Annotated in this window: 52 protein-coding genes, 1 other RNA gene and 3 pseudogenes (2 of these 56 running past the window's edge); 25 read left to right on the forward strand and 31 right to left on the reverse strand. The window is 63.8% G+C overall.

Annotation, left to right across the window (positions count from 1 at the left end):
• Positions 1–202: the final stretch of a DMT family transporter gene (locus QYH69_RS19770; RefSeq protein WP_308833503.1), read on the forward strand. 758 nt of this gene lie to the left of the window's left edge; the window shows 202 of its 960 coding nt (coding positions 759–960); its start codon lies off the left edge, out of view; it ends in the stop codon at positions 200–202.
• Here QYH69_RS19770 and QYH69_RS19775 read toward each other — a convergent pair.
• On the reverse strand, positions 169–4,578 hold the full coding sequence (locus QYH69_RS19775; protein ID WP_308833504.1) for a translocation/assembly module TamB domain-containing protein: 4,410 nt from the start codon (positions 4,576–4,578) through the stop codon (positions 169–171). The two genes, QYH69_RS19770 and QYH69_RS19775, sit on opposite strands and share 34 nt — an antisense overlap.
• Before the next feature lie 29 nt (positions 4,579–4,607).
• Positions 4,608–6,323, reverse strand: a complete 1,716-nt coding sequence (locus QYH69_RS19780) for an autotransporter assembly complex family protein (RefSeq protein ID WP_308833595.1) — start codon at positions 6,321–6,323, stop codon at positions 4,608–4,610.
• A gap of 541 nt (positions 6,324–6,864) precedes the next feature.
• Here QYH69_RS19780 and QYH69_RS19785 point away from each other — a divergent pair.
• The 4 genes from QYH69_RS19785 to panD all read left to right on the forward strand — a co-directional run bounded on the left by QYH69_RS19785 (position 6,865) and on the right by panD (position 9,535).
• Positions 6,865–7,050, forward strand: coding sequence for a DUF3460 family protein (locus QYH69_RS19785; protein WP_075156545.1), 186 nt, complete (start codon positions 6,865–6,867; stop codon positions 7,048–7,050).
• Between the two features lie 160 nt (positions 7,051–7,210).
• Entirely contained in the window at positions 7,211–8,065 is an 855-nt protein-coding gene (locus tag QYH69_RS19790; protein ID WP_308833596.1) for a ScpA family protein, read from the forward strand.
• A gap of 203 nt (positions 8,066–8,268) precedes the next feature.
• Positions 8,269–9,102 carry a pantoate--beta-alanine ligase gene (panC, locus tag QYH69_RS19795; RefSeq protein WP_308833505.1) on the forward strand — a complete coding sequence of 278 codons (834 nt, stop codon included), beginning with the start codon at positions 8,269–8,271 and terminating at the stop codon, positions 9,100–9,102.
• Positions 9,103–9,148: 46 nt separating this feature from the next.
• Entirely contained in the window at positions 9,149–9,535 is a 387-nt protein-coding gene (gene panD, locus QYH69_RS19800) for an aspartate 1-decarboxylase (protein WP_308833506.1), read from the forward strand.
• Between the two features lie 42 nt (positions 9,536–9,577).
• On the opposite strand, the gene QYH69_RS19805 is transcribed toward panD, so the two are convergent.
• On the reverse strand, positions 9,578–10,207 hold the full coding sequence (locus QYH69_RS19805; protein ID WP_308833507.1) for a ParA family protein: 630 nt from the start codon (positions 10,205–10,207) through the stop codon (positions 9,578–9,580).
• Positions 10,208–10,395: 188 nt separating this feature from the next.
• On the opposite strand from QYH69_RS19805, the gene QYH69_RS19810 reads away from it, so the two are divergent.
• Positions 10,396–10,812 (forward strand): PaaI family thioesterase, encoded by a 417-nt coding sequence (locus tag QYH69_RS19810; RefSeq protein ID WP_308833508.1) that lies wholly within the window; start codon positions 10,396–10,398, stop codon positions 10,810–10,812.
• 10 nt (positions 10,813–10,822) lie between these two features.
• On the opposite strand, the gene QYH69_RS19815 is transcribed toward QYH69_RS19810, so the two are convergent.
• Both QYH69_RS19815 and QYH69_RS19820 read right to left on the reverse strand, forming a co-directional pair.
• Positions 10,823–11,266 carry a DoxX family protein gene (locus QYH69_RS19815; protein ID WP_308833509.1) on the reverse strand — a complete coding sequence of 148 codons (444 nt, stop codon included), beginning with the start codon at positions 11,264–11,266 and terminating at the stop codon, positions 10,823–10,825.
• Between the two features lie 138 nt (positions 11,267–11,404).
• Complete coding sequence (locus tag QYH69_RS19820; RefSeq protein WP_308833597.1) at positions 11,405–12,916, reverse strand: cobyric acid synthase; 1,512 nt, start codon at positions 12,914–12,916, stop codon at positions 11,405–11,407.
• A 175-nt stretch (positions 12,917–13,091) separates the two neighbouring features.
• Here QYH69_RS19820 and cobU point away from each other — a divergent pair, with 175 nt between their 5' ends.
• Genes cobU through QYH69_RS19840 form a run of 4 tightly spaced genes read left to right on the forward strand, consistent with a single transcriptional unit; the run spans position 13,092 to position 16,668 of the window.
• Complete coding sequence (gene cobU / locus QYH69_RS19825) at positions 13,092–13,667, forward strand: bifunctional adenosylcobinamide kinase/adenosylcobinamide-phosphate guanylyltransferase (protein WP_308833598.1); 576 nt, start codon at positions 13,092–13,094, stop codon at positions 13,665–13,667.
• Between the two features lie 3 nt (positions 13,668–13,670).
• Positions 13,671–14,606: an adenosylcobinamide-phosphate synthase CbiB gene (gene cbiB, locus QYH69_RS19830; protein ID WP_308833510.1), complete on the forward strand. Its 936-nt coding sequence runs from the start codon at positions 13,671–13,673 to the stop codon at positions 14,604–14,606.
• 39 nt (positions 14,607–14,645) lie between these two features.
• Positions 14,646–15,698: a threonine-phosphate decarboxylase CobD gene (cobD, locus tag QYH69_RS19835; protein ID WP_308833511.1), complete on the forward strand. Its 1,053-nt coding sequence runs from the start codon at positions 14,646–14,648 to the stop codon at positions 15,696–15,698.
• A gap of 4 nt (positions 15,699–15,702) precedes the next feature.
• Complete coding sequence (locus QYH69_RS19840; protein WP_374992456.1) at positions 15,703–16,668, forward strand: cobalamin-binding protein; 966 nt, start codon at positions 15,703–15,705, stop codon at positions 16,666–16,668.
• 4 nt (positions 16,669–16,672) lie between these two features.
• On the opposite strand, the gene cobC is transcribed toward QYH69_RS19840, so the two are convergent.
• The 5 genes from cobC to QYH69_RS19865 all read right to left on the reverse strand — a co-directional run bounded on the left by cobC (position 16,673) and on the right by QYH69_RS19865 (position 21,219).
• Positions 16,673–17,263 carry an alpha-ribazole phosphatase gene (cobC, locus tag QYH69_RS19845; protein ID WP_075156536.1) on the reverse strand — a complete coding sequence of 197 codons (591 nt, stop codon included), beginning with the start codon at positions 17,261–17,263 and terminating at the stop codon, positions 16,673–16,675.
• Entirely contained in the window at positions 17,248–18,006 is a 759-nt protein-coding gene (locus QYH69_RS19850; RefSeq protein ID WP_308833513.1) for an adenosylcobinamide-GDP ribazoletransferase, read from the reverse strand. Before QYH69_RS19850 ends, cobC begins: the two co-directional genes overlap by 16 nt.
• A 192-nt stretch (positions 18,007–18,198) precedes the next feature.
• Complete coding sequence (gene cobT, locus QYH69_RS19855) at positions 18,199–19,251, reverse strand: nicotinate-nucleotide--dimethylbenzimidazole phosphoribosyltransferase (RefSeq protein ID WP_308833514.1); 1,053 nt, start codon at positions 19,249–19,251, stop codon at positions 18,199–18,201.
• Positions 19,252–19,273: 22 nt separating this feature from the next.
• The gene (locus QYH69_RS19860) at positions 19,274–20,206 is read right to left on the reverse strand and encodes an ABC transporter ATP-binding protein (RefSeq protein ID WP_374992457.1); all 933 of its coding nucleotides are present in this window, start codon (positions 20,204–20,206) and stop codon (positions 19,274–19,276) included.
• Positions 20,206–21,219, reverse strand: coding sequence for an iron ABC transporter permease (locus tag QYH69_RS19865; RefSeq protein ID WP_308833516.1), 1,014 nt, complete (start codon positions 21,217–21,219; stop codon positions 20,206–20,208). The genes QYH69_RS19860 and QYH69_RS19865 overlap by 1 nt, the downstream gene beginning before the upstream one ends.
• A 696-nt stretch (positions 21,220–21,915) precedes the next feature.
• Between QYH69_RS19865 and QYH69_RS19870 the strand changes: the two genes are divergently transcribed.
• From QYH69_RS19870 to QYH69_RS19890, 5 genes are all read left to right on the forward strand, one after another.
• The gene (locus QYH69_RS19870; RefSeq protein WP_308833599.1) at positions 21,916–22,278 is read left to right on the forward strand and encodes an ATPase; all 363 of its coding nucleotides are present in this window, start codon (positions 21,916–21,918) and stop codon (positions 22,276–22,278) included.
• Positions 22,275–22,589, forward strand: coding sequence for a cell division protein ZapA (locus QYH69_RS19875; RefSeq protein WP_075156532.1), 315 nt, complete (start codon positions 22,275–22,277; stop codon positions 22,587–22,589). The genes QYH69_RS19870 and QYH69_RS19875 overlap by 4 nt, the downstream gene beginning before the upstream one ends.
• An 84-nt stretch (positions 22,590–22,673) precedes the next feature.
• A non-coding RNA gene (gene ssrS / locus QYH69_RS19880) (6S RNA) lies at positions 22,674–22,855 on the forward strand.
• Between the two features lie 109 nt (positions 22,856–22,964).
• The gene (locus QYH69_RS19885) at positions 22,965–23,435 is read left to right on the forward strand and encodes an EVE domain-containing protein (RefSeq protein WP_308833517.1); all 471 of its coding nucleotides are present in this window, start codon (positions 22,965–22,967) and stop codon (positions 23,433–23,435) included.
• Between the two features lie 151 nt (positions 23,436–23,586).
• Complete coding sequence (locus QYH69_RS19890) at positions 23,587–24,321, forward strand: SIMPL domain-containing protein (RefSeq protein WP_308833518.1); 735 nt, start codon at positions 23,587–23,589, stop codon at positions 24,319–24,321.
• A 170-nt stretch (positions 24,322–24,491) separates the two neighbouring features.
• Here QYH69_RS19890 and lgt read toward each other — a convergent pair whose 3' ends face one another.
• Positions 24,492–25,397 (reverse strand): prolipoprotein diacylglyceryl transferase, encoded by a 906-nt coding sequence (lgt, locus tag QYH69_RS19895; protein WP_308833519.1) that lies wholly within the window; start codon positions 25,395–25,397, stop codon positions 24,492–24,494.
• A 7-nt stretch (positions 25,398–25,404) separates the two neighbouring features.
• On the reverse strand, positions 25,405–26,442 hold the full coding sequence (locus QYH69_RS19900) for a LysR family transcriptional regulator (protein WP_308833520.1): 1,038 nt from the start codon (positions 26,440–26,442) through the stop codon (positions 25,405–25,407).
• 178 nt (positions 26,443–26,620) lie between these two features.
• Here QYH69_RS19900 and ilvD point away from each other — a divergent pair, with 178 nt between their 5' ends.
• On the forward strand, positions 26,621–28,294 hold the full coding sequence (ilvD, locus tag QYH69_RS19905) for a dihydroxy-acid dehydratase (protein WP_308833521.1): 1,674 nt from the start codon (positions 26,621–26,623) through the stop codon (positions 28,292–28,294).
• Positions 28,295–28,496: 202 nt separating this feature from the next.
• On the forward strand, positions 28,497–28,835 hold the full coding sequence (locus QYH69_RS19910; RefSeq protein WP_308833522.1) for a c-type cytochrome: 339 nt from the start codon (positions 28,497–28,499) through the stop codon (positions 28,833–28,835).
• Between the two features lie 66 nt (positions 28,836–28,901).
• On the opposite strand, the gene QYH69_RS19915 is transcribed toward QYH69_RS19910, so the two are convergent.
• The 3 genes from QYH69_RS19915 to QYH69_RS19925 all read right to left on the reverse strand — a co-directional run bounded on the left by QYH69_RS19915 (position 28,902) and on the right by QYH69_RS19925 (position 31,511).
• Positions 28,902–29,408: a DUF2486 family protein gene (locus tag QYH69_RS19915; protein ID WP_308833523.1), complete on the reverse strand. Its 507-nt coding sequence runs from the start codon at positions 29,406–29,408 to the stop codon at positions 28,902–28,904.
• Between the two features lie 165 nt (positions 29,409–29,573).
• Positions 29,574–29,990, reverse strand: a complete 417-nt coding sequence (locus QYH69_RS19920; protein ID WP_075156525.1) for a DNA polymerase III subunit chi — start codon at positions 29,988–29,990, stop codon at positions 29,574–29,576.
• A 9-nt stretch (positions 29,991–29,999) separates the two neighbouring features.
• Entirely contained in the window at positions 30,000–31,511 is a 1,512-nt protein-coding gene (locus tag QYH69_RS19925) for a leucyl aminopeptidase (protein ID WP_308833524.1), read from the reverse strand.
• Between the two features lie 134 nt (positions 31,512–31,645).
• On the opposite strand from QYH69_RS19925, the gene lptF reads away from it, so the two are divergent.
• From lptF to QYH69_RS19940, 3 genes are all read left to right on the forward strand, one after another.
• Positions 31,646–32,770 (forward strand): LPS export ABC transporter permease LptF, encoded by a 1,125-nt coding sequence (lptF, locus tag QYH69_RS19930; RefSeq protein ID WP_308833525.1) that lies wholly within the window; start codon positions 31,646–31,648, stop codon positions 32,768–32,770.
• A gap of 3 nt (positions 32,771–32,773) precedes the next feature.
• Positions 32,774–33,922, forward strand: a complete 1,149-nt coding sequence (lptG, locus tag QYH69_RS19935) for an LPS export ABC transporter permease LptG (RefSeq protein ID WP_308833526.1) — start codon at positions 32,774–32,776, stop codon at positions 33,920–33,922.
• A gap of 109 nt (positions 33,923–34,031) precedes the next feature.
• A complete protein-coding gene (locus QYH69_RS19940; protein WP_308833527.1) occupies positions 34,032–34,412 on the forward strand; it encodes a CbiX/SirB N-terminal domain-containing protein in 381 nt (126 codons plus the stop codon).
• Between the two features lie 78 nt (positions 34,413–34,490).
• On the opposite strand, the gene QYH69_RS19945 is transcribed toward QYH69_RS19940, so the two are convergent.
• Entirely contained in the window at positions 34,491–34,841 is a 351-nt protein-coding gene (locus QYH69_RS19945) for a hypothetical protein (protein ID WP_308833528.1), read from the reverse strand.
• 497 nt (positions 34,842–35,338) lie between these two features.
• Here QYH69_RS19945 and QYH69_RS19950 point away from each other — a divergent pair, with 497 nt between their 5' ends.
• Positions 35,339–36,310, forward strand: a complete 972-nt coding sequence (locus QYH69_RS19950; protein ID WP_308833529.1) for an AraC family transcriptional regulator — start codon at positions 35,339–35,341, stop codon at positions 36,308–36,310.
• A gap of 78 nt (positions 36,311–36,388) precedes the next feature.
• Here the strand turns inward: QYH69_RS19950 and QYH69_RS19955 are convergent, their stop codons facing one another.
• The 5 genes from QYH69_RS19955 to QYH69_RS19975 form a co-directional block, all read right to left on the reverse strand.
• Positions 36,389–37,177 carry an alpha/beta fold hydrolase gene (locus tag QYH69_RS19955; RefSeq protein ID WP_308833530.1) on the reverse strand — a complete coding sequence of 263 codons (789 nt, stop codon included), beginning with the start codon at positions 37,175–37,177 and terminating at the stop codon, positions 36,389–36,391.
• Positions 37,178–37,396: 219 nt separating this feature from the next.
• Positions 37,397–38,407 (reverse strand): AraC family transcriptional regulator, encoded by a 1,011-nt coding sequence (locus QYH69_RS19960; protein ID WP_308833531.1) that lies wholly within the window; start codon positions 38,405–38,407, stop codon positions 37,397–37,399.
• Positions 38,408–38,937: 530 nt separating this feature from the next.
• Positions 38,938–39,225, reverse strand: a complete 288-nt coding sequence (locus tag QYH69_RS19965; protein WP_308833532.1) for a hypothetical protein — start codon at positions 39,223–39,225, stop codon at positions 38,938–38,940.
• Positions 39,226–39,383: 158 nt separating this feature from the next.
• Positions 39,384–39,689 (reverse strand): DUF4148 domain-containing protein, encoded by a 306-nt coding sequence (locus tag QYH69_RS19970; protein WP_374992458.1) that lies wholly within the window; start codon positions 39,687–39,689, stop codon positions 39,384–39,386.
• Between the two features lie 657 nt (positions 39,690–40,346).
• Positions 40,347–41,267 carry an alpha/beta hydrolase gene (locus QYH69_RS19975; RefSeq protein ID WP_308833534.1) on the reverse strand — a complete coding sequence of 307 codons (921 nt, stop codon included), beginning with the start codon at positions 41,265–41,267 and terminating at the stop codon, positions 40,347–40,349.
• 477 nt (positions 41,268–41,744) lie between these two features.
• Here QYH69_RS19975 and QYH69_RS19980 point away from each other — a divergent pair, with 477 nt between their 5' ends.
• Positions 41,745–42,644, forward strand: coding sequence for an AraC family transcriptional regulator (locus QYH69_RS19980; protein ID WP_308833535.1), 900 nt, complete (start codon positions 41,745–41,747; stop codon positions 42,642–42,644).
• A gap of 334 nt (positions 42,645–42,978) precedes the next feature.
• Here the strand turns inward: QYH69_RS19980 and QYH69_RS19985 are convergent, their stop codons facing one another.
• The 6 genes and pseudogenes from QYH69_RS19985 to clcA form a co-directional block, all read right to left on the reverse strand.
• Positions 42,979–43,839 (reverse strand): serine hydrolase domain-containing protein, encoded by an 861-nt coding sequence (locus QYH69_RS19985; protein WP_308833536.1) that lies wholly within the window; start codon positions 43,837–43,839, stop codon positions 42,979–42,981.
• A gap of 15 nt (positions 43,840–43,854) precedes the next feature.
• Positions 43,855–44,583, reverse strand: a complete 729-nt coding sequence (locus tag QYH69_RS19990; protein WP_308833537.1) for a hypothetical protein — start codon at positions 44,581–44,583, stop codon at positions 43,855–43,857.
• Positions 44,584–44,765: 182 nt separating this feature from the next.
• Positions 44,766–44,906, reverse strand: a pseudogene (locus tag QYH69_RS19995) (phosphinothricin acetyltransferase); the annotation flags it as partial.
• Positions 44,907–45,118: 212 nt separating this feature from the next.
• Complete coding sequence (locus tag QYH69_RS20000) at positions 45,119–45,820, reverse strand: M15 family metallopeptidase (protein WP_308833538.1); 702 nt, start codon at positions 45,818–45,820, stop codon at positions 45,119–45,121.
• A gap of 222 nt (positions 45,821–46,042) precedes the next feature.
• Positions 46,043–46,216: pseudogene (locus QYH69_RS20005) on the reverse strand (integrase); the annotation flags it as partial.
• Between the two features lie 9 nt (positions 46,217–46,225).
• Positions 46,226–47,539, reverse strand: coding sequence for a H(+)/Cl(-) exchange transporter ClcA (gene clcA / locus QYH69_RS20010; RefSeq protein ID WP_308833539.1), 1,314 nt, complete (start codon positions 47,537–47,539; stop codon positions 46,226–46,228).
• A 1,001-nt stretch (positions 47,540–48,540) separates the two neighbouring features.
• On the opposite strand from clcA, the gene QYH69_RS20015 reads away from it, so the two are divergent.
• The gene (locus QYH69_RS20015) at positions 48,541–49,254 is read left to right on the forward strand and encodes a YSC84-related protein (RefSeq protein WP_308833540.1); all 714 of its coding nucleotides are present in this window, start codon (positions 48,541–48,543) and stop codon (positions 49,252–49,254) included.
• A 454-nt stretch (positions 49,255–49,708) separates the two neighbouring features.
• Here the strand turns inward: QYH69_RS20015 and QYH69_RS20020 are convergent, their stop codons facing one another.
• Positions 49,709–50,677: a LysR family transcriptional regulator gene (locus QYH69_RS20020; RefSeq protein ID WP_308833541.1), complete on the reverse strand. Its 969-nt coding sequence runs from the start codon at positions 50,675–50,677 to the stop codon at positions 49,709–49,711.
• Positions 50,678–50,808: 131 nt separating this feature from the next.
• Between QYH69_RS20020 and QYH69_RS20025 the strand changes: the two genes are divergently transcribed.
• Complete coding sequence (locus QYH69_RS20025) at positions 50,809–51,528, forward strand: SDR family NAD(P)-dependent oxidoreductase (protein ID WP_308833542.1); 720 nt, start codon at positions 50,809–50,811, stop codon at positions 51,526–51,528.
• A 216-nt stretch (positions 51,529–51,744) separates the two neighbouring features.
• Here QYH69_RS20025 and QYH69_RS20030 read toward each other — a convergent pair.
• The 3 genes and pseudogenes from QYH69_RS20030 to QYH69_RS20040 form a co-directional block, all read right to left on the reverse strand.
• Positions 51,745–51,831, reverse strand: a pseudogene (locus tag QYH69_RS20030) (integrase); the annotation flags it as partial.
• A gap of 28 nt (positions 51,832–51,859) precedes the next feature.
• The gene (locus tag QYH69_RS20035) at positions 51,860–53,260 is read right to left on the reverse strand and encodes a GDSL-type esterase/lipase family protein (protein WP_308833543.1); all 1,401 of its coding nucleotides are present in this window, start codon (positions 53,258–53,260) and stop codon (positions 51,860–51,862) included.
• A gap of 727 nt (positions 53,261–53,987) precedes the next feature.
• Positions 53,988–54,998, reverse strand: a complete 1,011-nt coding sequence (locus QYH69_RS20040; protein WP_308833544.1) for an alpha/beta fold hydrolase — start codon at positions 54,996–54,998, stop codon at positions 53,988–53,990.
• Between the two features lie 357 nt (positions 54,999–55,355).
• Between QYH69_RS20040 and oxlT the strand changes: the two genes are divergently transcribed.
• Positions 55,356–56,501: the 5' portion of an oxalate/formate MFS antiporter gene (oxlT, locus tag QYH69_RS20045; RefSeq protein ID WP_308833545.1), read on the forward strand. 138 nt of this gene lie beyond the right edge of the window; 1,146 of the gene's 1,284 nt are visible here — the first part of the coding sequence; its start codon is at positions 55,356–55,358; its stop codon lies off the right edge, out of view.

Here is a 56,501-nt window from a genome sequence, read left to right on the forward strand (position 1 = left end):
GCCTGCGGACGTCGCCGCGACCGGCATGCTGCTCGTGCCGATCATGGGCATCGTCGCAGCCGCTTGCGCACTCGGAGAACCGCTCGGAGCGAGCGAAGCCGTGGCGATGATGCTGACGCTCGGCGGCGTTGCCGTCGCATTGCGATGCGGCACGGCGGCGCGGCATGCTCACCAGGGCCACCGGTCGAACCGGCGCGTATAAAGCAGATCCATGCCCTGGAACGTGCCGCCGTAAGCGGCCACCGACCAGTAGCGCGTGAGGTTCAGCGTCGCCTTGATCGCGTTGCTCGCCGACTGCAGCCCCTGCTCGTAACCGACCACGAAACGCTCGTTGATCGCCTTCGACACCATCACGACCTGCGGATCGGTCAGGCCCACTTCGCTGCGTCCGATCGAAAACTCGTCGAGTCCGAAAGTCTGCGCGATGCGCTTGCCGCTCGCGCTGCCGAGCAGCGCGAGCGCGGTGGTCATCGTGCTCTGCTGACCGAGGTTGTTGCCCTGATCGGTGCCGTGACCGAACAGCAGCCACGAGAGCTTCTCATTGTCGGACACGTTCGGCTCCGAGACGAGCTTCGCGACCGGCGACTGGATCGTGCCCGTCACCTGCACGCCCGCCTCGACCTCCTGATTGCGGCGCATCGCGAGAATATTGATGCCCGGGTTCGCGACCGGTCCGTTGAACGTGAAGAAGCCGTTCTCGATCGTGAGCTTGCGGCCGAACGCGGTATAGCTCGACCCTTCGGTCACGCGGACATTGCCGACCGCGCGTAGCGGCATGTTCGGCGCGGACAGCGCGGTGATCGTGCCGCGCAGCCCGACGTCGGCGCCCTGCCCGCGGAAGCGGAAGTCGTTGCCGAGATCGATGTCGATATTCGCGCGCGGCGCGAACGGGCCGACCGGCCTCGTCGCGGTGCCGACTTCGGGCGGTTTGCCGCCGATCACCGAGCCGTCCGGCCGCACGATCACGACGTCGTCGCCGAGGCTCGGCGCGCCCTGCTCCGGCATGTCGAACAGCGCATGCTCGACGTTGAACTTGCCGTTGATCGCCAGTCCGCCCTGCTGCCCCGCGTTCGCGACGCTCGCGCTGCCGGACAGCACCAGTTGCCGTTCCGGCGACGCGAACAGTTCGAGATGATCGGCGACGATGCTCGCGGTCAGGTCCGGCTCCGCGTTATCGAGCCGTACGCGGCCCGTCGCGCGCAGCGTGCCGTCGCCGCCGTGAAACTCGACCTGCTGGAATTCGACGAGATTCTCCGACAGCGCGATGCGCACGACGCCGTTCTTCAACTGCACGCCGAGATCCACGGCAGTCGCCGACAGGCCGTCGCCGACCAGCGAGCCCGACAGATTCGGCTTCGCCACCGTACCGCCGAGCGCGAGGCGCAACGCAAGATGGCCGTCGAGCAGATAGCTCGGACCGAACAGGCCGCCCGTCGTTTTCAGCGACGGCACGTTCGCGTCGATCTTGCCGGTCAGCGGCGCGTTTTCGTCGAGCGTCAGCACGCCGTCGCGCATCGCAAGCGCCGTGTGCGCCTCGGCGTCGATCACGCCGAGGCGGCTCGCCTGCGCATGCGCGGTCAGGTTCACGCGGTTGCCGGCCGCAAAATCGACGCGCGACGAAATATCGGTGACGCCGAGCGACGCGAGGCCGCGCCCCACTTCGACCGTCACGTCGCCGCTGCGGCGCTTCAGCTGGATATGCCCGCTCGAGGTGTCGCCGAGCGCGAAGTCCCAGTCGCCATCGAAAACGAGGTCGGTTTTCGCGAGCGGCGCCGCGCCCGTGAACTCCTGGCGCAGCTGCTGCAGGCGCGCGACCGAAATGCCGCTCAGCGTGCCGGCCGAGCGTATGCGCCCGTGGTCGTACGACAGCGATTTCAGGTCGAGCAGCGCGCCTTCGAGCGTGAGGCGCGTCGCGCCGAGCGTGAGACGCTGCGGGCCCGTGCTGACCGCGAGCGGCGACTCCATGTTCAGCGCGGGCGTGCCGCGGTTTTGCAGCCGCGTGATCGTGCCGTCCCAGTGCGTGCCGTCGCGCGCGTCGGTCAGATGCCCGTTTGCGGCGAGCGTCAGATCGAGCGGCCGGTCGCGCAACGCGCCGGCAGCCGCGGCCTCGAACGTATGGTTGGCGCGCGTGCCGTTCAGGCGCGCAGTGAGCGTCTTCAGTTCGATACCCGCGGTGCTCAGATTGCGCGCGTCGGTCGTGAACACCATTGCGCCATTTGCGCCGTCGCGCAACTCGGCATGGCCTTCCGCGTGGCCGACGCGGTTCGAGCCGAATACCACGCTGTCGGCCTGGTAAGCGAGCGTCACGTTCGGATGCGCGAAGGTGCCCGTCAGATCGCCGTCGGCATGGACGAGACCCGCGACGCCGAAGCCGAGCCGGTCGAGCTCCGGCGCATCGACGCGAAAGCGCAGCCGGTCGCCGCGGCCGCCGAAACTGCCTTGCAGGTCGACCTGGTTGCCGGCCACCGACAAGCTCGCGTGGCTCGGCAGAATGCGCGAGCCGGCCAGCTGGATCGTGCCGCCGCCCGTCATCGGCAGGTTGTCGTACATGCTGTCGCCGAGCTTGAATTCGGCCCGCGTCGTGAAGGTCGGCGCGAACAGGCCGGTCGCCGCGATCGTGCCGTTGATGCGCGCCTCGATTTTTCGCGCGGACGCGGGTTTGGCCGGCGCGGCGGGTTCGGTTGCCGTAGCGGGTTTGCCGGGCGCGGCGGCGTTAGCGGCGACGGCCGCGCCTTTTCTGCCCGTGGCCGGCGCCCTGGCCGCCGGCTTCGGCGTCATCAGCGACGTCAGCGAAAGCGGATCGAAGTCGGTCAACGCCGCCTTCAGGTTGTATGTCGAACTTGCGTCGTTCTTGATCGCGCCGGACAGGTCGATGCGCCCTTTGCCCGACGTCAGCCGCACGTCGTTGAAGCTCGTGCGCGCGGGGTCGAGCGTGACCTTGCCCTGCACGCGCAGCGCCGCGTGCGGATCGGCGAGATCGAGCGTCACGGTGCGGATATCGTCGTTCAGACGAATCGCGATCGGGCCGGCGAACTGTGTCGGCCGCACGCTCGCAACGAGCGCGTTCAGGTCGAGTTTCGCAACCTTCAGATCGAGGCGGCCGCGCTTGCCGGCGAGCGAGCCGTCGCCCGTTACGGTCGCGTTCCTGACGAGCCGCACGTTCAGATTCGAGATGCGCTGCGCCTGCGCGTCGAGCCGCACGTCGGCGTTTGCGTCGATCAGCGGCAGCAGGTGCGCGTCGATCGAGCCCGGTTTCGCATTGACGATCGACACCGAGCCGGTGACCGCGAAGCCGCGCGGGCGCGTCGCCGTGATGGCGGGCGTCGCGGCGCTTGCGCTGTTTGCGGGGCTTGCCATGTTCGCGGCGCTCGCCGCATGTGCGGAGCTGGCGGGCGCAATCGTGCCGCCGCCAGTTCCGGCCGTTTCGCTGGCCGCCGCTGCGCTCGCGCCGCCCGGCGCTTGCGGCCCGTCGAACCCGGCCGGCGCCTGCTCCCCGGCCGGCCGCAAATCCGCGCGCACGGCGAGATCGGCCGCGGGCGCGCCCGGCGAAAACGCCTGCGGGTTCACATGATCGAAGGTCAGCGTGGCGCGCCGCAGCGGCACGTCGGCGAACGGCGTCGCCTCGACGCGCGCGTGACCGTTGAGCTTCATCCCGCTTGCATCGAGTTCGGCGACGAGCGTCTCGAGCGTGCCCGACACATGTCCCTGCACCTGGACCGCTTCGTCGTTGACCTTGCCCGCATAGCTGGCCTCGCCGGTCAGCGCAAACGGCCGCACGCCATCGAGTTTCGCCCGCGCGGTCACCGCGCCGAACGGCGTATCGAGGCGCTCGACCGCCGCCTCGTGGTGCCGCCCGTCGCTGCGCCCATGGAACAGCAGCCCCGAGTATTCGCTCGTCGACGCGCCGTCGTGCAGCAGCAGCTTGTCGACGCTGAGGTCGCGCACCTCGAGCTGCATCGGCAAGCGCAGGTCTTCGGGCAGCGTCAGCGGCTTCGACGGCTCGGTCGACGGCGCGATGCGCGCGTCGATCGTGCCGACATGCAGATAGTCGACGGCGAACTTCCAGGGCCGGTCCGATAGCGCCCACTTGCCCGATGCGCGGTCGACGCGGATCTCCGTGCCGCTGCCATCGAGACTGCGCCATTGCACATGGGCAAGGCGCACGCCCGTTGCCAGCGTGCCGCCCTCGAGCGTGCCCGCGAGCCGGCCGCCGAGCAGCTTGACCGCCGCCTGCCACGCGTAGGCCGTGCCGCGCTCCGTGACGACGACGCCATACAGCGCACCGGCCAGCAGCGCGATGATCAGCGCCGGTACCAGCGTCGCCCACAGAAGCGCGCGCCACAGGCGCCGGCGGCGCCTCGGCGGCGGCGGCGTGGCGGCGCCGCCCGGACCGCCGCCTGAGCCGCCTGAGCCGCCTGAGCCGTCGGCACCGCCTGCGACGTCACGACCGCGCGCACCGCCTGCCGGCCCATCGCCGAGCCCGCCGGCCCCGCGGTACCCGCCCGTGCCGCCCGCCCCGCCGGGCGGCACGTCGGCCGGGCGATCCGATGACAGGTGAGCGATACGGTCCGTGGTCATGCGTCGGGTGCTGTGGGATTCAAGGTTGATCAGAACGCAATGCCGAGCGTCAGATACGGACGCACGTCGTGATTGCGAATGCCATAGGCGAGGTCGACGTTGACCGGCCCGACCGGGCTGCGCCAGCGCGCGCCGAAGCCGACGCCGGGGAAGAACTCCTTCTCGTGCCAGTTGTCGGTGGCCGTGCCGATGTCGAAGAACACGGCCGCGCCCCAGTCGTGGCTGAACCAGTGCTGGTATTCGGAGCTGGCCGTCATCAGGTATTTGGTCGGCAGCACCGAGCCGCCGACGTTGTTGCCGATGCTCTGAAAGCCATAACCGCGCACCGAGTTCGAGCCGCCCGCGCGAAACAGCAGCGACGCCGGCACGCCGCTCGACGGCCCGCTCGTGAACACGCCGCCGAGTTCCGCGCGAAACAGCACGAGATCGCGCTGACCGACGGGAATGTACTGCTGGCCGCGCGCATAGCCGCGGATAAACGTCTGATCGGTGAGCACGCCTTTCACCGCGAAGCCCGCTTCCGCATGAATCAGATTGCCCGAGCGCGGAAACAGCGGATCGTCCGTATTGCGGCGCGTCCACGACCACGCGGGCACGAGCGCGCGCGCCGTGGTCGGCGCGGCCGCGTTCTGGTCCAGCCGGTCCTGGTAATAGAGGAACGAGTAGTTGTAGTCGATGTACTGCGACGTGCGCGCGCGCTGCACGCCCGCACGCAGGCTGTAGATGCGCGTGTCGGAGACGTCGGTTGTCGTATAGGACGCAAGCGCGCTGTTGGTCCAGCCGCGCTTGCCCGGCTGCATCGACAGCTGGATCTGCCCGTACTGCTGGATCTGGTCGAGCCGGCCCGACACCGTAAACGGCCACGCGGCGCCGAACGTGTCGAGATACGTGTACGAGCCCTGCACGTGCGCGCCCGTGTCCGTCGCATAGCCGACGCCGCCGCGCACGCTGTTGTACGGGTATTCGCTCACTTTCACGTGCATCGGCGTGTCGAGCGGTTTCGCGGGATCGTTGTCGACGTCGATCGCGACGCTCGCGTAGTACGGCGTGTTCTGCAACTGGCGCTGCAGTTCGGTGACGCGCTGCACGTCGTAGATCTCGCCCGGCGAAATCGGATTCACGTTGTCGACGATGCTTTCCGGGTAACGACGTGTGCCCGAGACGTCGAGCTTGCCGAGCGTGAAGGTCGGGCCGCTGTCGAAGGTCACGGACAGTTTCGCGTCGTGGGTCTGCGGATCGATGCGCGCTTCCGACTGGTAGATTTTCGCGCCGAGATAGCGGCGCGCCTGCAGCGCCTTCAACGCCGCGTTCTTCGCGCCGTCCCAGCCCGACTGCGTGAACGGGTCGCCGTCGTGCAGCGAGAATGCAAAACGGGTCGCGTTCTCCTGCGCGGGGTCTTCGGTCTCGACCGGGCCGCGAAACGACAGCGTGATCGACGAGATGGTCGTGAGCGGACCGGCATCGACATGCACGGCGACCTTGCGCCTGCCGTCGACGGTACGCACGTCCGTGCGCACGACCGGCGTGAAGTAGCCTTGCGTTGCCGCGAGATCGCGCACCTGCTGCGGCGCGGCGGTCACGAGAAAATCGAACTGCTCGCTGCTGATGTCGTCGTGCTTTGCAAAGCGCGCCAGATCGAGGTGCTCTTCGAGAAGCTTGCGCAGCGAGCGCGGCGTCGCATCGACGTCGACGTCGTAGGACGCGCGTTTTTTCGCCGCGTGCGCGGCCGGCGCGCCGGCCGCCATCAGAAACAGGACGGCGACGATCGCGACAACGAGCCATGCGCGCGAAGGCCGCGCGGCGGGCGGCGGCCGCGCGGCGCGGCGCCGCGATTGCGACGGTTCGATTGACCACCCCGCCAAACACGACCTCCGGCAATTGTGATTTCGACAGTTTCTGGCTTCGGCCAGTCCGCGGCGGGACTGAAGCTCGTTATTTGACCACATCGGCGCGGCCGCGCATCCCGAATTCAGGGTCGCACGGCAGCGGGCGGGCGGCGCCAGCGAAGCATGCCGGGCGGCAGGTAATGATCCGGCAACGGGCGCCCGCCTTGGACGGCTTGCGCCGGCCGATGTTCCGTTGATGTTTCCGTCGATATTCCCGCCGGCGTATCGCGAATATCGGCGCCAGCGTGTTCCACGAATGCGGCGCCGGCTTCGCCCGAGCGGAACCGGCGCACGCGCCTTTACTGTCGGAATCGCCGACAGCCCGCGCGCATGCGTTAAAATTACGTCCTACCCGAACGGCCGCCCACGCGGCGCCTTTTTCTCCACTGGATTTCGAGCCATGTATCAGTCGGACATCACGCAATTCCTGAATCAGCTGAAAGAGCAGAAGCCGCAACTCGAAGACGAACAGCGCCGCGGCCGCGCGCTGCTGTGGGACAAGCAGCCGATCGACCTCGACGAGCGCTCGGAGCAGCAGGCCGCACGCGTGAAGCAAACGCCGTACGTCTACTACCAGAACTTCTAACGTGTCTTCTGCCGACGAGGCCGGCGGCGCTCAGTTGCCAGAACAGTTGCCCGATCAGCCGTCGGCTCACTTGCCCGCGCCGGTCGCTTTACAGCCCGCTTCACAGCCCGCTGCGCAGCCCTCTGCGCAGCCCGCCGCGGCGCATGCGCATGCCGCTGCCATGCACGGTCCCACTGCGCCGGGCAACGCCGCCCTGACCGCGCCCGCGACCGATTCGACGCCCGACACCGTGGACGGCATCGCATTCGCACGCCTGTACGGCGAACCGCTCTTCAAGCTGCCGCAGGATCTCTACATCCCGCCGGACGCGCTCGAAGTCTTTCTCGAGACTTTCGAAGGCCCGCTCGACCTGCTGCTGTATCTGATCCGCAAGCAGAATTTCAACGTGCTCGACATTCCGATGGCCGACGTGACCGCGCAGTATCTCGGCTACGTCGAACAGTTGCGCAAGTCGAACCTCGAGCTCGCCTCCGAATATCTGCTGATGGCCGCGATGCTGATCGAGATCAAATCGCGGATGCTGCTGCCGGTGAAGAAGGCCGACACCGGCGAAGAAGCGGAAGACCCGCGTGCGGAACTCGTGCGGCGCCTGCTCGAGTACGAGCAGATGAAGCTCGCCGCCCAGCGGCTCGATCATCTGCCGCAACTGGGCCGCGACTTCCTGCGCGCCGAGGTCTACATCGAGCAGAGCATTACGCCGCGCTTTCCGGACGTCAACACGGACGATCTGCGCGCCGCGTGGGCCGACGTGATCAAGCGCGCGAAGCTCGTCCAGCATCACCGGATTTCGCGCGAAGAACTGTCGGTGCGCGAACATATGAGCGTGATCCTGCGCAAGCTGCAGAACGCGCGCTTCATGGAGTTTGCGGAGCTGTTCGACGTGTCGCGCGGCGTGCCGGTCGTCGTCGTGAACTTCATTGCGATGCTCGAGCTGTCGCGCGAGTCGCTGATCGAAATCACGCAGGCCGAACCGTTCGCACCGATTTACGTGCGGCTTGCATACCTGCCCGCCTGATCCTTGTCTTTCGCCGCGCCTCGTTCACTTGCCCGCACGCGCCTCCAGTTGGTGCGCCGCGCCTGCAAATCCTCTACAATCCGGCGCTTCAAGCCCTGCCGCCTCTGCTTCGAAACAGGCGCGGGCACAGCCGATGCGCGATGCGAGACACTGCGGCCAGGCACGGCGCAGCGCGCGCCCCGCGTGAGAACCGCTATCCGACCATGAAAGTCATCAGCTCGATCCAGGAATTGCGCGACCAGTTGCGCGGCCAGAACCGTACCGCGTTCGTGCCGACCATGGGCAATCTGCACGAAGGTCATCTGTCGCTGATGCGGCTCGCGCGCCAGCACGGCGATCCGGTCGTCGCGAGCATCTTCGTGAACCGTCTGCAGTTCGGACCGAATGAAGACTTCGACAAATACCCGCGCACGCTGCAGGACGACATCGAGAAGCTGCAGAAGGAAAACGTCTACGTGCTGTTCGCGCCGACCGAACAGGACATGTACCCGCAGCCGCAGGAATATCGCGTCCACCCGCCGCACGATCTCGGCGACATTCTCGAAGGTGAGTTCCGGCCGGGCTTCTTCACCGGCGTCTGTACGGTCGTGATGAAGCTGATGTCGTGCGTGCAGCCGCGCGTCGCCGTGTTCGGCAAGAAGGACTACCAGCAACTGATGATCGTGCGCGCGATGACCGAGCAATTCGCGCTGCCGACCGATATCGTCGCCGCGGAGACCGTGCGCGACGCTGACGGCCTCGCGCTGAGCTCGCGCAACCGCTATCTGCAACAGGCCGAGCGCGCCGAGGCGCCGCGCCTTGCCGCCACGCTGAACGGGATTCGCGACGCGATCAAGGCGGGCCGGCGCGACTTCGACGCACTCGAGCGCGAAGCGGTGGCCGCGCTTGCCGCGCGCGGCTGGAAGCCCGACTACATCGCCATCCGCAAGCGCGCGAATCTGCTGCCGCCCGCCGCGCACGAAGGCGAAGCGCCGCTCGTCGTGCTCGCGGCCGCGAAGCTCGGCGCGACGCGCCTGATCGATAACCTCGAAATCTGACGCGCGCCGCCGTTTGCGGTCGCGCTCGCGCAACAAGGGAATCGCCATGCAACGCCATATGCTCAAATCGAAGATCCATCGCGCCGCGGTCACGCACTGCGAGCTGCACTACGAAGGTTCGTGCGCGATCGACGAGAACCTGCTCGAAGCCGCGAATATCGTCGAAAACGAGCGGATCGACATCTGGAACATCAACAACGGCGAGCGCTTTTCGACCTATGCGATCAAGGGCGAGCGCGGCAGCGGCATGATTTCGCTGAACGGTTCGGCGGCGCGCCGCGCGCAACTCGGCGACCTCGTCATCATCGCGGCATTCGCGATGATCGACGAGGCGGAGTTGCAGTCGGGGTGGAAACCGAATCTCGTGTTCGTCGACGAGCAGAACCGGATCAAGGGCAACCGCGATCACGTGCCGACGCAAAGCTGGACCTGACGCAGCCGCGCGTCAGATCCACATTCACGTTCAGATTCTGATTCAGGCCTTGCCGTTGGCCCATTCGAGGATCGGCTCCCACTGGTCGAGATCCTTCTCGACGCGGCTCTTCGCGACATCCCACAGCGTGAGCCCGTGTGCCGCAAGCTGCACATAGTTCTGCGTATCGCGCAGATAACCGAGCACCGGCAGATTCAAACCCTCGACGAACCGGTGCAGCTGATCGGCCGATCTGGTCCGCGCGTCGACGCGCATGCCGACCACGCCGATTTCGATCGCCCCTTTGCGCACGGCCTTTTCTTTCGCCAGACGCTCGAGAAATTCCTGCGTTGCGAGAATATCGAAGATCGACGGCTGCAGCGGCACAATGACCTTGTCGGCAAGATTCAGCGCAACGTTGAGCCGGTTGCCGTGCAGGCCGGCCGGCGTATCGATGACGGCGCGCTCGAGTCCCTTCGGCGGCTTCACGGGCGAATCGGGATCGACATGCCATGTCTCGATCGCGGGCAGGCCGCCTGGGCGCAGGTCGAGCCACGCATGTGCGGACTGCTGCCGGTCGAGATCGGCGAGTGCGACCCACTCGCCCTCGGCCGCGAAATAGCCTGCCAGATTGGTGGAGAGCGTGCTTTTGCCGACGCCACCCTTAGGATTCGCCACCACGATTACCGTCATGAATACTCCCGGGAAGAAGGCCCAGTCATTGTCGAATTATCTCAAACGGCCTCGCCGGCGTGGCGCGGCGGCCCAACGGGGCGCCCACCTCGCCGGCACAGGCGTTGATAATATCGGCAAATCCGCCAGGCTCGAAAGCCCCGGGCGGCCGATTTGGACAATCGCCTTCCCTTTTGCGGGAGATCACGATGGCTATCCGATCCGGGCGCGACCTTGAATGGATGCGCGCACTGCAGGCCGGCACGCTGCCGGAGCTGATCGGCTTTCAGGCGACCGCGATCGAAGAAGGCAGGCTCAGCGCGGAATTGACGGTGCGCCCGCAGTTGCTCGCGCCGAACGGCTTTCTGCATGCGGCGACGGTGATCGGTCTCGCCGATACGGCGTGCGGTCTCGCCTGCCTTGCGCATCTGCCGGCCGACGCGCGAAGCTTCACGACGGTCGAACTCAAGAGCAACTTCCTCGGTACCGCGACCGAAGGGACGATCCGTACGGTCGCACAAGCCGTGCATCTGGGCCGCACGACGCAGGTGTGGGACGCGACCGTCGATGGCCCCGACGGCAAGACGATCGCGCTATTCCGGTGTACGCAGATGGTGTTGTACTGACGCAATCGAATCAGGCGCCGGCGCGCCCCGCGAGGTGCGGCGCGCGGGCCTGGCCAAGCGCGAACAGCCCATTGCCGAGCAGCGACTGCACGACGAGCGCCACGGCCCAGAACGCCGGGTATTCCCATCCGCCGTTCGGCGATGCAAAGCCCCAGCCGTTATGGAAGTGCACCGACAGTGCGCCGAGCATGAACGGCAACAGCACGAGCGCGACCCAGCGCACCTGCACGCCGAGCAGCAGCGCGATGCCGCCGAACAGTTCGACGAACGTCGTCACATAGGCGAGCCAGCCCGGAAAGCCGACCGACACGAAAAACTGGGCGGCGCCCGGCAGCGTGAATACGAAAATCTTCTGCAGGCTGTGCGCGAGGTAAAGCACGCCTAGCGCGATGCGCAGCAGCAAGGCGGCGAGTTCGGGATTGGCGGTGCGCGCGGCGACGGCTGGACGGTTCATGACAGTTCCTGTTCCGAAGTGGACGATCGACAACGCAAGCTGCGTCATCGCAAGGAACCGACTGTATTCGAACCAGTAAGCACGAGAAATGGCGATGGACGCTTAGTTTATTTCCTATCAGGAACGAATCGCGCGCCGTCAGCCTATCGCGCCGAACAGCCGCTCCAGATCGAGATGGGCCGCGAGTGTGTCGGCGAGCCGATCGAGCGACGCCTCACGCAGCGCCGGATAGTCGAGCGGCGGCGCATCGGCAAGACCGGCCCAGCCGAGCAGCGCCGCGCACGCCGCCGGCGTGTCGAAAAGCCCATGCACGTACGTCGCGAAAATCTGCCCGTCCGCCGACAACGCGCCATCGGGCCGTTCGCTGCCGCCGCCGTCGACTCCCTCGCCGCCGGACGCTGTCGCGAGCCATACGGCCGGCGACGCCAATGCGGGCCCTTCGGTCTCGCCCATATGGATTTCATAGCCGGCCAGCTCCGGCGCGCCGGGCAGCGCGAGCCGGCCTGTCACGTTCTTCAGCGTCTTCTCTTGCGTGAGCGTCGTCGAGAAGTCGAGCCAGCCGAGGCCCGGCACGCTGCCAGGCGGCCCTTCGACGCCATGCGGGTCCGCGACCTCGCGCCCGAGCATCTGCATGCCGCCGCATACGCCGATCACGCGGCCGCCGTAACGCAGATGCCGCTGCAGCACCGCGTCCCATCCGTGCGCGCGCAGAAACGCGAGATCGCCCTGCACGTTCTTGGAGCCAGGCAGAATGATCAGATCCGCGGCGGGCGGCTGCACGCCCGCTTTGACGTAATGGAAATCGACGCACGGGTGCGCACGCAGCGCGTCGAAATCGGTGTGGTTGCTGATATGCGGCAACGCGGGCACGACGACGCGCAGCACGTCGCCCGAAGCCGCGTCGCCCGCACTGCCGGTGGCCGCGCCGGCTGCGGCGCGCAGCTCGCGCGGCAGCATGTCTTCCGCGTCGAGCGTGAGACCATGCAGATACGGCACGACGCCGAGCACCGGCTTGCCGGTACGCGCCTCGAGCCAGTCGAGCCCCGGCTTCAGCAAGCCCGGATCGCCGCGAAAGCGATTGATGACGAAGCCGCGCACGCGCGCCTGTTCGCTCGCGGACAGGCAGGCGAGCGTGCCGGTCAGATGCGCGAAGACGCCGCCGCGGTCGATATCGGCGACGAGCACGACCGGGCAATCGACCGCTTGCGCAAACCCCATGTTCGCGATATCGCGCTCGCGCAGGTTCACTTCGGCCGGACTGCCCGCGCCTTCGACGAAGATCGTCTCGTACGCGGCCTGCAAGCGCCGGTACGACTCGAGCACCGCTTCGAACGCAACCGGCTTGTAGTCGTGGTACGCCCGCGCATCGAGATTCATGCGCGCCTTGCCGTGAATGATGACCTGCGCGCCGCGATCGCTCGTCGGCTTCAGCAGCACCGGGTTCAGATCCGTATGCGCGTCGATGCCGGCCGCCACCGCCTGCAGCGCCTGGGCGCGGCCGATCTCGCCGCCGTCGACCGTCACCGCGCTATTGAGCGCCATGTTCTGCGGCTTGAACGGCGCGACGCGCGCGCCCGCGCGACGCGCGAGCCGGCACAGGCCCGCGACGAGCGTGCTCTTGCCCGCATCGGACGTGGTGCCCTGGATCATCAGCGTGCCGCGCGGCGGCTTCGTGACAGGCCGCTCGGGCTGACCGGATGAACAGGATGGCGTGGTGGTGGTGGTGGTCGACAAGGTCAAAGGCAGTGCGCGCGACGGCGACGCGTCGCGCACTGAAGACAGGGCGAAAGCCGCATTATTGCATCGCGCCGGTACAATCACGCGCATGATTTCACCGGACGTCACCTTTATCGTCGGCGGCGCGCGCTCGGGCAAGAGCGCGCACGCCGAACGGCTCGCGAGCGACAGCGCGCGGCCCGTCACCTATATCGCCACCGCGCGCGTTGCCGACGCCGAATTCGCAGCGCGCGTCGAACTGCACCGCGCACGGCGGCCCGCGCACTGGCGCATCGTCGAAGCGCCGCTCGATCTCGCGGCCGCGCTCGGCGCCGCCGATGCGCCCGGTCACTGCATCCTTGTCGACTGTCTGACGCTGTGGCTCGCCAATCTTCTGTGCCCCGCCGACGGCGCAGCGCCTGCCGCGGACTATCCGCAGCGCTTTGCTGCACTCGATGCGGCGTTGGCCGCCGCGCAAGCGAAAGTCATCGTCGTCAGCAACGAGATCGGGCTTGGCGTCGTACCGCTCGGCGCGGCGACCCGGCTCTACGTAGACGAACTCGGCCGGCTCAATCAGCGCGTCGCCGCGCGCGCGTCGACAGTCACGCTGATGGTCGCGGGTTTGCCGTTGGCGCTGAAAGGGGCCGCTCCAAACGAAGCGTCGCTGCACGCAAAGGGCCGTTGAACGATGCTGACGATGCCTCTGATCGCCGCGTGCGCGACCGCCGGAATGATCGTCGACCGCTGGTTCGGCGAGCCGCGCCGCCATCACCCGCTCGAAGCATTCGGCCGCCTCGCGATGCGGCTCGAAGCCCACTACAACACAGGCCGCCGCGGCCGCCCCGCGGGGCTCGCCGCCTGGGCGCTGGCCGTGGTGCCGCCCGTCGCGGTCTCGTGGCTGCTCGTCGAGGTTCTGCCGCTGACGCTCGCCTGCGTGCTGCACGTCGCGCTGTTGTGGTTCGCGCTCGGCGCGCGCAGCCTGCGCGAGCATATCGCGCCGATCGCGCTGGCACTCGGGCGGCGCGATCTCGACGAGGCGCGCGAACTGACGTCGCGGATCGTGTCGCGCGAAACCGCGCACGCGGACGAACCGGCGCTGGCGCGCGCCGCCGTCGAATCGGCGCTCGAAAACGGCAACGATGCGGTGTTCGGCGCGCTCTTCTGGTTCGCGCTGTTCGGCGGCCCCGGCGCGCTCGCGTTTCGTCTCGCGAATACGCTCGATGCGATGTGGGGCTACCGCACGCCGCGTTATCTGCGCTTCGGCTGGGCCGCCGCACGCATCGACGATGTGCTGAACTGGGCGCCCGCGCGTCTGACTGCCGCGAGCTACGCGCTGCTCGGCGATACGCGCACCGCCTGGCGCTGCTGGCGCGAGCAGGCGCCGCGCTGGGACAGCCCGAACGCGGGGCCGGTGATGGCCTCCGGCGCGGGCAGCCTCAACGTGCTGATCGGCGGGCCGGCCGTCTACAACGGCGAGCTCGAGCGGCGGCCGACGTTGGGCGCGGGCGAACCGCCGGGCGCCACGCACGTGCATGCCGCGCTTGCGCTTGTCGAGCGCACGGAGATTCTGTGGCTCGCCGTGCTGATCGTGCTCGCGCTGACCAGCGTGCCGTTTCAGGCATAGAGATACGTACATGCCGTACATGCCGCCAGCGCGCCGCACATGATGACCGACTCCATGACCGACACCCCCGCTCCTCCGATCACCCATGGCGGCAACCTGCACGAAGCCGCGCTTCTGTACGGCATTCCGTACGAGGCGTGGCTCGATCTGTCGACGGGCATCAATCCGCACGGCTATCCTGTGCCGCCGGTTCCGGCCGACGCGTGGCGCCGCCTGCCCGACGACGGCGACGGCTTCGCCGCGCTGGCCGCGCGCTACTACGGCGCGCCTGGCGCATCGCATGTACTGCCGGTAGCGGGCAGCCAGGCGGCGATTCGCGCACTGCCCGCGTTGCTGCCGCGCGCGACGGTCGGCATCGCGCCGCTGACCTACAGCGAGTACGCGCCGGCTTTCTCGCGCGCGGGACACGAGATCGTGCCGCTCGATACGACGCGCGCCACGCCGCCCAACGCAATTACGCATGCGGTGATCGTGAACCCGAATAATCCGACCGCCGATTACGCGAGCGCGAACACGCTGCTCGAGTGGCATGCGCAATTGTCGGCGCGCGGCGGCACGTTGCTCGTCGACGAGGCGTTCGCCGATGCGATGCCCGCGCCGTCGGCGTCGCTAGCCTCATTCGCTGCGCGGCCGGGACTCGTCGTGCTGCGCTCGCCGGGCAAGTTCTTCGGGCTCGCCGGTGCGCGCGCGGGTTTCGTGCTCGCGGCGCCCGCGCTGCTCGACGCGCTGCGCGCAACGCTCGGTGCATGGACCGTGAGCGGGCCCGCGCGTCATGCGATAGCGGCTGCGCTAACGGATACCGCGTGGCAACGCGAGATGCGCGCGCGGCTCGCCGAGGAAGGCGCGCGACTCGCCGCGCTGTTGCATGCGCAAGGTCTGAGCGTGCACGCGACGCCGCTCTTCGCCTGGAGCGCCGATACACGCGCGCAAGCGTTGCATCGCGCACTCGCGCAACGCGGCATCTGGACGCGTTACTTCGCGCAGCAGGCGAGCGTACGCGTCGGGCTACCCGCGACGGAGGACGGATGGACGCGGCTCGAACTCGCGCTATCGCAAAGTGTGCGCGAGATCGATACGCATGCGTCGCGATAAAGTCATGCGCGTGCGGCCATCGCGCGGGTTAGCGTTCACGAGCGTTTCCTCTCGCGCCACGCAGGCGGCGCGCGCCGCGCGCATCGCGTGCATCGCGATCACGGTCGCGCACACCGCGATCGCCGCCGCAGCGCCCATCGCCGTTACCGACGACACCGGCGCCACCGTCACGCTGACGACCCCCGCTCGACGCGTCGTCAGCCTCGCCCCGCACACGACCGAACTTCTCTACGCGGCAGGCGGCGCGGCAATGATCGTCGGCGCGGTCAGCTACAGCGATTACCCGCCCGAAGCGAAGCAGTTGCCGCGCGTCGGCGACAACAAGGCGCTCGACCTCGAACGCATCGTCGCGCTGCGGCCCGATCTGATCGTCGTGTGGCGGCACGGCAATGCCCAACGGCAGATCGAACAGTTGCGCGAACTGCATGTGCCGCTCTTTTTCAGCGAGCCGCGCCATCTCGACGATGTCGCAACCACGCTGACGAAGCTCGGCGAGCTGCTGGGCACATCGTCCGCGGCGAACGAGGCCGCAAACGATTACCGGCAGAACATCGCGCGCTTGCGCGCGCGCTACGCGGGCAAGCCGCCGGTCAGCGTGTTCTATGAAGTGTGGGATCGCCCGCTCATGACCTTGAACGGCACGCACCTGCTCAGCGACGTGATCGCGCTATGCGGCGGACGCAATGTGTTCGCGCAACTCGAACCGCTGGTGCCGACCGTATCGACCGAAGCCGTGCTCGCCGCGAATCCCGAAGCGATCGTCACCGCGGCGCCGGGCGCAACCGCATCGAATACGGCCTTGCCGCAACTCGACAGCTGGCGTCAATGGCCCGCGATCACAGCGGTGGCGCGCGACAACCTCTTTGCCATCGACGGCGATCTGATCAACCGCCCCACGCCGCGTCTTGCGCAAGGCGCGACGCAACTGTGCGAAGACCTCGACGTCGCGCGCTCGCGCAGACCTCGATAGTCGATCACGCATTCCAGCGCACGATCGCCCATTTCATCGTCTCATCGTTACGCCTCAACCACACGACGGCGCTCGCGTCGAGCGCCCATTGCAGACACACGTCCACCGTCAGCCTCAGCGTCAGCGCCGCGATCACGCGCATCACGCCCGCATGCGTGACCACATACGCGGGACTCAGCTCGCGCGTCTGCTCGTAGACGTCGAACCAGCTGCGCACGCGCGTGACGAACTGCGCGACGCTCTCGCCGCCATGCACGCGCGCGCCTTCGAAATCGGCAGCCCATGCATCGATCAGCGCGCGATCGATATCGTCCCAACGCTGCAACTCCCACGTGCCGAAGTCCATCTCCTTCAGACTGTCGTCGCTGCTCGCGGTACAGCCGAAGTTGCCCGCCAGCGCCGCGGCAACCGTCGCGCAGCGTGTAAGCGGACTCGTCAGCACGACGCGCGGCGCAGGCACCTGCAAGGTCGCGAGGCGCACCGCGATCGCTTCGGCCGATGTCTCGGGGCCGTCCGCGAGCGGCACGTCGCTGTTACCGTAACAGATACCCGCATCGACATTGACAGCCGGGTGACGAATCAGGACCACATCCATGCGACCCCCGTCAGATAAATAGCCAGTTCGAAGACCTGCTGCGCGAAGCCGAGGCAATCGCCGGTATAACCGCCGATGCGCCGCACGAAATAGCGGCCGAGCGCGATACGCAGCGCGCACAGCACCGCGGCGACCAAGCAACCTTCGCGCCAGTCGGGCCAGAAAATCCATGGCACGCCTGACAACAGCGCACACGCAAACGCGCCATGCGTCATCCGCCGCGCGACAGGTTTTGCCTTGCCTTCGGCGCGCACGTAATCGAGCGTGACGAGGTAGCTGATCGCACACGCGCGACTTGCCGCATGCGCGGCAAGCATCAGCCACGCTGCACGCAACGGCGGCAATACCGCAAGCGTCTGCCATTTCAACGCGAGCGAAACCACCAGTGCGATCGCGCCGAAAGCACCGATGCGCGAGTCTTGCATGATGCGTAATACATCTTCGCGCGAATAGGCACCACCGAACGCATCGATGCAATCCGCAAGGCCATCCTCGTGAAATGCACCGGTCACGAAAAGCGTCGCGGCCATCGACAGCAGCACGGCAATGCCCGGTGGAAAAAAACGCAGCGCCGCGAGATACACGAGCGCGCCGAGCGCACCGACGATGACGCCGACCAGCGGGAAATAACGCGCCGCGCCGTTCAGATAGTGCGGCTCGTAGCCGACCCAGCGCGGCACCGGCACACGCGTGAAGTAGCCGAGCGCGGTAAAAAAGTAACGCAGTTCAGCGAGCGGATTCATCGTCGTGCACTTTCGCCTTCGTACGATTCGGTGCGCGTGCGCATGCTGCGCGAGCATCGACGGGTCCGCTCGCGGGTTCGCTCATGCATGCATTCGTGCGTCCGTTTGTGTGTCCCTTCGTGTGTCCCTTCGTGCGACCGTTCGTGCGGTCGCCCTTGCGATCGTTCTTGCGAGCCGCCGGCGTATGGCTTGTCATGCATCGCGATTCGCCACACCCGCCGATTCGAAACTCGCCATCTCGTTGATGAAGGCGGCGGCCGCGCGCAACAGCGGCACGGCAAGCGCCGCGCCGGTCCCTTCGCCCAAGCGCAGGTCGAGCGCGAGCAACGGCTTCGCGCCCAGGTGTTCGAGCATGCGCCGATGCCCGGTTTCGTTCGACGCGTGCGCGAACACGCAGTAATCGCGCACGGCCGGCGCCAGCGCGAGCGCAACGAGCAATGCCGCGCTAGCGATAAAGCCATCGACGAGAATCGTCATGCGCGCCTGCGCCGCCGCGACGTAAGCGCCCGCCATCATCGCGATCTCGAAGCCGCCGAAGGTCGCGAGCACGTCGAGCGGTTCGCGCGCGTTGGTATGACGTTCGAGCGCGGCGGCGAGCACGTCGCGCTTTTTCGCGAGTCCCGCGTCGTCGAGACCGGTGCCGCGCCCGACGCATGCATCGATCGGCAGCGCACAGAGCCGGCTCATCACGCAAGCAGCCGCCGACGTGTTCGCGATGCCCATTTCGCCGAAGCCGATCACGTTCGTGCCAAGCGCCGCGTGATACCGCACGCGCGCCGCGCCGGCCTGCAGCGCGGTCAGTGCTTCGTCACGCGTCATTGCCGGCTGGTTGGCGAAATTGCGCGTGCCGCGTGCGACCGGAATATCGACGAATTGCGCCGCCGACGGAAGCGGCGTCGCCACGCCCGCGTTGACGACTTCGAGCGTCACGCCCGCGACTGCGGCGAGCGCATTGATCGCCGCGCCGCCCGCGAGGAAATTCAGCACCATCTGCGCGGTGACTTCCTGCGGATATGGGCTCACACCCTCCGCCGCAATACCGTGATCGGCTGCGAACACGATCATCACCGGACGTTCGATGCGCGGACGCGCCGTGCGCTGGATCAGGCCCATTTGCAGCGCGAGCGCTTCGAGCTGGCCGAGGCTGCCGGGCGGCTTCGTCTTCGTATCGATGATGTGCTGCAGTTCGGCACGCATCGTTTGATCGAGCGCTTCGACAGCCGGCGGGAAATACGCGTGTGTCATGGATGGAATCGGGTGAGGATCGTCAATGGGAAGTCCGTGTGTTGTTGCGGGCGCGCGCGAACGGCGGCATCGCGCGGGCTCCAGTGTAGGGCCGCAGCGCGGGAACCAGCGCTTCGTGGTCCCCGTCGCGGATCAGCGCGAGCGGATAGCCGAACGCGCGACTCGCGAGTTCCGGCGTCAGCACGTCGCGCGCGGGGCCGGCATCGATTCTGCCGCGGCCGTCGAGCAGCAGTGCGTGCGTCGCGAAGCGCCGCGCGAGATTGAGGTCATGGCATGAAAAGAGGATTGTGCGCGCCGCGCCGCAGTCGTTGCCGTGGCCGGCGCGCTGCTCTTCGTGCTTCTCCTCACGCTTCACGTCGCCCGTCGCGTGCGTCCATCCGCTGAGCGCTTCGAGGCAGTCGATCTGATGATGCAGATCGAGATGCGCAAGCGGCTCGTCGAGCAACAGCAGCGGCGCATCCTGGCACAGCACGGCCGCCAACGCCACACGCTGGCGCTCGCCGCCCGACAGCGACAGCACGTCGCGCCGCGCGAAGTCCGCGAGGCCCAGCAGCGCGAGCGCGGCCTGGGCGGCCGCGCGATCGTCGGCGCGCTCCCAGCCCCAGCCGGTCAGATGCGGAAAACGGTTCAGCAACACGATGTCGAGCACACTCGCGCTAAACGCGTCGTGCACGCTTTGCGGCATCAACGCGCGACGTTGCGCGAGACGCGCGGATGGCCAGTCGGCCACGCGCGTGCCGTCGATTTCGACATGGCCTGCAGCCGGGCGCACGAGGCCCGCGAGCGTCGCGATCAAGGTCGTCTTGCCCGCGCCGTTCGGCCCGGCAATGCACCAGATCTCGCCCGGATGGAACGCATGCGTGAAGTCATCGACGAGCGTGCGTGTGCCCGCACGCAAGGTCACGTGCTGCGCGCGAAGCGAGGCGGCGAACGCTGCGTTCGAATGGGTCTTCATCATCGCCGCCTGTGCAACAGCATCCACAGGAACACCGGTACGCCCGCGAGCGCGGTGATCACGCCGACCGGCAATTGCGCGGGCGCGATCGCCGTGCGCGCGACGAGGTCCGCGCCCATCACGGCCGCGCCGCCGCCGAGCGCGGCCGCGGGCAGCAGCATGCGCTGGTCGTTGCCGAATGCGAGCCGCAGCATATGCGGCACGACCAGACCGACGAAGCCGATCGTACCGCCGGTCGTCACGGCCGCGGCCGTCGCCAGCGACGCGACGAGATAGACGCGCAGGCGCAAGCGCACGACCGGCACGCCGAGCGCACGCGCGGCAGCATCGCCGCGCAACAGCACGTTCAGCTGCGGCGCGACGGGCACGATCGCGGCCATCGCGAGCACCGCGGCCGCAAGCGCGGCCCACGGCAGCGTGTTGCCGTTCAGATCGCCGGTCAGCCAGAACAGCATGCCGCGCAGGCGGCTTTCGGGCGCGACAGTCAATAGCAGCGTGATGACCGCGCCCCAGCCGGCGGCGATCACGGCACCCGTCAGCAGCAGTCGCGGCGACGTGTCCTGCGGTTCGCCGCGCCACAGTTCGCCGCGCGCGAGCCCGAGCACGAAGAGGATCGACGCGAACGCACCGGCGCATGCGCTGGCATCGACGACCCACCACGCGCAGCCGGCCATCATCGCGAACAGCGCGAAGGTCGCGGCGCCGCCCGAGACGCCGAGCACATAGGGCTCGGCAAGCGGATTGCGCAACAGCACCTGCAGCAGCGCGCCTGCGAGTGCGAGCAGCGCGCCGCATGCAAAGCCGGCCAGCGCGCGCGGCAGCCGCAAGGTGCGGACGATCTCGCCGGCGACATCGGCCGGCGCGCCATGCACGGATGCGGGTGCCGGTACGAGCGCCGCCAGCACGCGCGCGGGCGCGATCGGCACGCTGCCGAGTGCAAGCGAAGCGACGAAAATAATCAGTGCGAGCACGGCGAGCATGGCCCAGATCGCGGCCGCGCGGCGCGAGGTCATTGCGTGCGCAACCGTCTGCGCCGAACGATTCGTTTGCGCGAGATCAGTCACGGTGGGCCGATGCGCTGGCGAGGGGGATACGTGCAGGCGAATTCATCATCGTTGTCGAACGGGTTCAGTTTATTTGCGCTCACGACCAGACCATGCTGCGCGCCGGACTATGCTGCGCGTCGGACCATGCCGCGCGCCACCGTGCCGCGATGCGCCGGAGCGGCTTGCAACAGCCTTCCACCGCTCGCCTCTGGCGCTGCCCGTAGCCGAGATATTAACGGTTTGCGCGGCGCGAACAGGAATATCGCGGCGATGCACGGGCGTACGCGATTGCCACGGATCGGCGATCGCCGGTGACCATCACGGGTTTGCAAAGCGTATGCGATAGGTCGGCAGGACGAAGGGATTGGCGCATCGTTTCGCCGACGGTCGCCCGCTTTGCGTGCGCCGACAGAACGCCGTTCTCCTCGTGGCCCCGCTCGGCCGACGCTGCCGCGACGGCCCATTCCTCAGTCCCATAGAACGTTGCTTCATGCAGAAAACGCGTATACGTTGAGTGTTTTACGCATCGCGCGGTCCGCTTCGACGACACGCAATGCGAGCAAAAACCGCAGAAAGCGCTGCTGTTACGTCTCGAAACGAGACAAATGCCCGATCGTCGTGCATTCCGCGCTAAAATGCGGGGTCTCTAGAGGACGCAGCCCCATGCTCACCGAACTCGAAACCCTGTCAAAGAACATCGGCCGCCTGATCCAGATCAGCCAGCGGCATCAGGAAGCACGCGTCTCACTCGAAGCGCAGCTCGCCAACGCTCGCGCCGAATGCGATGCGACACGCGCCGAACTCGAACAGCTTCGCGAAGAGCGCAATGCGTTGCAAGCCGAACGCGACACGCTGTCTGCCAAGATCGACGACGCGCAGGTGCGCCTTAACGCCATCCTCGAAAAACTGCCGCGTGCGCGTGCACATGCCGAGCCCGATAATCAGCTCGACCTGCTCAACCCCGATCATCACGACGAGCATGAAAGCGCGCATAGCGATGTGACCCGTCACGGAGAAAACGCATGACCACGAAGCAGATCGAAGTGTCGATTCTCGGCCAGGTGTATCGTCTTGCCTGCTCGCCGGAAACCGAGGCCGAACTGCTCGAAGCGGTCGCACGCGTCGACGCCGAAATGTCGAAAATTCGCGCGAGCAGCAATGTGCGCGGCCAGGACCGCATCGCGGTGATGGCGGCGCTTTCGCTGGCATCGGAACTGCTTCAGTTGCAAACGAGTGTTCGTCACGGAGAATCTTTTCCCGCCGAGGAAATCCGGCGTACAATGGCGCAGATGAATGAGCAGCTCGATACAGTGATCGAGCAATACAGCGCTCATTGAGGTTTCACCGCAGTGGTCATCAAGGCGCTTGTTGCAATGGTCATTGCAGTGTTCACCAAGCATCTTTAAGCTTCACCGGTTTAAGCTTCCCTGCCTGGTTCGCCAAGGTCATATATTCCTTGAACCAATGCCATGTGCACGGTTGCGGAAATTTGTAGCACGGGCGTGCGCGTCACTCTGTCTGATGTACCCGAAGTGCTGCTAACTGCGACCAATTCTGAACCTCCGGTTCAGGATGCCGGCCTAGCGGCTAAGGCGGGGACCTATTTCGAACGGCATCGGACAATCGTCCGGTGCCGTTTTTCATTGGTGCCCCGGTATGGGTGCGCGCTTATCGAATCGCTCATTGGTCAACTCATTGGACTGATACGACACATGCGCTACTGGCTCATGAAGTCCGAACCGGACGAAGCAAGCATCGACGATCTCGCCAACGCAAAGAAGCACACGCTGCCTTGGACCGGCGTGCGCAACTATCAGGCACGCAACTTCATGCGCGACATCATGCAGATCGGCGACGGCGTGCTGTTCTATCACTCGAGCTGTCCCGAGCCCGGTATCGCGGGGCTTGCGGAAGTCTCGTCGACGGCCTATCCCGACCCCACCCAGTTCGATCCGAAGAGCCCGTACTACGACGCGAAGTCGTCTCAGGAAACGCCGCGCTGGATGCTCGTCGATGTCGTGTTCAAAAAGAAGATCGAGCTGATTCCGCTAGCCGCGTTGCGCGCGCACGAAGAACTCGCCGATATGCGCGTGCTCGCCAAAGGCAATCGATTGTCCATCACGCCGGTTACGGACGCGCAGTGGAATTTCATTACCCGGCGGCTCGCGAAGCCGGCCGCGTGACGAGTTCGGGAACCACATCGGCAAGGTTACCGCCTAACGCGATCGCAAGGGACTTGCAAGCTCGCATGCGCACGCATCGGATCGCATTGCCGCATCCGCATGCACCGCCGCATGCGCGCTTGCGCCCTCGCCTAACCAAGGAGTCGAACCCATGACCACAAAAACCAGGCTCGCATGGGCCGTTGCCGGACGCTGTGCGGTCCCTCTCATCATCGCGCTTCAGGCCGGCGTGGTGCACGCGCAAACCATCGTGCCTTATCAGCCGTCGGGCGTGCTGTCGCTCAATGCGCAGGCGAGTTCCGAAGTGCCGCAGGACGTCGTCGACATCACGCTGTTCTACGAGCAGGAAGCAAGCGACCCGTCGACGTTGACCACCACGCTGAACCAGCGCGCGGATGCCGCGCTGCGGAAGGCGAAGGGCGTTTCGGGCGTGACCGCGCGCACCGGTTCGTTCTCGATCTTTCCTTCAACCGATCGCGATGGCCGCATCTCCGCATGGCGCGGACGCACGGAGGTCGTGCTCGAATCGCACGACTTCGCCGCCGCGTCGAAGCTCGCCGGGCAGATGGCGCCGGCCATGCAGGTCGGCAACGTGCAGTTCTCGTTGTCGCCGGAAGCGCAGCGCGCGGCCGAGCAGAAGCTGACCGGCGAGGCAATCGAGTCGTTCCGCAAGCAGGCCGCGTCGTCGGCGCAAGCGTTCGGCTATAGCGGCTATACGATTCGCGAGGTCAACGTCGGACATGGCGGCCCGATTGCGCCGCGGCCCGTGATGATGATGAGCGCGCGCGCGATGTCCGCCGATGCGAAGATGGCCCCGCCCGTGCCGCTCGAAGGCGGCACGTCGACGGTGACGGTCAATGTATCGGGGTCGGTCCAGATGAAGTGATCGACGTGCTGTCGTCACGTGTTTCGACGCTGGCCTGATGCTTGAACGCATGCGTAGCGCCGCGTCTTGTAGGAACTGAAACGCCACGGCATGCCGTGGCGTTGTTCATTTCACTCGCGTTTTGCAGCGACCTCGCGCGGTATCTCGCGCGGGTAAGCCGCTGCGCAGGCTCAACCCGCGTTGACCGCTTGCTGTGCCTGCCGGCCCGCGCGCCGATACGACCATACAAGCAACGCGACGCCGGCGACGATCATCGGCAGCGACAGCCACTGCCCCATCGACAGGCCGAGCGCGAGCAAGCCGAGGAAGTCGTCCGGCTCGCGCGCAAATTCGACGGTAAAGCGCGCGAGCCCATAGCCGATCAGGAACACGGCCGATATCGCACCGACGGGCCGCGGCTTGCGCGAGAACAGAATCAGCACGAAAAACAGCGCAACGCCTTCGAGCGCGATTTCATAGAGCTCGGACGGATGGCGCGGCAGCAGATGATATTGCGCGAACACCTCGTTCAGATGCCACTGCGCGGCTTGCGCCGGATGCGCGGCGAGCCACGCGGCGTCGTCGGGTGCGGCGCCCGGGAATAGCATCGCCCACGGCGCGGACGGCTCCGTCACGCGCCCCCACAGTTCGCCGTTGATGAAGTTGCCAAGGCGCCCGGCCGCGAGACCGGTCGGCACGAGCGGCGCGACGAAGTCCGTCACTTGCAGCCACGTGCGGTTGCGTTGCCAGCCGAAGATCGTCATTGCGATCACGACGCCGAGAAAGCCGCCGTGAAACGACATCCCGCCTTCCCACACCTTGAAGATGTCGAGCGGATGCGCGAAGTAGAAGCTCGCCTTGTAGAACAGCACATAGCCGAGCCGGCCGCCGAGAATCGTGCCGAGCACGCCGTAGAACAGCATGTCGTCGATGTCTTTCGCGGTCCAGCCTTGTGCGGCGACATGCGGCAAACGCAGTCGCAAACGGCCGATCACGATCGCCGCGATAAACGCGACGAGATACATGAGGCCGTACCAGCGCACGGCGAGCGGACCCAGATGAATGGCGACGGGATCGAAATTCGGGTGAATGAGCATCGTGTGATTATCGGAGTTCGGTTCTGACAGATTCGGATGGCGCGCCGAAGTTTCGGAGATGCCGGGCATGCGCACGTGCGATTTCGATGAAACCGGCGAGCACCGGGCTGACCGCCTGCGTGCGCCAGACGAGCCCCGTTTCGATGGCAGGCACGGCTTCGGTCAACGGCCGGTAGACGACACCGGTGCGCCGCAGATTACGCAACGATTGCGGCACCAATGCGACGCCCATGCCCGCCGACACGAGGCTGACGATGGTCTGCATCTGGATCGCCTCCTGGCCGATACGCGGCGTGAGTCCGGCGACGCCGTAGCAATCCATAATGATGTCATAAAAGCTCGGCGCCAAACGGCGCGGAAAGATCACAAGCGGTGCGTCGGCGGCATCGCGCAGACTGATCGGCGTGTCGCGCCATTCGGGAACGGCCGCGGCGATCGCGGCGGCCTGCTCGCCTGCTTCATACGCCACGCCGCCTCTCTCCGCTTCGATACGCGCCGCCTGTTGCGCGGACATCGCGATCACGAGCGGCTCGCGCGCGATCGAAAGCCACGATAGCTGCGTCGCGTAGCGCGGCGGCAGCGGGCCGATCACGAGGCCCGCATCGATATGACCGGCGACGAGTTCCTCGAACTGCACGTCGCTCGTCGCCTCGGCCAGTTGCAGCCGCACGCGCGGATGACGCACGCCGAAGTCGCGCAGCAACGGCGGCAGCAAACCGTAATCGGCCGTCGAGACAAACGACAGCGACAGCCCGCCCGACTCGCCGCGCGCCAGACTTTGCGCGAGCGGCCGCAGCGCTTCCGCGCTCGCGAGCAGCCGCCGCACCTCGGGCAGCAGATCGGCGCCGACCGGCGTCAGTTCGACCGAGCGCTTCGTGCGCGCGAACAGCTCGACGCCGAGCGTCTCCTCGAGCGCGCGGATGGCCTGCGACAGCGGCGGCTGCGTCATCGACAGGCGCGCCGCCGCGCGGCCGAAGTGCTTCTCCTCGGCGACCGCGACGAAGTAACGGAGCTGGCGCAGATCGGGAATGGCCGGGACGGACATGGGCAGCCTCAATTAATACCTTTTACGACCTAATCAGCCATCAATAATATATTGGACATTCTTTCAGGGAAACTGCATTCTTGCGCGACGCGCCCGGCCTACACTGCATTGACGCCCGATTCACCGGTGCAAGCGCACTGCCGGCGCGCCGCACACAACAAACCGGATGGAGCTCCCCATGTCGTACAACCGTCGTTCGAAGAACATCACGCAAGGCGTCGCCCGCTCGCCGAACCGTTCGATGTATTACGCCATCGGCTACAAGAAGGATGACTTCGACAAGCCGATGATCGGCGTCGCCAATGGCCACTCGACGATCACGCCGTGCAACGCCGGCCTGCAGCGTCTCGCGGACGCGGCCGTGGCCGCGGTCAAGGGCGCCGACGCGAACCCGCAGATTTTCGGCACGCCGACGATTTCCGACGGCATGTCGATGGGCACCGAAGGCATGAAGTACTCGCTCGTCTCGCGCGAAGTGATCGCGGACTGTATCGAGACCTGCGTGCAGGGCCAGTGGATGGACGGCGTCGTGGTGGTCGGCGGTTGCGACAAGAACATGCCGGGCGGCATGATCGGCCTTGCGCGCGCGAACGTGCCGGGCATCTACGTGTACGGCGGCACGATCAAGCCGGGCAACTGGAAGGGCCAGGCGCTGACGATCGTTTCGTCGTTCGAAGCCGTCGGCGAATTCACCGCGGGCCGCATGTCCGAGGAAGATTTCGAAGGCATCGAGAAAAACTCCTGCCCGACCACGGGGTCGTGCGGCGGCATGTACACGGCGAACACGATGAGCTCGTCGTTCGAGGCGCTCGGCATGTCGCTGATGTGTTCGTCGACGATGGCGAACCCGGACCAGGAAAAGGTCGACTCGGCCGCCGAATCGGCACGCGTGCTCGTCGAAGCCGTGAAGAAGGACCTCAAGCCGCGCGACATCATCACGAAGAAGTCGATCGAGAACGCGGTGTCGCTGATCATGGCGACCGGCGGCTCGACGAACGCGGTGCTGCACTATCTCGCGATCGCGCACGCGGCCGAAGTGGAATGGACGATCGAAGACTTCGAACGCATCCGCCAGCGCGTGCCCGTTATCTGCGACCTGAAGCCGTCGGGCAAGTATGTCGCGACCGATCTGCATCAGGCAGGCGGCATCCCGCAAGTGCTGAAGATCCTGCTCGACGCGGGCCTGCTGCACGGCGATTGCATGACCATTACCGGCCGCACGCTCGCTGAAGAACTGAAGGACGTGCCGTCGAAACCGCGTGCCGATCAGGACGTGATTTTCCCGATCGACAAGGCGCTCTACAAGCAAGGTCACCTTGCGATCCTGAAGGGCAACCTCGCGGAAAACGGCGCGGTCGCGAAGATCACGGGGCTCAAGAACCCGGTCATCACGGGCCCGGCGCGCGTGTTCGACGACGAGCAAAGCGCGATGGACGCGATTCTCGCCGACAGGATCAAGGCCGGCGACGTGGTCGTGCTGCGCTACCTCGGCCCGCAAGGCGGCCCGGGCATGCCCGAAATGCTCGCGCCCACTTCCGCGATCATCGGCAAGGGTCTCGGCGAATCGGTCGGGCTCATCACCGACGGCCGCTTCTCCGGCGGCACGTGGGGCATGGTGGTCGGCCACGTCGCGCCGGAAGCGTTCGTCGGCGGCACGATCGCGCTCGTGCAGGAAGGCGATTCGATCACGATCGACGCGCACAAGCTGCTGCTGCAGCTGAACATCGACGACGCCGAACTGCAGCGCCGCCGCGCCGCATGGAAGCAGCCGAAGCCGCGCTACACGCGCGGCGTGCTCGCGAAGTACGCGGCGCTCGCCCAGCCGGCCAACAAGGGCGCCGTCACGGGCTAAACGCGAGCCACGCGCGTTCCGGGCGCGGGCTCGACCCGGAGCCACGCACGCCGCGCGCACAATCCGCCTGAAGGCTAAGGGGCACTCCGGAGAGATTCCGGGTGCCCCTTTGCTTTTATAATCGGCACCACCCGGTACGAGCAAAACGATACGCCAATGTGCGCGCGCAACACGCCGCGCGACGTGACCGGCGGAGACCAGCATGAAATCGAAGTCGTATGCGGCAATGGGGTTGGCAGGCGCACTGGCTTTCGTTCTGTTCGGGCCCGCCGCGGCCCGCGCGGAGGCGTCGACGGGCCTCATGCTCGCGCAAAAGGAAAACTGCATGAGCTGCCATGCGGTCAAGCGCCGCGTTCTTGGGCCGTCGCTCAACGACATCGCCGAGCGCTATTCGACGCGCAGCGATGCGAACCAGTATCTGACGCGCAAGATTCTCGAAGGCAGCGCGGGCGTCTGGGGCGCTGTGCCGATGCCGGCCAATACGCAAGTCACACCGGACCAGGCGGCGCAGCTTGCGAGCTGGATTCTGACGCTCAAGTGATGCGCGGGAGCGCCTGGCACGCGGTACGGATGCGCGCGCGTGAGCTCCTCGGGTTCAGCCTCGGCCTTAGACGTCGCCGCGCTGCTTCAACTCTTCGCGGATCGCCTCGCGAATCCAGACCGAGACTTCCGTTTCAAGCAGCATCGCCACTTCGCGCGTGACCTGGCCCACGAGCCATGCGTTGTGCTCCTGGATCGCGTCGCGGCAACGCGCTTCGATCAGCGTGCGCCCTTCGCCGGTCAGGAAACTGGCGAAGCGGCCGCGCAGCCGTTCGGCAAGCAGGTTCGCGTCGTAGTCCGGCGTCGCCGGCGCGGCGGGCGCGGGCGCCATTGCCGGAGTGGGTCCGGGTGCGGGTGCGGCTTGCGCCTGAGACGCAGCGGCAGCCGGCTCGGCCGCGGCATACGGCGGCGCCGTGTCGCGCTCCGCGGCCGGCGGCCGGGCGAACCCCGGCTCGTCGGGCAAGATGTCGACGAGCTCGGGCACATCGCGCCCCTGCGCGGGGTCGCCCTGCACGATCACGTCGCTGAGCACGGGGATGGCGTCGGGAGAAGAAGACTCGTTCGAATGGGGCATAGGTGCTCCGTCAATAAGTCGGACGAACCGATGAGCCGGAACCCGGCCCGGCGGCACGAAGATGACGACTGGCCTGTCATTCAGGACTAGGGATCGGCGGGCAAGTTCCGCGCGTCACGCCGCGGCTGCAACTTGCGGACCCGATGACCGCCGACGGGCCGCCGGTTAGCCGCCCTGCTTGTAGTTGTTCAGCGCATAGCCGCGATCGCGATAGAACCGGTAGCGCTCGCGCCCTGCCGCGAGTTCGTCGGGCGCATTGCCGACCACTTCGAGCAGCCGCTCGAAGCGCGCGAACTGCGCGGGGACCGCGGCGCCGAGATTGAGCAGGATCTGGTGATGCGGCGCGTCGTCGAGATTCGCGGCCAGCACGACCGGCGTATCGGCGGCGAGCGCGGCGCCGGCCATGCAGTGCGGCACGAAATCGAGCGGCGAGAAGGTCCACAACTGCTCGTCGAACGCGCGCAAACGCGGCGGCTCGGCCAGCACGACGAGCGGCTGGCCGGCCTGATACGCCTTGCGCACGAGGCGGCACGCGTACAGCAGCGAGTCGCCGACGTTCGAATGAAAATCGATGCGCGTCATGCCTGGGCGTTATTGTGCAGCGCGATCGATGAGGAACTGCGACAGCAGCGGCACCGGCCGGCCCGTCGCGCCCTTGGCCGCGCCGCTCTTCCATGCGGTGCCGGCGATATCGAGGTGCGCCCACGGATACGCTTCGGTGAAGCGCGCAAGGAAACACGCCGCCGTCACGCTGCCGGCCGGACGTCCGCCGATATTCGCGACATCGGCGAAGTTCGACTTCAGCAGGTCCTGGTACTCGTCGTCGAGCGGCATGCGCCACGCGGGGTCCGCCGCTTCCTTCGCCGCGTCGAGCAGTTCGCCGGCGAGCGCGTCGTCCTTCGCGAAGAGGCCCGTGTTGTGATGGCCGAGCGCGATGATGCACGCGCCCGTCAGCGTCGCGATATCGATCACCGCGGCCGGCTTGAAGCGCTCCGCGTAGGTCAGCGCGTCGGCGAGAATCAGGCGCCCTTCGGCGTCCGTATTCAGGATCTCGATCGTCGTGCCCGACATGCTCGTGACGACGTCGCCCGGCTTCGTCGCCGTGCCCGACGGCATGTTCTCGCAGGTCGGGATGATGCCGACCACGTTGAGCTTCAGGCCCATCTCGGCGACCGCGCGCAGCGTGCCGAGCACCGAGCCCGCGCCGCACATGTCGTACTTCATTTCGTCCATCGCGTCGCCGGGCTTCAGCGAAATGCCGCCCGTGTCGAACGTGATGCCCTTGCCCACGAGCACGACCGGGGCCGCCTTCGCCGCACCGCCCTGGTACTGCAGCACGATGAACTGCGGCGGCTCGGCCGAACCTTTCGCGACCGACAGCAACGAGCCCATCTTCAGCGCTTCCATCTGCTTCTGGCCGAGCACGTCGACTTTCAGTTTCCAGTCCTTCGCAAGCTTTTTCGCGGTGTTCGCGAGATAGGTCGGCGTGCAGACGTTGCCCGGCAGGTTGCCGAGGTCGCGCGTGAGGTCCATGCCGTTCGCGAGCGCCGTGCCCTGCTTTGCGGAGAGCTTCGCGAGCTTCTCGTCGGCCGGATCGACGGAGAAGACGACGCGCTTCAACGCGCGCGCGGTGGTATCGGGCTTGCTCTTCATCTGCGTGAAGCGGTAGGTCAGTTCGCGCAATGCGAGGATTGCCGCGCGCACGGCCCAGTCCGACGTGCGTTCCCTGATCGGCGCCTGGGCGAGCGTGAAGGTGACCTGCACGATCTTCGTGCCGAGAATCGCGCGCCACGCGGCGCGCACCGCGTCGCCGTACGCCTTCTGCGTGAACGCATCCTGTTTGCCGAGGCCGACGAGCAGCACGCGCGATGCGCCGATGCCGGACACTTCATGCAGGAACAGCGTGCTGCCGGTCTTGCCGTCCATATCGCCCGCCTTGATGATGCGGGTCAACAGCCCCTTGGTGGCCGTGTCGATTTCGAGCGCCGCACCGGACAAGGTTTGCGACTCGAACACGCCGATCACGATGCAATCTGATTTTCCCGTCAGGAACCCTTGGGTCGAGCCTTTGCTCCAATCACAGGCTTTTATGCTAAAGTCCATCGCGCTTGTCCTCGGATAAAATCTGGGCTTAGGATGAAAGCCGCAATTATCCGCTATTTTTCCTGTGGCCGTCGCTTTGGAGGCAGGTACTACGCCTACGGTGCCCCGGCAAGCGCGCCCTCCCATCTTCAACCATGATCTTTGAACGCTCCCTCCAGCGCGAACTCGCTTATACGGCTGGCGCCGTGTTCATGGTTCTGCTGACGCTCGTGCTGACGACGATGATGATCCGCATCGTCGGCTTCGCCGCGTCCGGCGAAATCGATCCGCGCGACGTGCTCGTGCTGATCGGCCTGACCGTGATCGGTTACCTCGCGATCATGCTGGTCGCCACGCTGTTCGTGTCGATCCTTTTCGTGCTCACGCGCTGGTACCGCGATTCCGAAATGGTCGTGTGGCTATCGTCGGGCGTGAGCCTCACGCAGTTCATCAGACCGGTCGGCGTGTTCGCCACGCCGATCATCATCCTGATCGCGTTCTTCGTGTTCGTCGGCTGGCCGTGGTCGAACCAGCAGAACAAACTGATCCGCGCGCGCTTCCAGCAGCGCGACGAAGTTTCGCTGCTGGCTCCTGGACAATTCCGCGAATCGACGGTAAGCCACCGCGTGTTCTTCATCGAGAAGATGTCGCCGGACCAGTCGCACGTCGAGAACGTATTCGTCACGAGCACCGAGAACGGCAAGGTCAACGTCGTCGTGTCGAAGTTCGGCCATACCGAAACGCAAAAGAACGGCGACCGTTTCGTCGTGCTCGAAAACGGCCGGCGTTACGACGGCGAGCCGGGCCACCCCGATTTCCGCATCATGGAATTCGAGCGCTACGGCATCAAGATCCAGAGTCAGCCCGTGGTCACCACGCCTACCGCGACCGGCACGCCCACGCTCGAACTGCTGCGCAACCCGACGCGCGACAATCTTGCCGAGTTCGCGTGGCGCGCCGGGCTGCCGCTGATCGCGATCAACCTGATGCTGCTCGCGATTCCGCTCGCGTACCAGAACCCGCGCCGCAGCCGCACGATCAACCTCGTGATGGCGGTGCTCATCTATCTGACCTATTCGAACGTGCTGAACGTCGTGCAGTCGTGGATCCAGCAGGGGAAGATGTCGTTCCCGGTCGGCCTCGTCGGCTTGCATCTCGTGGTTGCCGCTATCGTCGTGTTTATCTTCTGGCTGCGCGTACGCAACCGGCCGCTGTTTTCGCGCGCGACGTTCAGCCGGCGATCCGGCGTCGCGCGCTCGTCGCAGTCGCAAGGAGCCTGACCGATGCGGATCTATGAGCGGTATTTCGCGCGTCAGGTTTATCTGTCGTTCGTTTTTATTCTGTTCGCGTTTTCAGGGCTGTTTTTCTTTTTCGACCTGATCAACGAACTCAATTCGGTCGGCCGCGGTCATTACAACTTCAGTTTTGCGGTGCTGCGCGTGGCGCTGCAAACGCCGTCGCGCTTCTACGAAATCATTCCGGTCGCCGCGCTGATCAGCGCGATCTATGTGTTCGCGCAGATGGCCGCGAACTCCGAATACACGATCTTCCGCGTCTCCGGTCTCGCGACGAACCAGGCGCTGCGCTCGCTGCTCAAGATCGGCATCCCGCTCGTGCTGCTCACGTATCTGATCGGCGAAGTAATCGGGCCTTATACGGACCAGTTGTCCGAGCGCGTGCGGCTCGAGGCGCTGGGCTCGTCGGTGTCGAGCAATTTTCAGTCGGGCGTCTGGGTCAAGGACACGTTGACCGCGCGCGCCGACGGCGAGCAGGTCACGCGCTTTGTCAACGTCGGCGAGCTGAAACCCGACGCGACGATCAGCAATGTGCGCATCTACGAATTCGACTCGAAGTTCAGGCTGTCGAATGTGCGGAGCGCGAAGTCGGGCGTCTATCAGCCACCCGGTCACTGGAAACTGACCGACGTGACCGATACGCAACTGATCGACGTCGTGCCGGCCGGCGTCACGCCGGCCGACGCACTCAATCCCGTCTATCGCGCGAAACAGATCACGCTGCCCGAGTACTCGCTGCGCTCGGAACTGACGCCGCAGATTCTGTCGGTCCTGCTCGTGTCGCCGGACCGGATGTCGATGTTCAACCTGTTCCGCTATATCCAGCATTTGACGGAAAACCATCAGGACACGCAGCGCTATGAAATCGCGCTGTGGCGCAAGCTGCTGTATCCGTTCGCGGTGTTCGTCATGCTGGTGCTGTCGCTGCCGTTCGCGTATCTGCATACGCGCGCCGGCGTGGTCGGCGTAAAGGTGTTCGGCGGCATCATGCTCGGGATGAGCTTCCAGTTGTTCAATACGCTGTTCTCGCACATCGGCAATCTGAACACATGGCCCGCGCCGTTGACGGCCGCGACGCCGGCACTCGTTTATCTGGTGCTGGGTCTCGTCGGGCTGAAGTGGGTCGACCGGCATTAGTCGGTGCGGCCGCGCGGGGCCGATTGCCGGCTAATACGGCGCACGCGCTTTGTGTGCTTTGTGTGCTGTGTGTGCTTTGCGTGCTTTCGACCTGATCGGGAGGGATGTGATGGCAACTACCGATGCGGCCGCTACCGGCATCGTTCTGTTTGCGCATGGCGCGCGCGACGCGCGCTGGGCGGAGCCGTTCGAACGGCTCGCCGATACCTTGCGGGGCCTGCGCAGTGCGCCCGTCTCGTTGGCCTTCCTTGAACTGATGACACCGGATCTGCCGACAGCCGTTGCGCAGCAAGTGGCCGACGGCTGTCGCGCCGTGACGATCGTGCCCGTGTTTTTCGGGCAAGGCGGCCACATCCGCCAGGACCTGCCCGCGATCGTCGATCGATGCCGGACGGCGCATCCGGACATCGAGATTCGCTGCGCGACGCCCGTCGGCGAAGACGAAGCGGTGATCGAGGCCATTGCGCAGTATTGTTTGCGGCAGGTCTAGCGGGCGCCCCTGCCCGTTTGATGCAAATAAACTCAGCTTAGCAACGCTTACGTCGCCGCTCGCGCGACGTTTCGTGCGTCAGTGCCGAGTCGCGTCTGCAGGCATCCGATTCAACTCCGCATGCACGTCGTCCCATTCCTCCGGCGGACACGCGCACACCCATTCGATGCAATCCCTGTCGAGCGCCGCTTCAGTCTCCGCCTGATCGGCCAGCGCCTCCATCGCTTCGACCAGCGCGATGCGATCCTGCAAGGTCACGCCGGCTCGCTTTACCGCGCGCGCGATCGCACCGATCCTCGCGACCTGCTTGCTGTACTGGTCCGCGTAACCGATTGCCGTGCGGTTCACGCGTTCAAGCAGGTCGATGCGCTTCTCGAGTTGCTCGCGCGTAAGCGTTTGAAGGGGAACATTTCGCGTTTGTCTGGCCATAGGCACCTCCACTGGTGAGAAGGCCCGACTCAATCCGTTTGGAATGGGGTGAGCGGGCACGATGATGAGGTCGGAAGACCGGGCTGAAACCGAACCGGCGAGCCTCGCGGCTCCCTCATCACGACCCGCCCATTGAGAAAGCAGACGAGCAGATGTTAGCGCACGGCCTGCGAAGGCAGGCGTGCGGGTTTCAGCAACAGGCTTCCGGACCTGTGTCACCGATGTTTCGGCAACCTGATCATTGTGAGGCAGTGCTTTTTTGAGAGATCAACAAAGAAAGCGAAAGATACCTTGACTGGTTTAACACGCGCATCGCGGCCTCAATACAGCGAGTCGTGGAAGCACCCGCACGGGAACATGATCCATCGTAGTATGTGCGGCAAGCTCACATTGCAGCCAGGTAGCCTGCGGACCGTCGAAGCAAATGGTGCGAGTCCATATCATTTCCTTCGCAAAGGCCGGATTCCCCCGAGGATTGAAACTACAGAGGTAAGACCATGCTCTCCGAGGCCCCTGATGTCTTGTCCGAGGTGCTCAAACTCATTCGTCTGCGAGGCGACCATGTGTTCCACGGCGAATTGAGCACCGGCGCCGAAGTCACGTTCTCGCCGGGACCTGCCATCTTCCTGCATTTACGCACGGGCGAACTCGCGGTCTCGCAACGGGACGGCGAAGCTGTGCTGCTGCACCCCGGCGACTTTGTTCTTTTGCCCCACGCAGACGGGCACACGATTCGAGCAAACGCAGGCGCAAAAGCACGTCAATGCTTCGATGCCGACGTATCTTCCGGCTCGCGAGGCACGGCGCAGACTTTCCGATGGGCTGCCGGGGACGATGTTGCAGGATCTTTTCTTGCCGGCGCGTTCTATTTCGATGGCGCGCCGTTGCGGTCATTGCTTACAGGGCTTCCCGGCCTTATCCACCTGACGTGCGACAAGTCGATGGAGCCGGCATGGCTCGGCGCCATTTCCCATTTCCTCGACGTCGAGTCACGTGCCCCGAGTCCCGGCGCATCCTTGATGATCTCGCGGCTCATCGATCTTCTCGTTATACGCACGCTGCGGATGTGGGTCAGCAAGCAAGGCAACCGGACAGACTGGCTGTCCGGATTGACCGATGAACGCATTGGACGCGCGTTGAACGCGATGCATCAGGCACCCAACGAGGCGTGGACCGTGAAGTCGCTTGCCGATATTGCCGTGATGTCGCGCTCCACGTTTTCGGAGCGCTTCACCGCGGTGGTCGGGTTGCCGCCACTGCGTTATCTGGCGCGCTGGCGATTGACGGTTGCCGCCGACCTCTTGCGCGCAGGAACGCTTAAAGTGGTCGACGTTGCCTACGCTGCAGGCTACGGCTCGGAAGCCGCGTTTAGTCGCGCGTTCAAGGCGCAGTTCGGGTATCCGCCAAGCGACGCACATCGCATCTCGCGCGGCAGTATTTTTCGCGCCCGAAGCTCGGAACTGGTTTGAGCGCAGGTGCTGCGCGTTCGCCGGGGCGGACGGCAAGGCGACAAAGTCGCCTCGTCCATTCATACAGCGGCAGCCTGCTTATTTGGCAGCAGCCTCGATGTCGCTTGCCAGACCGTCCGGATCAGTCAGGAAAGCCGTGTGCCCCGTCTGCAGCGTGTATTCGGCGCGCACCGGCGTGCTCGCCACCATTTTGGCCTGGAAAGACGGGCTGATCACCTGGTCGAACGCAGTATGGATGTACACCTTATCGACCTTGCCAAAGCGCGCGGCCGTGAGGTGCACGGGGGTCGTCAGAGGAACCAGCGGCTCATCTAGGATCGCGTCCGGAATCGCTTTTCTCAAGCCTTCGGGAGCGCCGTTTGCAAACAGGTCGGCGCGAGCCGAATACTCGATGCTCGCAATACCTTTTTCCTTGTCGATTTTCAGGTGCGGTCCAATCTTTGCGTCGGCGTCCTGCTGCGCCATGGACACGAGCGAGTCGCCGTCATGCGGGAGGTACGCTGCCAGGAAAACGAGTGTCCTGATTTTGGACGGTGCCTTTTCCGCTGCATCCGCGATGACGATTCCCCCAAAGCTGTGCCCGACTACGACCGCCCGGTGGTGCAGCTTGTTCAATGCGTCAACCACGGTATCGCGATAGAGATCGAGGCTGACCTTGTCCGGTGCAGCCTCTGCGCCCGGGCGGCCAGGCAGGTCGACGGTAACGACCTCGTAACCGTCTGCACTGAGTTTCGCAGCGACGTAGCCCCATATCTTCGCGTTCTCGAAGGCGCCGTGGACAAGAACGATGGGCGGCTTCTCCGCAGCCTGTGCGTTGGCACCGAAAGCTAGAGCGGGGGCGATAAGAGCAGCAAGGAGGCGTTTCATCTGGATCGATTCCTTTGGTTTGGAGAGGCGTCAAAAAATTCGCATGGCATGGGCTGGCATGCGCGCCACTCTAAGGAAGATGCCGGAAATGGGCCATATCGCGGCGTCTCGTTTTCTTGATCGATCGTACGAGCATAGGCTTGGCCCGGAACTGAGCGCGTCATTTCCGGGAAGCCTTAGCAAAAAAATCTTTTAGCGTCGCACGGCATTTGCGTCGAATCAGCTCCTTGCAATCCGGCGCGAGTCGCGCGGCGGATAGCCAAACTGCGCTTTGAATGCGCGGCTGAAGGCGGCCTCCGATCCGTATCCTGCGGCCTGGGCGACTTCCGTCACTTTGAGCTTTCCCGCACGCAACCAGTCGGCGGCCAAGGTCAAGCGCCACCACGTCACATATCGCAGTGGCGACACGCCCACCGTCGCCGTGAACCGATCCGAGAAATTCGATCGCGACATCGCCGCGATCTCTGCCAATGACTCGACCGTCCAGGCCTGTTCCGGATTCCGGTGAATCGCATTCAAGGCGCGCCCAATCCGCTTGTCCGTCAACTCCAGAAGACCGTCCAGGCGGTTGCCGTCGCCATTGATCCACGTGCGCAAAGTCCGAATGACAAGCAGGTCTATCAGAAGCGCCATCAGGATCGAAGAGCCAGGCCCGACGTTGGTCGCTTCATCGATCAGGACGCGAGAGAACGAATCGAGCCATTGCGGAACCTGACTCTCATTGCACTTGACGTGGATAAACCTGGGCAGCTCCGTTATCAACGACCCTAATGGACCCACGTCAAAAGAGAACGCACCCGCGAGAAAACGTCCCACGATGTCGGAGTTTATGGCCCATCGCGCGCTCTGAGCCTGGTGCCCGGTCCGCGCCGACAGATTGGCCTTGAACGTCCGGCGCACTTCGCCGCAGCGCCGGTCTCGCATCGTGTATCCGTCTGCCTGCAGGGAGAAAACGAAGTCGCCGGGCTGCAGCAACAGCGGTTCGCCATCGCGCGGCTGAAGCACGACTTCGCCGTCGCGCATGTGCAAAAAGCTCGACCGGCCCGGCGGAAAGACCGCTTCGGTGAAGGCGCCCAGCTCACCTTCAATAACAATATGCCCCCGCAGCCGAACCAGCCTGAGGACTTGGGATAAGGCATCGCCCCGCTCTTCCTGCGCGTCGTTGTATTCGACTTTAGCTAAAGCAGATCGACCTACTACTTTCCTTCCGGACCCATTCGCTTTCTTCAAATCTCGTCAAGCGCCTTTCGCACTCTTTCCAGGTATCAGTCACATGTGAAACGGCAAAGCGCGCCGCATAAACGTGCATACGCACCGGCGCGCATCATCTGGATCTTCGCCAGTGCGCCGCCGCTATCGAGAACGATCGGCTTCGCGACTGAATGCTTTGCCCGAAGCCCCCGTTTCGGCCTCGCCGAAGATAAGATTGCCGCGCATATGAAGAGCAGGCGCAGAGCCATCAAGCAAGGCTTCGTGAAAGCAATCAGGGATTACCGACTTGCGCTCAGTTCACTCGAGCACTTTAGTGAAAGCGTCATGCACTGGCCATATCACAGCGTCCGGTATACATGATCGATCGTCCGGTCGCCGAGATCCGGATCGACATCGAATATCGACATTGAACTTGAAGAGGTAGCTTTGCGAAGCGCCCGCACAAACGCTAACCCCTGAGACGACTTTAATTTCGCATCTGATTGGTGGCCATGCTGCCGAGGCCAGGTCTCATGATCGCCTGTCTTTTTAGTCGTTGACACGCTTGTTTAACGTACGGCGGTGGCATTCGGCGCCAGGCGAAGAATTGCGCGTCCCGCAGTCGAACCATTCTCGAGCGTCGATGATACGGGATCGCTCTTGCTCACCAGTCTCAGACGCGGCCCCTCGAGCACATCACGCGTTGCGAAAGCCGTCTGAATGATATCGCCTTCGGGATCAGCAACCGATGCGTCGTCTCCGGTCGCCCCAGCCGTTTGCACAACGTATCCGGCAAAGTCATCGCGCTCGTATCGCTTGAGCAGTAGCTTGATCAAACCCGCCGATATCCATGCCATCAAGCAATCCATCGTTCGTCACCAGGTTTCCAACAGATCCGCAGGAGCGTCGCGCCCCTCACGATAAAAATGCCGGTCTATAACAGACGCGCTAGCCGCCGCACGTAAATGCATGCGGCCAGCCTCGATCGGCAAACACGTATTTTGTAAGGCATGCATCAACCGCCAAAATAGGGATTGCAGTAGCTCACCGGACCGACGCATGCTCGTGGCTTTTCAGCGCGTCTACCGCTCAGGCTTGTTCCGGAATTGCCAGAGCCTTCATCGCTATGCGCATGTTGCGCCTTCATTTGCGCAACTTGTTGCTGATACATCGGACTGACATCGGGATAAGACGCATCGGTTACGAACCGCGAGCCGTCGTTTTCTGCCTGAACCAGTTCTTGCCGGATTTGCTCCCGCGTCTTCGCCTGCGCGAATGCGCTCGAGAGATCCGTCGTCATAGCGATTGCGACGACCGACATGGTCACTACGGTGAGCTTCTTCATATTTAACTCCGCGGGAATTGAATTGTGAAAAACACACTGCTCGACTCTTTAATCTGGATATCGAAATTCATTGATCTCGATTACCGCGTCTTCACCAGCATGTCCTTCCAGCCTCGCGAAGCAAGCAGTGGAACCTCGTGTTCACTGCGAAAAACACGCCATGCAATGTCTTTATTCCTTCAATCTTATCGTTTGTTCTTTTGAGCTGAGTCAATTACGCAGGGCGTGCCGGCGCGCAGTCGTCAGGTTGAACGAGGCGTCAAGAATATGAAGCCTAGTTTCACGGAGCTTCGTTGCTCGCTTCCTGCAGATGTGTAGATCCCGTGCGCGAGGCAAGCGCCCTTGTGCCCGTTAGTGCACAAAGGGAAGGATCTTCCGGGAAGTATTGGGATCCTTACCAGTTCCGTAAGCTGCTTGAACTGTCCGGATTCGTGGAATAAGCCAGTAGAAAGGCAGAGCCGAACATGCGGGCTATCGCGGGGAGTAGCCGCAGATCCTGCGTCGGATGCTACACATCGCGCCAGAAGCGATGGCGAATCGCCACATCGGCAATGAGCAGGTTTCGACTGCGGATGTCGGTGCTTTGTGCAGCGGCGCGATTGCCGGGTTCCGTGTCGCCCGACTGTATTTGATCTATGCGTTGAGAAAGTGCCGAGCGTAGCCAACAAAAGCTTCCGGGTACTGGAATATCACGCCATGGCCGGAGTCCGGGTAAAGAATAAGCTGCGCATTCGGCATGGTCTTGTACATCGTATAGGCGTTATCGACTGGCAGCATGGTATCGGCGCTGCCGGCAACAACGAGCGTTGGATGGTGAATGGACCGAAGTACCGTGTGCTGCGGATCGGCTACGGCACACCAGCTGATCAGCGCCTTCGCCTGCGCTCCATTGGCGGCCGAATTGCATTCCGTGTCGCGATCCTCGGTGCGTTCCCGTGTCCGCTTCAGGAAAGCGAGCCCTGCCGATCTACTATTGACCGAGGGCGTAAAGAACAGAGGCAGTCGCGGATCCGGCGCGCTCGTGTCGGCGTATGCTGCCTGAAGGACCGCCATCAGATGTTGCTGTCCACCTTGCGGGGCAGTGCCGACGAGAATCAGTTTGCGCACGAGGTCGCCAAGCACAGAGGCGATTTGTTGGGCAACGCAGCCGCCGAGCGAAAAGCCGAGCAGATCGACTTGACGCAGCCCCAACGACGTCATGAAGATGATCGCATGTCGTGCCATCGCCTCTACGCTATCCGGCGTTTGTCCCGTGGAACGTCCGACACCGGCGTTGTCGAAAATAACGACAGGACGATCCTTGGCGAGCGCATTGACGACCGCAGTATCCCAGGAATCGATGTTGCCTGAGAAGTGCTGCAACAACACCAGGGGAACGCCGTTTTTCGGGCCGAGGCGGCGAAACGCGAATTGAACGCGGCCACCGTCGACGTAGAGCGTGGGGGCTGTCTGAAGTGTCAAGCCCTCCTTCCCGGACCGAGGGCCAGCCTCACCGGAATCCGCACTCATTTGCCATTCCTTGCGATCACTCGATATCACTTCTTTGTTGTTCATCTGGCGCTTCCCCGGACCGACAGTGCAAAGGTAAGCTCGTAAGCGCTTTACGACCATCTCCTACCCTCCGAATTGCATGATCGATCGTCCAGATCTTCCGTTCCTCGAGTTGTCGCGCGCGGCGCGCGCTCGCGTCCGCGGACACAGATCATGCAATGGAATGAACGCGACCGGGCGCCCGTGCCGATTTCCTCCACGACGAACCAACCGGTGACGTATCGGCTTCGAGGTTTTAACCGGGACGCGGCAACGAAGACAGGCCCTGTATCTTCTGCTCTACTGCCAAGCGCTGCTCGCTGTCTGGATTCCGGATCACAAATTTCGGCTTCCCGGTTATTGGAGACCTTCATTGGCGCCATTACCATTTTCACGTTTTCTATCTAGCTCGAACTCGAGACCGTCGGTGATACCCCCCTTTCAAGAAAACGCGCTTTACTCCTCGGTGTCGAGGTTACTCGTGGCGGCTGCCGGTACGACATGAATTTTGCACGGCAGGAAATCAGGACCGAAGCTGCGCTTCGTACGGGAGAGTGGTCACTCGGCGACCTGCATGTCACCACGCTCGATGCAGTGGATCTGTCGGAATGCCGTCTGTCATCGCTTCCCGGCCAAATGTTGAGGCTGTTCTTCGTCCGATCGGGTTCCATAACGTTGACGTCTATCGCAGGGTCGCATCGGCTAGACGCAGGAAGCCTGTTTGTTGCGCCACCGCAGGCTGGGTGGAAACGGCAGAATTTTTATAATCAAACAAAGCTGGTATTGATTTCCATCCCGAGGCGCGCATTGCACGAGCGTGGCTTTCAGATCAAATCGTTCGAGCTCGTGGCTGCGAACATGTCCAATCCGGACGCACGTGCCGTTGGTCAATTGATCTTGTCCATTGCCGAACAGAGCGGATGCACGAGCCTTGCGCTAAGAGCAAGGCAAGGACGGCATCTTCTGGATTTGCTTGCCATGGTGCTGGGGAATCCACTCGCGGTGATAAGTGCCAGAAACCGCGAGGTGGCGCTATCGCGTGCAAAAGACTACGTCGCACGGCATCTGGAAGACCACGAGCTGAGCGCGACACGTATCGCAACGTCGGTTGGCATTTCGCCTGGCCACTTGAATCGCCTTTTTAAAGCCAGCGCCATGTCGGTGATGCGCTATGTCTGGGCGTGCCGTTTGGATCGCGCTGCCGATCTTCTCAGAAGTCGCGGCGAATCAAACGTCTCGATCAGCGATATTGCCTTCAGTTGCGGATTCGCGAGCCACGCTCATTTCAGCCGTGTGTTCAAAGCGCGATTCGGCTTTTCTCCTAGAGACTATCTGTTACGCGTGAGAGCACACAAATCCGGTGCGCACCTCGAGATTGCGGCTAAAACGGAAGATGTCTGATGCCGTCCGATGCGTCTCGCGGCGCTCTGCTAGCTGGGTTCCGGCGTAGGCAGTTCGAATTCGGCGTGCGTCTACGAGACGCCAGCCGAACGGCTTGCCCGACGTATTGCATCCAACGATTGAATCCACCGACCAAACGGGTCAGAGGAACGGGGGCTTTCGGTGTTGTGCGCCCGTCGGCTTTTGGCCGAACCCACGAACCGACGAAAGGGGGCCGTCGTCGATCCGGGGTCATCCGGCAAGTGTCGACCCGTTGAAGACAATCCGCTCGTTCGTTGGAACGTCCGCTTTGCGCGGAAGCAGTCGTTCGCTTATTGGCGGTCTGCTGAGTGTCTCACGTGCAAACCGCAGTACCCGGCCAGATCGCTTTCCTGCCATCCAATCGCTCGCCGATATAACGGCCGATCACCTCCGCGGGCGAGCCTGTGTCGCCGCCTGCGCTATTCACCAGCACGACGATAGCGCGCTTGCGTGGTCGGCTGAATGCAGCGTAGCTCGTGAAGCCGCCGGTGCCGCCCGTGTGCCAATGAGTCTGATCTTCCGGCCGGTAGAACCAGCCAAGACACATCGTCAAGGCAGCGTCGACTTTCACGCGAGGCTTTTGCACGTCTTCAAGCGCCTGGCTCAACGTGTACCTACCGGGTCCCGTCGCGTCCCGTACACTCTGCGGATCATTGAGGGCCTCAAGATAACGAAGGACGTCAGACACCGATGCCCGCAGTCCACCTGCCGCCACCAGCGAGTTGAGGTCCCAAGGATGCGCGGGACGGCCATTTGTCTTGTGACCTTGAATGAAGCGCATTTGCTGTTCAGATGTCAATGCGACGGTGGTGTCACTCATGCCTAACGGATCCAGCACCTGCTCGCGCAGCAACTCGACGAATGGCTTGCCGCCCCGATTTGCGAGGGCAAAACCGAGCAGGCCCACGCCGAGGTTGCTGTAGCTGAATTTCGGCTTCTCAGGTTTGCCTGTCCCATAGGTAACGACGAATTCAAGCAGCTTTTCGGCGTCGAAATCTGCATATGGATTTTCAGGGTCGGCTGGTCGCATGTTGGATGGTAGGCGCGGCAAACCTGAATGGTGAGTCGACAGATCGAGCAGCGAGATTTCCCGTTTTGCCTGCTCGTGCACGATCGCGCTCGGCGAGAGTTCTCTCACCGGCTCATCCAGGCAAGCTTGCCCTTGTGCAACCATTTGCGCGAGTAGCAGTCACGTGAATGTCTTGGATAACGAGCCGACTTCAAAGATCGATGCGGCACTCGCGGCACCAAAGGAAGCAATCGCCCGCTCGCCGCCCTGTACCACGCCGATTACTACGCCGCCCGAGTTTCCCTTCGACAGCCAGCCATCTGTAGATATCGCTTCGAGGTCGCGTGAAAGCTGTGAACCAAGGTCTGCGACTGCAACAGGTGGCAACGCAGGTAACATGCGCGGTGGCGGCAGAGGTGTCACGCGAGCAATCTGTGTCTGACGTTCGAAATCGAGAGGCCGGTCGACAAGTTGCGTCCATCGTCCAGTCAGCCGGTTTAAATCCGCGGAGAGCGTGCCCGCCCAGCGGCCGTTGACTGACGGGACCTCGAAGCTGAAGCGGTCGCCGCAAAACGATACTTGCGTGCAAGCCAAGCCCGTCGCTCGCTGGTCAATGCTGTCAAGGGAAGCCACCTGCCGCCCGGCCTGATCGCTTTTGACGATCAGTTGAATGCGATACGCATGCTCGTCCACAGAAAGATGGCCTAGCCATATGCCATCGATGGGAGAAGGCGTCACCGCCGCAATAAATGTGTCACGCACGAGCTTGAGCGCTATCTCGCGACCCTGTGTCCATGTTCCCGCGAGCGTCAAATCGTCTTCTTCGAGAGCACCTGACCAGGATCCCTTGACGGCGGGTACTGCGAAACTCAGGGAGCGCCCTGCGATCGTCACGTCCGTGCATTCCATTCCGAATCCGCCCTGATTTGGGCTGTCGATCGTTAGCAGCGGAAGGTCGCCGGCAGTCCACGCAAGGTGCAAGACCACACGCGAGGATCCAAGGAAACCTTCATAGGATCCGGGCCGGAACGGTGTGTCTGCGGGCACAGTAGATTCCTCGATGCAGGGAATTCACGCTTGAGGTGGCCAACCTATCGGTCGGCCTTGAGCATATCGGCAAGCACGGCCCATCGCTCGTGACCTTGCCATTCGCCATTGATGCGCAAGTAGCGCGGCGAGAAGCCTTCCTTCTGAAATCCTAATCGGCGTACCAACGCTATTGACGCATGGTCCACCCGGGCTTCCCGACTGGCAAAGCAAGACCGCTTTCAAACTGGCTTTGTCGTTCGGGCGATGAAACGCTCTTCACTTGCTCGTATGGCGAAAATAGCGGTCGCCCTTCGCGGCCGGACTCGGCGAACAGGCGATCTAAATGTTCAGTCCAACGCCTGAAATCCGCGGGTACAACGGCAACGATATCCGGCATGGCAAGGTGCTTCCCTTTTTACAGCCTTGGATTTTTCGGATGGAGGCCAGCGATTTCCAGCGATTCAATCGGACCATATAGCGCGTGAGCTTCCTGCTTCACTACCGCCCAATACTTGTCGCCGTATGACCAATGCCACCATTCGAACGGGTAATTGACGAAGCCTGCATCTTCCAGAGCAGCGAACATCAACGAGCGGTGTTGTCGAGCGTGTGCATTCAGATTCTCGAACTGTGAAAAACAGGCGCCGCCCGACGCCACCTCATCGGCATCGTAGGCGCAGCCAAGGTCAAGCTCACACCCATTGCGATCACACAGGGTGATGTCTATTGCTCCACCGCCAGGATGCCCTGCGACCGATGGCGGTGCAACGAACCGCGAAGTAAGTTCGATTGCGTCGGACTCGGCCAGACCCGGATTGCTGACCAGGACCTTGCGCAACCGCCGCTCAAAATAAAATCTCTGCAGGGCGGCTGGTCGCAGCGCTTCCTTCACCAGAAGACAATAATCCGATGGCAAGTTCGAAACAGCCTCGACAAGTCGACAGGCAACCGTCTCCCGTACCGTGAATTTTGGCTGATAGCCAAGGCAAGCGATATTCGCGGCGGAATCGTCGATGCGCAGCCGCGGATGCAGGCCAGCGATTGCGACGAGCCGTTCACCACATTCCGCGGTCACCATCGCACTCACGCGCGCATCGGAAAGGCTGAGCCAATTCATTGTGGGGGATATCGATGCGCTCATTCTGGTTGTGATGCCGGACGCATTATTGAGGTCATTCGCTACGTTTGCGAGACTACCGCCTGCGAGCGACAGACTTATAACAGAGGTCAATAAAACCGGCTAGCAGAGAACCTGTCGCGGGCTCTTCGAGCACGCCGAGAGCCTCCCAGATGCCTACTGTCCGGCCACCACTCACTCAAACTCAGTCGCATACCCGGAGAGCTTGCTGCCGATCGCCAGGTTGAACATCGCCAGTTCGCGGCTGTTCGATGACATCTGCAGGCCGGTGCGAATGGCCCGGATCTCGGGCGGCTTTAAAGGTGGCTTCTGTCGGGTGAGCTTGCCCTCGTTCCAAGGCACACAACGACCGGTGAGGCAATCCTGCGTCTCCATGACGATGCGTCATCTGGTTTGCGGGTCCACGCGATTTCTCGGCAAACGCTCGCCAAGTGCATCGTAGATAGGTAGGCAGCCCAATGCGATGGGGACTATCATCGCGCTGAAACAAGCTGTCAGCATTGGCAGAAGCAGCGCAAAACTCGCGGTCATTTCCATCACGAGCACAATGCCGGTAACAGGTGCCCGCACCACCGCCGCAAAAAAAGCAGCCATTCCCACAACCGCGAAGTCGGCTGGATCGGCAGTCTTGTCGACAACGGAATGCCATAGCAGGCCAAATGCAAGACCCGTCTGCGCGCCAAGGACAAGCATCGGCGCGAACAGGCCACCGGGCGTCCCAGCCGCATACGACACGGCGCCCAGCACGGCGCGGACCAGCAAAACATATACGATGCCCGAGAGGATCCCCGAGCCGTCGATTGCGCGCTGCGTCAGGCCGTCGCCCCCTCCCACCAGGTCCGGCGCGAACCAGCCAAGCACGCCGACAAGTGCGCCGATTAGCGCAGCGCGCGCTTCGACTGGCCAATGCGCGAGGCGATCCGATACGGCTAGCGCGAAAAGTATTGCATGACAATAGGCGACGCCCAGGAGTCCAAGGGCCGCGCCGAGCACGAGGTGCGCCGGCAGAAGGGGAAAGCCCGGCACACCGTGACCAGCGAACGCGAAGTCAGGTGCGTCGCCATGCATGAGCCGCGCGACGACAATGGCTCCGGCAGATGCACCCAGCGCGGCCACAGCCGTGCGTGTCTCGAAACGGCGCATCAGCTCCTCCAGCACGAAAACCGCGCCGGCAATCGGTGCATTGAAGGCCGTCGCGAGCCCCGCACCGGCCCCCGCTGCAACCAGGACCAGGCAGTCGCGCGCGTTGCGGCGAAACAGCTTCCCAATCAGGTGGGCGAGTGATGCGCCCATCTGCACGATGGGTCCTTCGCGGCCCAATGCAAGCCCGGCACCAATGGCAATCACGCCTCCGACGAATTTGACCGGTAGCAGCACGAGAGTGGCGGGACGCTGGTCGCCCCTAAGCACGGCCTCCACGTGAGGGATACCACTACCGCTTGCTTCCGGCGAAAACCGCTTCACGAGCCAGGCAGAGAACGCTGTCAACGTCGACACCGCCAACGCCAGAGCGATAAAGCCGACGACCGACTCGTCGTGCGCATACGAGATGAACCGGCCGCGCCATGTGTCCGCGCGTTCCAGTGCGAGTCGAAACATCACGCCCAACAACCCGGCCGCCGCTCCCACGACGAGAGATGAAATGGCTAGCGCGATCATTCCGCGACGTTGCTCGCCGGCATCGGTTGTCGTCACCATGTCGGCCCTGCCGCTCCACTGCCGGGCGTCATCCGGAACCCACCGGTTTTTGCATCGAGCGCAATACTCCATGCGCAGCCCAATTCCATGCCTTGCACAATGTGTTGAACTTCGCTGTTCGCACCGCGTGCGCGTGCCGCTTCCATTGCGCCCACCATCGCAGAGACTCCTGAGCGTTCGGCCCCAACCCACTCCGGCGGCGCCGCCGTGCGGCTTCAGACCATGATGCCGACGTCACGGCGAGCGGCTTTCAGTCAGTGCCCGGGAACGGCATACGCGTCGGACATTGAAGAGTAAGAAACCGAGACCAGTCCGTCCAGTGGCCGATACATTTCAAGGATCAGGAAAGTCACGGTCGATGCGGACAACGAACCTAGGAGCAACGCTATGACGACAGTTGAATTCGGAGGCGTAATCAAGCCAAAGGCGCCGAAAACAATGCACAACCACAACACGAGCGTGATGAGCAGCGCGGGCGAAACGGAGGCTGCGGTTTGCAGGACCCCGAGTTCACGTGCGTCGAATGCGGTCCCGTAACACCCTCGTCGGAAACCGGATGTCGCTGAGCCATCACCGCACCGACCACGCGCAACGCCGGCATTGCCGTGAACCACAGAGCGCGTCGTAACGGAAAGAGCGCCTGATCGTCTTTCATCATGGTATGAAAACGGAACCCTTGCCGGTAGTGGTCTTTGGAGTCTATATGTTGGGTTAAACCTCTGCCTTAAGAAGCCGCGCTCGGTTACGGCCGCCCCCGCGACATGCGCAACTTAATTCGCTAGCTGTTTTCTTAATTTAGTTAGCATCCTTGAAGTCTTTTCTTGTCGCCGCTCGGGCGGCGAGAAATCGCGATATCGAACAAACACGGCAATCTTCGTGGCCGCACAGTCAGACGTAAACGGCACTGGACGCTGAGAGATGTCGTACTAGACTATCTTTGCAAGCACGTGTCGAAAATAGTTGATCTGCGTTGGTTAGTCGTTAATTAAAAGGAGCGCGTCATGTTGAAACAGGCATCTGTGATTGCGGTCATTTCTGGCTTGGCGGCCCTTTCGGCGTGCAAGACCGACGGTTCGATGAATGCCGGCGCGGCGCCAGGTGCAACAACGGGCACAGCGCCCTCGAGTACAGCGACCAATACGGCACAAGCAATGCCGGCTACTTCATCGGTCCAGGCTGTCCAACCATCGCGGCCGGCGCAACCCCTGGCAGTCGCCCCACCGCCCAAGCAGCAACTGACTACTGCCGAGAAGGTTCTGGATGCGGATTCACGAGCGGCCGTTTATGCGTTGGTGTCTAATCATCCGAAGATGGACGATCTTGCACATAAAGCCAAAGGTGTTCTCATATTCCCCAATGTCGTGCGCGCAGGCTTTCTCGGTGGCGTGACGCATGGAACCGGAGAGCTTATCGAAGATGGAAGGGTCTCGGGCTATTACGCCACGACCTCGTTGTCCTATGGCTTTCAGGCGGGGGTGCAGCGGTATGCGTACGCAATGCTGTTCATGACTGATGCAGCACTTAATAACTTGAAAACAAGTGACAACTTCGAGATCGGGATGGGTCCAACGGTCGTCGTCGTTGATGAAGGCGCGGCAAAAAACTTCAATACAGAAACCGCAAAATCCGACGTTTATGCCATGGTCTTCGACCAACGCGGCTTGATGGCTGGGACGGCGCTGCGGGGAACAAAGATCAGTCGTATCTCTCAATGACGAATTGATGAGTCCGGCGCCGGGCCCATGCGGCCATTGCGAGCGCGATCGCGCTGCAGTCCTTGAGCTCGGTGGCGTTAAATACTGGACCATAAGACAAACGGGTTCGGCTCATACCCTTATGTCTGTGCCGACCCATGTCAGGGGTCGTCAGTGCATTAAACGAGCAGGCAGACGCAAATAGCGCGGAGCGGGAGGATGACCACTGCACACTGAACAGCGGACGTCGGTGGCTACGTGACAAACGTCTCGATCTGGCCGACCAATGCCCCATACAGTCGGCCGAAGTCAACCCATTGCGGAGTTTCCGTGGATTGCCAAATGCGCGTTCCAGAGCGAATCAACGTCGTTCGCCGAGCCAGATGTCCTGGCAAGTGCAGACCTTCAATCGCCAATCGCGGGAAAGCGGCCGCGCATCACAGACCCGGACACAGCCTTCGCGCGTACGGCCGAACTAGCGAGTGGATTTCAGCGAGTCTTCCACGTTCGCATCTCTCTGATAGGCCTCCACGCACACCGCTAGCACCTCGGCGCGAAGCCAGCGATGGGCCGGATCCTGGTCCAGACGCGGATGCCAGATCGCCGAGACGTTGAAAGCGGGCGTGAGCACAGGCAATTCGAACCACTGGAGCCCGTTGGCTGCGGCATGATCGGGCGTGAACCGGTTGCCGAGGCAGGACCGCGGGATGACAGCGAGCAAGTCCGAGCGATGGGCTACCTGCATGGCACTGGTATAGGACGGCACAACCATCAGTACCCTTCGCTGCAGGCCCAGTGCTTCCAGGGCCACGTCCACCGGACTGAGCGCCTCCCCGGTGCGCGAGGCCACCACGTGGGCGCACGCAGCCCAATCCTCAACGCGGATATCGGTGCCGGTGCCGCTCAGGAGAGTGTGGCCAAGGCGGCCAACCCCCACGTAGCGATCGCGGAATAGCAGGCGCGTACGTATCTCCGGGGCCGAGGTCCTGACGGTGCCGATCTCAAGATCGATCGCACCTTCCCGAAGTGGCTGGGCATTCCAGTCCGGCTTGGACGTGAAGCGAAGCTGCACGCCGGGCGCTGCACGGTGGATCCGGTCCATGAGGGCCGCGCCAAGCAGATCGACGAAACCCTCGCCCGCTCGCAGCGTGAAGCTTTGCTCAAGGGTAGCCGCTTCGAACCGGTGCTCTGCAGGGCTCAGTAACGCCTGCGCTTCGCGGATCAGAGCGGGGAGGCGCTGGCTCAACTGCTCCGCGTAAGGCGTGAGGACCAGCGCGCGGCCAGCCTGTAGCAGCAGGCGGTCGCCCGTGGCCGCGCGCAGGCGCATCAGCGTGCGGCTCATGGCGGAGACACTGAGATTCAGGCGTCGGGCCGCTCCTGTGATGCTGCGTTCGGTCAGCAGCGCATCCAGGGCCGTAAGCAGATTGAGGTCGATGCGTGGCATTCCTCCAGCATAGCGGAAAGCCAGCCGGGTATGGCGTTTGGCGCAATCATGGATTGCAGATGAGGCGTCTGGTGCAAAGCTGGAGCAGCCCGGAGAATTCATGACATCACGCCGACGAAGAAGGAAAGCTCATGCCCGAAGCGCCAAACCTCGCTCACACTCCCACCATCCTGATCATCGGCGCCTCGCGTGGTCTTGGCCACGCGATCGCGGCCGAATTCTTGAAGAATGGGTGGAACGTCATGGGCACCGTCCGCGCCCGCAGCGGACGGACCCTGCTGCACGCCCTGGCCGACGCGCATCCAGACCGGGTCGAGATCGAGACGCTGGACATCACCCGCCGCGATGAGATCCAGTCCCTGTACGAGCGATTGTCCAGCCGGACGTTCGACATTCTGTTCGTCAACGCCGGCACGACCAATCCGGATCCGACCCAGACCATTGGCGAGGTCTCGACCGAGGATTTCGCGAATCTCATGATCGCCAATGCACTCAGCCCGATGCGGGTGGTGGAACGCCTGTCCGATCTTGTTTCGCCCACGGGCCTCATCGGGGTCATGTCGTCCGGGCAGGGCAGCATTGCCGACAACGAGTCCGGCCAGCGAGAGGTCTATCGTGGCAGCAAGGCGGCACTGAATCAGTTCATGCGCTGCTTTGCTGCGCGTCAGGTACGAACGACCCGTGCCCTGCTGCTAATGGCGCCAGGGTGGGTGCGCACCGACCTGGGTGGACCGGAGGGGCGACTGTCGATCGACGAGAGCGTTCCCGGGGTTGTGAACGCGCTACTGGCCAAGCAGGGCCGTCCCGGTCTGGAATACCTCGATTACCGTGGCCGAACCGTCCGGTGGTAACCGGGAGACCCCGGAAATACGCAGCTAAACCCTCGTCGAGCGGACCACCGCCGGCGAGCCGTACAGCCGAAAAGCCGCGGTCCGTTTTTGATCGATTTTCTGCAAAGTGCATAGTTATCCCAAAGACTGCACGGTAGCCCAAACCGGACAGTCGGACCGTTGCGTTGACTGGCCTGCAACTGGCCGGGAGCAACCGCTCGCCAGCCACCGCAAGCAAACCTCGGTTTGTTCCGCCATCTCGAGTGCATCGTCGACCTCGATGCCGAGATAGCGGACAGTGCTTTCCAGCTTGCTGCGCCCCAATTGGGGACGCCTGGCCACCTACCCCAGTTCAGATTGCCGGCGGAAATGGCAGCGAATTGCACGGCGCCGCCGGCTTCGCGGTCTCGCCGAACAGCACGTCGTAGGCCAGCGTTCCCATTGACGTGTACCCCTGACTGTTCATATGAATCGGGCTTTCCGGATCGTAACAGGCAGTTGCGATACCTAATGGCGTCACAGACGGATTGCCGACTACCGTTGAGAAATCGATCACGCCGTCGTAGTGACCGGGCGCCTGAATCCACGCGTTCAACTGCTGTCGCTCTGCCTCGTTGGCCGGCGTATAAAAGCCCGTGGAAACAGGCTGGCCGTCAGACCCGACGATATCGCCGATCGGCGTGTTGAGGCCACCATACACCTTGATGTGCTGTGCATGCGCTTCTTCGATCAGAATCTGGTAGCGCGCGATGATGTCTTCCGCCGAGTGGCCGCCGAGGTCGTTGTCGCCTGCGAGAATCACGATGTCGGTGGGGTTGCGCGACAGCACGTCTCGCTGAAACCGGTCGAGCAGATCCACCCCGCAGCACCCCGGACCGCCGATCGTCGTATTGAACAACGAATTGCCGCCGATACCGGCGTTGCCGACCGCGACCGTGCTATTGCCCGCATTCGCGAGACCCGCCATCACAGCTGGCCACGTGTGCTCGATATCGCCGGCGCCACGGCCGTCCGTAATCGACTCGCTCATCGCAATGACGACCCGCGTCGCTGCCGGCACCTGCACTTCGACTTCGCTCAAACTGAAAACGCCGTTGAACGTCTCGAACGAAAGATTCGAAAACGATGGGTTCGTCGCGACATTCTGGCCTCTGACTACATAAAGCCCCGGCAGCGGCGTCACGCTATCGGAATGGCCGTCTGCATACTGCGTCAAGCCGTTGAAGTGCATCGTCACGTCCAGGTCGGATAGCTTCGGCACATTCATCGCGACCGGGTCGCTTAGCAATTCTTCCCCTGGCGCGACTTCAGCGAAGGTCTCTCCATTGTTGAACGTCACCTGATGAAGCGTTGCGGTGTTAATCGCCGTGGGATCGCCCGCTTTGGTCGTATCGGGCAGTGCCACGTTTGCCGAATCGACGATCATCGTCTGCGAGCCGAAAACATTTGAGAGCCTGATACGTACGCCGGTACCGCCCGCGCTGGTATGGATGCGCGTTCGCGTCGTATCGGAATCGAAATTCTGCAGGCCGTTCTGCAGCATCGCAGCTGCCCATGTGGTTGCCCAACGGGTTGTCGAGGCCGCGCTTGATTGAGGTGAAGGTGCGGCCAGCACGCTGGTTGCACCCGACTGGGGATCGGAGTCTCCTCCGCATGCACTGAGCAGGCCGCTGATCAACAGGGCCGATATCAACCAGCTTTTACCTTGAAACAGCGAAGATTTGCGTCCATACGTCGCGATCGGTTGTCGCATGATGACTCCGGGGGAGAGTGTCGCCGTGGTGTTTAAGTTTCCTTCGTAGCGTGTGCCTGGTTGTTTTGTGTACCGTTTTGCGAAACGAAGTCGCAAAACGGCAACGATTGTAGTGAGCAACGCCTGGCGTTTCGGAGCGCAATGCGAACAGAAGTACAGGATTTCGTCTCGCATTGCCGGCTATTCCATGGCATGCAGATGATCTTCGGGGCTGATTCCGGCCAGCAGGGGATGCCGGATGCTCAGCCCTGGTACGAGTGACTGAAGCCAAACTGGTTTCGCCAAAAACCAGCCATTTTTGGCCTGCAAACAGGTCCAACGCTGCCCTGCTTCCGGTCAAATGACCGCTTGTGGCCGACTACTCCCCGATGCGCACCGGAAAAATCGGTACCATGTGCCCGCTCGTTGACATTATTATTTCGAATCCGCGAAACCCATGCGGCGCAAGTTTCTGCGTTTTACCGATGCGAGCTAGCATGCGGGTTGATACATTTGATCTCGCAACGTTGACAGTTTCAATGCGGTCTACGGCTGGCGCCGCCCGAGCGCGCATCGCTGCTGCTGGCGGAAGTGGAAGGGCCGAGCTACGAGGAAGCGGCGGCGGTCACGGCGTCGGCGTCGACCGTGCGAAGCTCGTTCATGTATCGGCGCGCCTGAAGCGGGGCGCGCGTTTAGCGAGCACACGCGGCAAAGCGCGCTGCCCGCAAGCCGCTGAGCGGCGCTTCGTTTATTGCGCAAGCAACTGCGTGACCGCCTCGGTAATGAACGCAGCATCCTCGACGTTGGCGGTCGGCAGGCCCGCGCGATGGCCCCATACCGAAGGAATTGGCAGCAGCCGCGCATTGCGCATCTGCTCGACTTCGAGACGGTTGTCTTCCACCTGAAAATACAGATCAGTCTCGCTCGGCATGATCAGCGCGTTGGCGGTGATCGCCTGCAACGCGGCGTGGAAGTCGCCGCGATAGACGTCGTTGGCGGCGATGTTCGCATGCTGCCAGGTCCACAGGTGCGCGAGCAGATTGTTCGCATCGCGGCGCAGGAAGTTGGCCTCCCAGCTCATCACCAGATAGTCTTCCAGCGAAGAAAAACCGGCGCGGCGCCACAGCTCCTCACGATAGAACGTCTGCGACATCGCCATCGCCGCATAGCTGCGGCCCATCGCGCGCAGTCCCCGTTCGGGGCGCGCGACGAAGGTGCCGTTCTGGAAAGCGGCATCGGCGGTCAGCGTCGCGCGAACGCCTTCGAGGAACACGAGGTTGTGCGGCGATGTCTTCGCCGCACCGCATAGCACGGCGAGCCGCTTCACCATCGCCGGATAGAGCGCGGCCCAGTGATACGCCTGGATGCCGCCCATCGACCAGCCGCACGCGAGCTGCAGCGTATCGATACCGAGCTCGGCGAGCAGCCGGCGCTGCACCGCGACGTTGTCGGCAATCGTGAAGTTCGGCCAGCGCGTGCCGTTGAACGGCTCGACCGCATTGCTCGGCGACGACGACAGCCCATTGCCGAACAGATTCGGCACGATCACAAAATAGCGCTCGGTATCGAGCGCCTTGCCGGGGCCGATCAGCCAGTCGACGTCGTAGTGATGCGCGGAGAACGACGTCATGTACAGGATCACGTTCGACTTCGCGGCGTCGAGCCGGCCGTACGTCTTGTAGGCGAGTTGCGCGTCCCTGAACGTGATGCCGGACTGCAGCACCACGTGGCCCGCGTTGAATATCGAATAGTCTTGCATGGCTTTCGGCGTAGGTGAGTGAGGTCGGTAATCGAAGGCAACGCTCAAGGCAATGGCGGCGGTGCGGCACCACGCCGGCGCGCGCACGCACGCGCGGCGTGCGCGCGGGGCGCTTGCGGTGCTGCCTGCGCTCCGGCTCGCCGTCCGGCTTTCCATCTGCTTGCCATCGGCTTGCGGCTCGCTTGCGGTTCATGCGAGGCGTCATCTGCGTGGGCTTGCCGTGCGCCTGTTGCAGATCCGGACTGCGCTTTCTGCTGCGCCGTCTTGGCGCCTCACGGCCGCTGCTGCGCGCATCCGCATCATGGCATAGACATTGCGCGGGCGTGGGCCCTTCAATATTGCCGCCCGTCCTTGCCCATGAGCACGCAGCCTGTCGATACCGCCGTCCGAACGCAGTTTGCGTTTTCCTTTCACAACCGCTGGTGCCAGCTCGCGTGCGGCGTGGTGTGCGCGATGGTCGCGTCGAATCCGCAGTACATCTGGACCCTGCTTACGCATCCGCTAATGCAGCGGCTGGGCGTGTCGTTGCCCGCGCTACAGGTGACGTTCTCGATCCTGATCGTGTGCCAGACCTTCCTGTCGCCGCTCGAGGGCTATCTGATCGAACGCTTCGGCGCGCGCTGGCTGCTGGCGGCGGGTGGCGCGTTGACCGGGCTCAGCTGGATACTGACCAGCAGCGCGTCGTCGCTGACGCAGGTGTATCTGGCTTATGGCGTGATCGGCGGCCTCGGCGTGGGCATTATCGTGGTCGGCACCATCGGCCTGATGGCGCGCTGGTTTCCGGACAAGCGCGGCCTCGCGATCGGTGTGGTGATGGCCGGCTTCGGCATGGGCTCGATGCTGACTACGTGGCCGATCGCGGCAAGCCTCGCGAAGTACGGCTATCAGCACACGCTGGCCGGCTTCGGCGTGTTGCTGGCGGTGGTCGGCATCGCCGCGGGGCTCGGCATGCGCTTGCCGCCGTCCGGCTACATGGCGGACTGGCGGCCGCCGGTGGCCGCGCATGCGGCGCGCGACACGCGCACCGGGGCGATGCTGCGCACGCCGATCTTCTGGCTGCTGTTTGCGATGATGTCGATGATGTCGACCTCCGGCCTGATGGTCACGTCGCAAATGGCCGTGTTCACGCGCGACTTCGGCCTCGCCGACCTGAGCGTATTCGGACTTGCGGCGCTGCCGCTTGCGCTGACCATCGATCGCGTGGCCAACGGGGTGACGCGGCCGCTATTCGGATGGATTTCCGATCGCATCGGCCGCGAGCCGACCATGTGCATCGCATTCGGCATGGAAGCGGCGGCCATGGCATTATGGCTGGCGCTGCGGCACGACCCGCTGTTGTTCGTGCTGCTGTCGGGCGTGGTATTTCTCGGTTGGGGCGAGATCTTCTCGCTGTTTCCTTCGACGCTGACCGATACCTTCGGCGGCCGGCATGCGATCGTCAACTACGCGTGCCTGTCTTATGCGCAAGGCGTCGGCTCGATTCTCGGCGGTCCGGTGGCGGCG

This window comes from Paraburkholderia sp. SARCC-3016 (assembly GCF_031119615.1).
Classification (GTDB): domain Bacteria; phylum Pseudomonadota; class Gammaproteobacteria; order Burkholderiales; family Burkholderiaceae; genus Paraburkholderia.

Coding starts and splice junctions, on each gene's coding strand:
- QYH69_RS19775 (WP_308833504.1), bottom strand. CDS start 4,578: ATGACCACGGACCGTATCGCTCACCTGTCATCGGATCGCCCGGCCGAC.
- QYH69_RS19780 (WP_308833595.1), bottom strand. CDS start 6,323: ATGGCGGCCGGCGCGCCGGCCGCGCACGCGGCGAAAAAACGCGCGTCC.
- QYH69_RS19785 (WP_075156545.1), top strand. CDS start 6,865: ATGTATCAGTCGGACATCACGCAATTCCTGAATCAGCTGAAAGAGCAG.
- QYH69_RS19790 (WP_308833596.1), top strand. CDS start 7,211: ATGCACGGTCCCACTGCGCCGGGCAACGCCGCCCTGACCGCGCCCGCG.
- panC (WP_308833505.1), top strand. CDS start 8,269: ATGAAAGTCATCAGCTCGATCCAGGAATTGCGCGACCAGTTGCGCGGC.
- panD (WP_308833506.1), top strand. CDS start 9,149: ATGCAACGCCATATGCTCAAATCGAAGATCCATCGCGCCGCGGTCACG.
- QYH69_RS19805 (WP_308833507.1), bottom strand. CDS start 10,207: ATGACGGTAATCGTGGTGGCGAATCCTAAGGGTGGCGTCGGCAAAAGC.
- QYH69_RS19810 (WP_308833508.1), top strand. CDS start 10,396: ATGGCTATCCGATCCGGGCGCGACCTTGAATGGATGCGCGCACTGCAG.
- QYH69_RS19815 (WP_308833509.1), bottom strand. CDS start 11,266: ATGAACCGTCCAGCCGTCGCCGCGCGCACCGCCAATCCCGAACTCGCC.
- QYH69_RS19820 (WP_308833597.1), bottom strand. CDS start 12,916: ATGATCCAGGGCACCACGTCCGATGCGGGCAAGAGCACGCTCGTCGCG.
- cobU (WP_308833598.1), top strand. CDS start 13,092: ATGATTTCACCGGACGTCACCTTTATCGTCGGCGGCGCGCGCTCGGGC.
- cbiB (WP_308833510.1), top strand. CDS start 13,671: ATGCTGACGATGCCTCTGATCGCCGCGTGCGCGACCGCCGGAATGATC.
- cobD (WP_308833511.1), top strand. CDS start 14,646: ATGATGACCGACTCCATGACCGACACCCCCGCTCCTCCGATCACCCAT.
- QYH69_RS19840 (WP_374992456.1), top strand. CDS start 15,703: ATGCGCGTGCGGCCATCGCGCGGGTTAGCGTTCACGAGCGTTTCCTCT.
- cobC (WP_075156536.1), bottom strand. CDS start 17,263: ATGGATGTGGTCCTGATTCGTCACCCGGCTGTCAATGTCGATGCGGGT.
- QYH69_RS19850 (WP_308833513.1), bottom strand. CDS start 18,006: ATGAATCCGCTCGCTGAACTGCGTTACTTTTTTACCGCGCTCGGCTAC.
- cobT (WP_308833514.1), bottom strand. CDS start 19,251: ATGACACACGCGTATTTCCCGCCGGCTGTCGAAGCGCTCGATCAAACG.
- QYH69_RS19860 (WP_374992457.1), bottom strand. CDS start 20,206: ATGAAGACCCATTCGAACGCAGCGTTCGCCGCCTCGCTTCGCGCGCAG.
- QYH69_RS19865 (WP_308833516.1), bottom strand. CDS start 21,219: ATGACCTCGCGCCGCGCGGCCGCGATCTGGGCCATGCTCGCCGTGCTC.
- QYH69_RS19870 (WP_308833599.1), top strand. CDS start 21,916: ATGCTCACCGAACTCGAAACCCTGTCAAAGAACATCGGCCGCCTGATC.
- QYH69_RS19875 (WP_075156532.1), top strand. CDS start 22,275: ATGACCACGAAGCAGATCGAAGTGTCGATTCTCGGCCAGGTGTATCGT.
- QYH69_RS19885 (WP_308833517.1), top strand. CDS start 22,965: ATGCGCTACTGGCTCATGAAGTCCGAACCGGACGAAGCAAGCATCGAC.
- QYH69_RS19890 (WP_308833518.1), top strand. CDS start 23,587: ATGACCACAAAAACCAGGCTCGCATGGGCCGTTGCCGGACGCTGTGCG.
- lgt (WP_308833519.1), bottom strand. CDS start 25,397: ATGCTCATTCACCCGAATTTCGATCCCGTCGCCATTCATCTGGGTCCG.
- QYH69_RS19900 (WP_308833520.1), bottom strand. CDS start 26,442: ATGTCCGTCCCGGCCATTCCCGATCTGCGCCAGCTCCGTTACTTCGTC.
- ilvD (WP_308833521.1), top strand. CDS start 26,621: ATGTCGTACAACCGTCGTTCGAAGAACATCACGCAAGGCGTCGCCCGC.
- QYH69_RS19910 (WP_308833522.1), top strand. CDS start 28,497: ATGAAATCGAAGTCGTATGCGGCAATGGGGTTGGCAGGCGCACTGGCT.
- QYH69_RS19915 (WP_308833523.1), bottom strand. CDS start 29,408: ATGCCCCATTCGAACGAGTCTTCTTCTCCCGACGCCATCCCCGTGCTC.
- QYH69_RS19920 (WP_075156525.1), bottom strand. CDS start 29,990: ATGACGCGCATCGATTTTCATTCGAACGTCGGCGACTCGCTGCTGTAC.
- QYH69_RS19925 (WP_308833524.1), bottom strand. CDS start 31,511: ATGGACTTTAGCATAAAAGCCTGTGATTGGAGCAAAGGCTCGACCCAA.
- lptF (WP_308833525.1), top strand. CDS start 31,646: ATGATCTTTGAACGCTCCCTCCAGCGCGAACTCGCTTATACGGCTGGC.
- lptG (WP_308833526.1), top strand. CDS start 32,774: ATGCGGATCTATGAGCGGTATTTCGCGCGTCAGGTTTATCTGTCGTTC.
- QYH69_RS19940 (WP_308833527.1), top strand. CDS start 34,032: ATGGCAACTACCGATGCGGCCGCTACCGGCATCGTTCTGTTTGCGCAT.
- QYH69_RS19945 (WP_308833528.1), bottom strand. CDS start 34,841: ATGGCCAGACAAACGCGAAATGTTCCCCTTCAAACGCTTACGCGCGAG.
- QYH69_RS19950 (WP_308833529.1), top strand. CDS start 35,339: ATGCTCTCCGAGGCCCCTGATGTCTTGTCCGAGGTGCTCAAACTCATT.
- QYH69_RS19955 (WP_308833530.1), bottom strand. CDS start 37,177: ATGAAACGCCTCCTTGCTGCTCTTATCGCCCCCGCTCTAGCTTTCGGT.
- QYH69_RS19965 (WP_308833532.1), bottom strand. CDS start 39,225: ATGGCATGGATATCGGCGGGTTTGATCAAGCTACTGCTCAAGCGATAC.
- QYH69_RS19970 (WP_374992458.1), bottom strand. CDS start 39,689: ATGTCGGTCGTCGCAATCGCTATGACGACGGATCTCTCGAGCGCATTC.
- QYH69_RS19975 (WP_308833534.1), bottom strand. CDS start 41,267: ATGAACAACAAAGAAGTGATATCGAGTGATCGCAAGGAATGGCAAATG.
- QYH69_RS19980 (WP_308833535.1), top strand. CDS start 41,745: ATGAATTTTGCACGGCAGGAAATCAGGACCGAAGCTGCGCTTCGTACG.
- QYH69_RS19985 (WP_308833536.1), bottom strand. CDS start 43,839: ATGGTTGCACAAGGGCAAGCTTGCCTGGATGAGCCGGTGAGAGAACTC.
- QYH69_RS19990 (WP_308833537.1), bottom strand. CDS start 44,583: ATGGAATGCACGGACGTGACGATCGCAGGGCGCTCCCTGAGTTTCGCA.
- QYH69_RS20000 (WP_308833538.1), bottom strand. CDS start 45,820: ATGAATTGGCTCAGCCTTTCCGATGCGCGCGTGAGTGCGATGGTGACC.
- clcA (WP_308833539.1), bottom strand. CDS start 47,539: ATGGTGACGACAACCGATGCCGGCGAGCAACGTCGCGGAATGATCGCG.
- QYH69_RS20015 (WP_308833540.1), top strand. CDS start 48,541: ATGTTGAAACAGGCATCTGTGATTGCGGTCATTTCTGGCTTGGCGGCC.
- QYH69_RS20020 (WP_308833541.1), bottom strand. CDS start 50,677: ATGCCACGCATCGACCTCAATCTGCTTACGGCCCTGGATGCGCTGCTG.
- QYH69_RS20025 (WP_308833542.1), top strand. CDS start 50,809: ATGCCCGAAGCGCCAAACCTCGCTCACACTCCCACCATCCTGATCATC.
- QYH69_RS20035 (WP_308833543.1), bottom strand. CDS start 53,260: ATGCGACAACCGATCGCGACGTATGGACGCAAATCTTCGCTGTTTCAA.
- QYH69_RS20040 (WP_308833544.1), bottom strand. CDS start 54,998: ATGCAAGACTATTCGATATTCAACGCGGGCCACGTGGTGCTGCAGTCC.